The sequence below is a fragment of the Streptomyces sp. NPDC030838 genome (assembly GCF_055572035.1).
In genome coordinates this window covers 112,646-170,316 of sequence record NZ_JBVIED010000011.1, presented here as the reverse complement: position 1 = coordinate 170,316, position 57,671 = coordinate 112,646, and the positions used below count along the sequence as shown (strand labels likewise).

Here is a 57,671-nt window from a genome sequence, read left to right as displayed (position 1 = left end):
ACTCGGGCCCGCCCGTGCCGCTGCGCTCCGGATCGACGACCCCAACCGATAAAGCATAGGCAATACTTGACCGGTCGTTCTTGAATAACCTAGGGTCGCCGTATGGCCAGGAGCAAGGAATTCGATCCGGACGCCGTCCTCCAGTCGGCCCTCGAACTGTTCTGGCGGCGGGGGTACGAGGCGACGTCCATGGCGGACCTCGTCGACCATCTCGGCATCGGACGCGCCAGCATCTACGCCACCTTCGGCAACAAGCGCGACCTGTACCTCAAGGCGCTCGACCGCTACGGCGAGGCGCAGAACCCGCCGCTCCTGCGCGAACTGTCCCAGCCCGGCCCGGCGTTGCCCGCCGTCCGCGCGGTCGTCCGGCGGTTCGCGGCGGACGCCGCGGACGACAGTCGCCGCTCGGCCGGCTGTTTCGTCACCAACACCGCCGCCGAACTGGCCCCGCACGACACCGCGGCGGCCCGGCGGGTGGAGCTGAGCTGGGAGCACCTGGAGACCGCGCTGCACTCGGCACTGCTGCGCGCCCAGGCGCAGGGCGAGCTGCCGGAGGAGCGCGATCCGCGGGCGCTGGCCCGGATGCTGCTGGTACTGATGCAGGGCCTGCGGGTGGTGGGCAAGGCCTCCAGCGACCCGGCGCGGGCACGTGACGCGGCCGAGCAGGCGCTCGCCCTGCTGGACTGAGCCGGCGCGCGGACATCCGGTCGCCCGCGAGGGCGGTCGTTTGCGCTGCCCGGATATTTGACCGATCGATCCAGAAAGGGGGGCTCATGGCCACGGTCGACGCCGTGCCGGACCTCTCGGGGCCGGTGCGCGGCACCCGCCTGCCCTTCGCGCTGCTCGGCTCCTTACAGGTCACGCTGATCTTCACGCTGGCCGCCGTCGCCGTGACCCTGCCCGAGATCGGCCGCGGCTTCCGGCTGACGCGCGAGGAACTGATCCTGCTGAGCGCGGCCTACGGGCTCACCTTCGCCGGGCTGCTGCTGTTCGGGGGCCGCCTCGCCGACCGGTACGGCGGGCGGCGGACCCTGCTCGCCGGGCTGCTGCTCTTCGGCGCGGCCTCGGCCGCCGCCCCGCTCGCCCCGGGATACGCCGCGCTGCTCGCCGCCCGGTTCGCGCAGGGCGCCGGAGCCGCCCTGGTCGCGCCCGCTGCGATGGCCGTACTGCGCACGCTGTTTCCCGAACCGGCCGCGTACCGGCGGGTGATGGCGACCTGGGGCGGTCTGTCGGTGCTCGGTGCGACGGCGGGCAATCTGCTCTCCGGCGTCATCTCCGCGCTGTTGTCCTGGCGTTGGGCCTTCGCCGCACCGCTCGCCGTCACGGCCCTGGTCCTGCCGCTGGCGCCGCGGCTGCTCCCGGCCGACGGTCCGGGCGTACGCGACACCCGCCCACTGCCATCAGTCGGCGGCCCCCAGGCCCGCGGCACTCGCCACCTGCCACCGGCTGACGGCCGCCCCCACACCCGTGGCCCTCGCCTCGACGTGCCCGGTGCGCTGCTCGCGACCGCCGGGATCGTGTCCGTCAGTTACGGCCTCGTCCTCACCGACGCCTGGCCCTGGGGCTCGGCGCGGGTCCTCGGCCCGCTGCTCGCCGGGGTCGTGCTGCTCGCCGGGTTCCTCGGGGTGGAGCGGCGCGCGCCCGACCCGCTGCTGCCGCCGGGCTTCCTGCGCGACGGGCGGCGCGCGCTCGGGCTCGTCGCCACGGCGCTGACCGCGGCCGGGACCAGCACCGTCTTCGTCCTCTTCTCGCTGCATCTCCAAGAGGAGCGCGGCTGGTCGGCGCTGCGCACCTCGGCCGCGTTCGTGCCGTTCGCCGTGGCGCTCCTCGTCTCCGGGCGGGCGGCGGGGCGGCTCGTCGCCCGGCACGGGCCCGTCGCGGTCACCGGCGGCGGGCTGGCCGCGGGCGCCGCCGGGCTCGGTCTGCTCGCCCTCACCGGGCTCGACGGCGGGATCCCGTACGGCTACGGCGTCCTGCCCGGCCTGCTCCTGCTGCCCGCTGGGGCCGCCGCCGCGTTCGCCGGGGCGGCCGTCCTGGCCACCGACCGGGTGCCCGCCGCGCGTACCGGGCTCGCCGGCGGGGTGCACAACACCGCCATGGAGGTCGGGCCGACCGTCGTCTTCGCCCTGTTGCTGGCCACCGGCGGCGACCGGGCGAGCCTCGCCGTCGCGGCCGGGCTCTTCGCGCTCGCCGCCCCGCTCCTGCGCCTCGCGCGCCGCCCCTGACCCTCTCCCGCTCGTCAACTCCCGCTATCCGAAAGGCAGTCACCATGTCCCGCACTCGTTTCGCCAACCGCGTCGTCCTCGTCACCGGCGCCGGATCCGGCATCGGCCGGGCCACCGCCCTGGCGTTCGCGGCCGAAGGAGCCCGGGTGCTCGTGGCCGGGCGCGGCCGGGCGGCGCTCGACGAGACCGTCGCTCTGATCGAGGCGGCCGGCGGCACGGCGCTCGCCCACACCGCCGACGTTTCCCGCGCCGACGACGTGGCCGCGCTGGTCCGGGCCGCCGTCGACCGGTTCGGCTCGCTCGACGTGGCCGTCAACAACGCGGGCGTCTTCCGGGGCGGACCGCTCCCCGAGATGTCCGAGGACGACTGGCGGACCGTGCTCAACATCAACGTCACCGGCGTCTTCCTCGCCATGGCGGCCGAGATCCGGCAGATGCGCGCCCAGCCGGGCGGCGGCGCGATCGTCAACATCGCCTCCAATCTGGGCACCCATCAGCAGCTCGGCGGCACCACCGCGTACGCCGCGACCAAGGCGGCCGTCACCTCGCTCACCCGGGGCGCCGCCCTGGACCACATCGGCGAGGGCGTGCGGATCAACGCGGTCAGCCCCGGGGCGTCCGACACGGCCATGTCGCTCCGGCCGGGCGAGACCGAGGAGGAGCGGGCCGTACGGATGAAGGAGCAGTCGCCGCTGGGCCGGGTCGCTTCGACGGAGGAGGTGGCGGAGGCGGTGCTGTATCTGGCGTCCGACGCCGCCGCCTCCCTGGTGGGCACCGACCTCGTCGTCGACGGCGGCGCGTCCCTCTAGGCCTTCAGCCCGCGAGCGCCCCGAGCGGATCGTCCAGTACCGGCTGCCAGGCCAGTTCCGCAGCGCCGACCAGGCTGTTGTGGTCGAGGGTGCAGGGAAGGATGGGGACGCCGCCGCTGCGGCCCCACAGGCTGCGGTCGGCGACGACCGCGCGCAGCCGCTCGGGGTCGGTGTCGAGAAGGGTGCGGTGCAGGCCGCCGAGGATGATCCGGTCCGGGTTGAGGATGTTGACCAGCCCGGCCAGGCCCAGGCCCAGCCGGTCGATCAGCGCCTCGGCGGCGGTCCGCACGGCCGGGTCGTCGTACTCCTCGCGCAGCAGGTCGTTGGCCTGCTTGAGCAGCGACACCTCGGGGCCCGGCTCCCGGCCCGCCGTGGTGAGCAGGGCCAGGGGGTCGGCCTCGACGTCCAGGCAGCCGCGGCTGCCGCAGTGGCAGGGGCGGCCCTCGGGGTTGACGGTGAGGTGGCCGACCTCCAGGGCGAGGCCCGAACTGCCGGAGTGCAGCCGCCCGTCGAGCACCAGCGCGCCGCCGACACCGCGGTGCCCGGTGGCCACGCACAGCAGGTCGCGGGCGCCGCGCCCGGCGCCGTGCCGGTGCTCGGCGAGCGCGGCGAGGTTGACATCGTTGGCGGCGAAGGCGGGCCCGGTGATGCCGGCGGCACGCACGCACTCGGCGAAGATCTCCCGCACCGGCGCGCCCGCCGGCCAGGCCAGGTGCAGCGGGTTCAGCGCCAGGCCCTCCGGTTCGGCGACCGCGGACGGCACCGCGAGCCCGGCGCCCACGCACCGCCGCCCGGTCTGCCGCAGCAGCTCGGCGCCCGCCTCGACGACCGAGCCGAGCACCTTCGCCGGGTCGGCGTCGACGGTCTCGCAGCCGGGCGCGGTGGCGACGATCCGCCCGCCGAGCCCGACCAGCGCGGCCCGGAAGCCGTCGGCGTGCACCTGGGCGGCGAGCGCGACGGGCCCGTCCTCGGCGAGCCGCAGCCGGTGCGAGGGGCGGCCCTGGGAGCCTGCGGCGGCGCCGGGCCGGGCGTCGACCCGGATCAGGCCGAGCGCCTCCAGCTCGGCGGCGACCGCGCCGGCCGTGGCACGGGTGACGCCGAGTTCGGCGGTGAGGACGGCACGGGTGGGCGCCCGTCCGGTGTGCACCAGCTCCAACGCGGGCCCGAGCGCACCGCGCCCCCGGTCCAACCGCGTCCTCGAGGTGGTCCCTTCCCCCGCCGGCCGGGGGTCAGCCTTGCCGCTCATGAGGGCGAGTCTCCCATGATCCGTCCGTCAGCCGGCGGCCGGGAAGCCGCTGACCCGCAACGTCACGTTGAGCCGTCCCCGCAGCCCGAGCCCGGGCGGCGCCGTCCCCGGGTGCACGCGCGGCACCCCGTGGTAGGCGAGCCGGGAGGGCCCGCCGAACACGAAAAGGTCGCCGCTGCGCAGCTCGACGTCCGTCCACGGGCGGGTCCGGGTCTCGGTGTTGCCGAAGCGGAAGACACAGGTGTCGCCGAGGCTCAGGGACACCACCGGCGCGTCGGAGCGCTCGTCGGCGTCGCGGTGCATGCCCATGCGGGCGTCGCCGTCGTAGAAGTTGATCAGGGCGATGTCGTACGGCGGCACTTCCCGCCCCAGGGCGTCCGCCCCCCATACGTCCGGCCCCACCGCGTCCGCCCCCGGTGCGTCCGGCCCCACTACGTCCGCCCCCGGTGCGTCCGGCCCCGCCGCTTCCGCCCCCAGTGCGTCCCGCACCGCGCGCCGGGCCAGGTCGTCCAGCCACGCGGGGAACGGTTTCACCGGGGCGCCGTCGCCGTCGACGACCGTGCGGGCGTAGGCGTACGGGTACCAGTGCCAGCCGAGGCAGACCTGGCGGGCGGTCATGGTGCCGCCGCCCGGGGTGCGCACCGTGCGCAGTCCGGCGGGCGGGCGCGCCCACGCGCGGCAGGCCGCCAGCAGCTCTCGCTGACCGTCCGGATCCAGCCAGTCCGGGACGTGCACCGCGCCCGGCGCGATCAGCGCGCGCTCTCGGGGAAACAGCTCGGCGTCCATGCCGTCCATCCTCCCGCACCGTCCCCTCACCGGCCCTGAGCTGCGGCTCGGCTAGGGTTGACACACGATGGACGACCGTATGACGACCCCCTGGGGCGAGCTGGCGCTCACCCGTTTCCCCGAGGACCCGCGTGACCGCCTGCGGGCCTGGGACGCCTCCGACGCGTATCTGCTGCGGCATCTCGCGGACGGGGAGGTGCCGCTCTCCGGCACGGTCGTGATCGTCGGCGACCGCTGGGGCGCGCTGGCGACGGCGCTCGCCGAGCACGCGCCGACGCAGATCACCGACTCCTTCCTCGCCCAGGAGGCGACCCGGGCCAACCTGGCACGGGCCGGCGTCCAGCCCGGCACCGTGCGGCTGCTCACCACGCAGGATCCGCCGCCCGAGCGGATCGACCTGCTGCTGGTGCGGGTGCCGAAGAGCCTGGCGCTGCTGGAGGACCAGCTGTCGCGGCTGGCGCCCGCGCTGCACGCGGACTCGGTGGTGGTCGGCACCGGCATGGTGAAGGAGATCCACACCTCCACGCTGCAGCTGTTCGAGCGGATCGTCGGCCCGACCCGCACCTCGCTGGCCGAGCAGAAGGCCCGGCTGATCTTCTGCGCGCCGGACCCGTCGCGGGCCCGGCCCGCGAACCCGTGGCCGTACAGCTACTCGCTGCCCGACGGCATCGGGCCCGTCTCCGGGCACACCGTCGTCAACCACGCGGGGGTGTTCTGCGCCGACCGGCTCGACATCGGCACCCGGTTCTTCCTCGGGCATCTGCCGGAGAGCCGCGGGGCGCAGCGGGTGGTGGACCTCGGCTGCGGCAACGGGGTCGTCGGTACGGCGGTGGCGCTGGCCAATCCGCAGGCCGAGGTGCTGTTCGTGGACGAGTCGTTCCAGGCGGTGGCGTCGGCGGAGGCGACGTACAAGGCCAACGGGGTGCCGGGGCACGCCGAGTTCCGGGTCGGGGACGGGCTGGCGGGCGTGGCGTCCGGGAGCGTGGACATCGTGCTCAACAATCCGCCGTTCCACTCCCACCAGGCCACGACGGACGCCACGGCCTGGCGGATGTTCACCGGCGCCCGGCGCGTGCTGCGGCCGGGCGGTGAGCTGTGGGTGATCGGCAACCGGCACCTGGGGTATCACGTGAAGCTGCGCCGGCTGTTCGGCAACAGCCGGGTCGTCGCGAGCGACCCGAAGTTCGTCGTGCTGAAGGCGGTCAAGCGGGGCTGAACCCGTCCGTGAGCGTCACGGCCGTCCGGCCGGTGCGAGCGTCCGGACGATCCGCTCCACCGTGCGGGCCATCGCCTCGCGGCCCACGGTGAGATAGGTCCGGGAGTCCACCGCCTCCGGGTGGGCGGCGAGATGGGCCCGGATCGCGCCGGTCATGGCGATGTTGAGCGCGGTGCCCACGTTGACCTTGGTGATCCCGCCCGCCACCGCCGCGGTCAGCTCGTCGTCCGGCACTCCCGAGGAGCCGTGCAGCACGAGCGGTACGTCGAGGCTGCCGGCGAGGCGTTTGAGCAGGGCGTGGTCGAGGCGGGCGGTGCGGGTGGTCATGGCGTGGACGCTGCCGATGGCGACCGCGAGGGCGTCCACGCCGGTGTCCGCGACGAAGGCGCGGGCCTGCGCCGGGTGGGTGCGCGCGCCCGGCGCGTGGGCGTCCAGCGGGGGCCGACCGTCCTTGCCGCCGACCTCCCCCAACTCGGCCTCGATCCACAGCCCTTGGGCGTGCGCCCAGTCGGCGGCGGCGCGGGTCGCGGCCAGGTTCTCGGCGTACGGCAGCCGGGCCGCGTCGTACATCACGGAGCTGAACCCGGCGTCCGGGGCCTGGCGCAGCAGGCTGTCGCTCTGCACGTGGTCGAGGTGCAGCGCGACGGGGACGGCGGCGCGTTCGGCGGCGGCGACGGCGGCGCGGGCCAGCGGGAGGAGACGCCCGTAGCGGAACTTCACGGCGTTCTCGCTGACTTGGAGGACGACGGACGAGCCGGCCGCCTCGGCGCCGGCCACGACCGCCTCGATGTGTTCGAGGGTGATGACGTTGAAGGCGGCCACGGCGGAGCGGACCGCGGCGGCGCCGGTGACCAGCTCGCCGGTGGTGACGAGAGACACGGTCTGTCCTTTCCGATCTCTTCGGTTCAGGGCGCGAGGATCACCGAGCGGGTGAGGTGGCGGGGGCGGTCCGGGTCGAGGCCGCGGGCCGCGGCGACGGCGACCGCGAGCCGCTGGGCGCGGACCAGTTCGGCGAGCGGGTCGAGGCCGCCCGCCACCCACTGGGCGCCGGTGGCCCGCACCTGTTCGGCGAGTCCCGGGGGTGCCTCGCCCAGCATCCAGGTGGCGGTGCCTCGCGTGCTGACGCTGATGGGGCCGTGCCGGTACTCCATCGCCGGGTAGGACTCGGTCCAGGCGCCGGCGGCCTCGCGCATCTTCAGGGCGGCCTCGTCGGCCAGGCCCACGGTCCAGCCGCGGCCGAGGAAGGTGAACTGGACGCGCTCGACGAGCCCTTGGGGCAGCTCGCCGGCGAGGGCGGTGCGGGCGTCGGCGACGACCGCGTCGGTGTGCAGGCCCAGGTGGGCGCGGAGCAGGGTGAGCGCGGTGGTGGCGAACCGGGTCTGCACGACGGAGCGTTCGTCGGCGTAGTCGAGGACGACGAGGTCGTCGGCGGCCTCCGTGACGGGGGTGCGCGGGTCGGCGGTGACGGCGGTGGTGCGGACGCGGCCGCGCGTCTTGCCCAGCAGTTCGAGCACCTCGGTGGTGGTGCCGGAGCGGGTGAGGGCCACCACGCGGTCGTACGGGCGGCCGTGCGGGAACTCGGAGGCGGCGAAGGCGTCCGTCTCCCCCTGTCCGGTGCTCTCCCGCAGCGCGGCGGCGGCGCGCGCCATGAAGTACGAGGTGCCGCAGCCGACGAGTGCGACCCGCTCGCCCGGCGCGGGCAGAGCCGCGCGGTGTCCGGGCGCCTCCGACGCGGCTCGGGTCCAGCACTCCGGCTGGGTGCGCAGCTCGTCCTCGACATGCGTCATGTCGTAGCCCCTCCCGATGTTGTGATTGTTTTTGCAAGATAGCGCGAGCTTTCGAGCATCTTCAAGCATTCGACGGGAAGTGCGGTGCGCTAGGGTCGCCGTGAGGACGAGGATTCGATGGCTGGTTGGAGGGTGCGGATGTCGCGCGACGCCCGCTGGAAGGCGCTGCTGGAACTGCTCGTCGAGCGGGGCCGGCTGGACGTCGAGGAGGCCGCCGCCGAGCTGGAGGTGTCGGCCGCGACGATCCGCCGGGACTTCGACCAGCTCGCCGATCAGCAGATGCTCGTGCGCACCCGGGGCGGAGCGGTGGTGCACGGGGTGTCATACGAACTCCCGCTGCGCTACAAGACGGCCCGCCGCGCCTCCGAGAAGCAGCGCATCGCGAAGGCGGTGGCGGAGCTGATCGCGCCCGGCGAGGCGGTCGGGCTCACCGGGGGCACGACCACCACCGAGGTGGCCCGCGCCCTCGCCGTGCGCGGCGATCTCGGCACCGGCTCCCCCGCCCTGACCGTGGTCACCAACGCGCTCAACATCGCCAACGAGCTGGCCGTGCGGCCGCAGTTCAAGATCGTGGTGACCGGCGGGGTGGCGCGGGCGCAGTCGTACGAGCTGATCGGGCCGCTCGCCGACGGGGTGCTGGGCCAGGTCACGCTCGATGTGGCGGTGCTGGGTGTCGTCGCCTTCGACGTGGTGCACGGCGCGGCCGCCCACGACGAGGCGGAGGCGGCGATCAACCGTCTGCTGTGCGAGCGGGCCGAGCGGGTGGTCGTCGCCGCCGACTCCAGCAAACTGGGCCGCCGCGCCTTCGCCCGCATCTGCGCCACGGAGACGGTGAACACCCTGGTCACCGACGCGGCCGCGGACGAGGCCGTGGTACGGCGCTTCGAGGAGGCGGGGATCCGGGTGCTGGCGGTGTGACGGCCCACGCGGTGACGGCCCGCGCGGGGGGATCGGCTTGGGGCCCGACCGTCCTGGCGGGGCCGCTTCGCCTTGTGACCATCCTGCCGGGGGCCGGCTTCGCCGCGTGCCCGTCCCTGGCGGGGCCCGCTTCGCCGCGTGACCATCTTGGCGGGGCCCGCTTTGCCGCGTGACGGTTCCGACGGGAGCCGGCCTTCGCCTGCGACGACCCCCCTCGCGGGCACCGACCCTCGCCGTGTGACGGGGCCCGGCAGGCCTTGGTGGCCGTCCTGGTCGCGTGCCGGTCGTGCCGTGATCGGGCGATGGGCCGTGGTCGCGCGATGGTCGCGCCGTGGTCGGGCGGTGGGCGTGGACTGATCGATTCATGGGGCCGGGCGATCGTCGGCGGCCTAAGCTGGAACCGCGCTGGGGCGGACCCTTCGAGGGAGGCGGCGATGGCCGACATGGCGAGGGACGAAATAGCCGACGGGATACCCGGGGGCTCACGGTATCTGCCGATCGCCGAGCACGGGCTGATCGGTGATCTGCGCAGCGTGGCCCTGGTGGGCACGGACGGCACCATCGACTGGTACTGCTGCTCCGCCTTCGACGCCCCGAGCGTCTTCGCCTCGATCCTGGACGCGGAGCGCGGCGGCTCCTTCCGGCTGGCGGCGGCCGGCCCGGCGAAGACCAAGCAGTTCTACTTCCCCGACACCAACGTCCTGATCACCCGCTTCTTCACCGAGGACGGCGTGGGCGAGGTGCAGGACTTCATGCCGATCCGCGGCGAGCGGGTCGAGGTACAGCGACACCGGCTGATCCGGCGGGTGGTGTGCGTCCGCGGGTCGGTGGTGTTCCGGACACGCGTGGCGCCCCGCTTCGACTTCGGCGCCCAGCCGCACACCCTGCGTATGGACAGCGGCGTGGCCGTGTTCGAGTCGGCGGAGCTGTCGCTGGCGCTCACCGCGACGGTGCCCCTGGAGGCGGACGGGCCGGACGCGCGGGCCGAGTTCAAGCTCGCCGAGGGTGAGTCGGCGGTGTTCGCCCTCGACCAGGTCGGCGGCGAGGTGGCCCCGCGCCGGTGCCCCCGCATGGAGGCGGAGGAGCAGTTCGACGCCACGGTGAAGTACTGGCGGCGCTGGCTGTCCCAGTCCAAGTACCGGGGCCGCTGGCGGGAGATGGTGCATCGCTCGGCGCTCACCCTGAAGCTGCTCACCTACGCGCCCACCGGCGCGATCGTCGCCGCCCCGACGACCAGCCTGCCCGAGCAGCCGGGCGGCGAGCGCAACTGGGACTACCGGTATGTGTGGGTGCGGGACGCGGCGTTCTGTGTGTACGCGCTGCTGCGGCTCGGCTTCACCGGCGAGGCCGAGGCGTTCATGAACTTCGTGACCCGGCACATCAGTCCGGGCGACGGCCGGGCCTCCGGCCCGCTCCAGATCATGTACGGCATCGACGGCCGCACCGATCTGACGGAGCAGGAACTCACGCATCTGGAGGGCCACGAGGGCTCCGCCCCGGTCCGGGTCGGCAACGCGGCCGCCGAACAGCTCCAGCTGGACATCTACGGCGCCCTCATCGACTCCATCTACCTGTACGACAAGTGGGCGCAGCCCATCTCCAGCGCCCAGTGGGACGACGTCTGCGCGCTCGTCGAATGGGTGTGCGCGCACTGGGACCAGCCGGACGAGGGCATCTGGGAGACGCGGGGCGGCCGCAAGAACTTCCTGTACTCGCGGCTGATGTGCTGGGTGGCGATCGAGCGGGGCATCCGGATGGCCAACCGGCGCGGCCTGCCCGCCGATCTGAACCGCTGGCGGGAATGCCGGGACACCATCTACCGGCGGATCCACAGCCGCGGCTGGTCCGAGAAACGGCAGGCGTTCGTGCAGTACGAGGACGGCGACGTGCTCGACGCGGCGGTGCTGATGATGCCGCTGACCAAGTTCATCGCGCCGACCGACCCCAAGTGGCTGTCCACGCTGGACGCCCTGACCGAGGAGCTGGTGTCCGACTCGCTGGTCTACCGCTACGACCCGGTGGCCAGCCCGGACGGGCTGCGCGGCGACGAGGGCACGTTCTCGATCTGCTCGTTCTGGTACGTCGAGGCGATGGTGCACGCCGGCCGGGTGGACGAGGCACGGCTGGCGTTCGAGAAGATGCTCACCTACGCCAACCATCTGGGCCTGTACGCCGAGGAGATCAGCCACACCGGCGAGCAGCAGGGCAACTTCCCGCAGGCGTTCACCCATCTCGCCCTGATCAGCGCCGCGTTCAACCTGGACCGCGCCCTCGGCTGACCCCTCCCCCGCCTTTCTGGAGCGTTCGTATGACGAGCCTCGACGGTGTGCCGCGCCCCCGCACGGACGACGGCACCGGCACCGCGCCGCCCGCGCTGACCCTGACCGGTGTGCGGCTGGGCGCGGGTGGCCCGCTCGGTGCCCTGCGGATCGCGGGCGGCCGGATCGTCGCCGTCGCGGCGGACGCCGCCGAGTTGGGGACGGGCGCCGGGGAGTCCGTGGCCGATCTGGCGGGGCGGGTCGTGCTGCCGGGTCTGGTGGACGCGCATGTGCACGCGGCGCAGTGGGCGAGCGTGCGGCACCGGCTGGATCTGTCGCGGGCGGGCTCCGCGCGGGAGGCCGCGGAGGCGGTACGGCGGGGCGCGGCCGGCCCGGTGGAGACGGAGGTGCTGATCGGGTACGGCTTCCGGGACGGGCTGTGGCCGGACGCACCGCACAAGGCGCTGCTCGACGCGGTGTGTCCGGACCGGCCCGTCGCGCTGGTCAGCGCCGATCTGCACGCGGCCTGGCTGAACTCGGCCGGGCTCGCGCTGGTGGGGCGCGGCGGCCATCCGACCGGGGTGCTGCGCGAACACGAGTGCTTCGCGGCGGTCGCCGCGCTGCCCGAGGTGCCCGGGGACGTCCTGGACCGCTGGGTCGACGAGGCGTGCCGGGCCGCCGCCGCGCGCGGCGTCACCGGCGTGATCGACTTCCACTACGCCGACAACCTCACCGACTGGACCCGGCGCGCCGCCGCCGGGCCGCTCGCCGTTCGGGTGGACGCGGCCGTCTACCCGGAGCACCTGGACGCGGCGATCGCGCGCGGTCTGCACACCGGTGACGTCCTGCCCGGCACCGGTGGTCTGCTGCGGATGGGCCCGCTGAAGCTGTTCACGGACGGCTCCCTCAACACGCGGACCGCGCTGTGCCGCGACCCGTACCCGGGTCTCGAGGGCACGGAGGAGGCGTACGGCATCGAGCAGACGCCGTACGAGGAGCTGGTGCGGCTGATGCGGCGGGCCGCCGGGCACGGCATCGAGCCGGCCGTGCACGCCATCGGGGACCGCGCCAACACCCTGGCCCTGGACGCCTTCGAGGCCGTGCGCTGCCGGGGCCGGATCGAGCACGCCCAGCTGCTGACGGCCGAGGACGTGCCGCGCTTCGCCGCGCTGGGGGTGACGGCGGGGGTGCAGCCCGCGCATGCCCCGGACGACCGGGACGTGGCGGACCGGCACTGGGCGGGGCGCACCGGGCGGGCGTTCGCCTACGCCGATCTGCTGGCCGCCGGAGCTCGGCTGGAGTTCGGTTCGGACGCGCCGGTCGCACCGCTGGACCCGTGGCTGGGCATCGCGGCGGCGGTCAGCCGGACCGGTGACGAGCGGCCCGCCTGGCATCCGGAGCAGCGCGTCCCGGTCCGGGCCGCGCTGACGGCGGCGGCCCGGGGGCGGGCGCTGATCAGGGTCGGTGATCCGGCCGACCTGGTGGTGGTGGACGTCGATCCGCTGACCGCGGACGCCGGCACGCTGCGGGAGATGCCGGTGCACGCCACACTGCTGGGCGGGCGCTGGACCCACGGCCCGCTGGTGTGACGAGGGCGCGCCGGGCCACGAAGGAGCGTCGTCGCGTGCTGCGCGACGAGGTCGTCTTCGGCAACCGCGGGTGCGCCACCGCCGTACCGCAATCCCTCCGTAACCGCGCATCGGGTGAGCCGCCGACTTCGCGACATGCGTAGCGTGCACGGTCGCAGCCGACTCTCTTTCCCTAGGAGCCGCCCGATGAGGATCCGAACGGCACGACACTGGTTGATCAGCGGTGCCACGGCCGCCTGCGTGGCCGCCGTCACCGTCGCCGCCACGGTGGGGACCCAGCAGATGGCGCGGCCGGCCGACCCGACGGCCTTCGCGGAGCTGCCGCTGGGGTCCGCCGCGCTCGACGAGACCCGGACGTCCCGGCAGGTCGCACCGGGCGTGACGCACATCGCGATCGAGCGCGGCCGGGAGTCGGCGGACGACTTCTGGACGGTCACCATCGGGGTCGCCGCCAGCGAGTCGGAGGCCGCCGAGCTGGAGGGCAGGATCCGCGCCGCCGGTTACGAACCGCGGCGCGACCCCACCGCCGGGCCGGATCCTCAGGGGCCCGGTGACCGGCCGCTCGGCTGGATGGTGCGGGTGGGCCGGTACGCCGACAAGGCCGCCGCCGACACGGCCAGGAAGGAGATCGTGGCCCGGGGGCTGCCCGGGAGCGTTCAGTACACCGGCGAGGACGGGCATGCGACGACCGGTCCGTGGTCGCTGGACGTGCTCGTCGTCGACCCCGCGAGATTCCGCGGCCGGCTGCGGTCGGAGCTGGCGAGCGAGATCGTGCCGGGCCGCGAGACCACCAGTTCGATGGCGTGGCGCACCGGCGCCCTCGCCGCGGTCAACGGCGGCTACTTCGTCATCGGCGGCCCCAGGACGACCCCCGGCAACTGGGTGGCGGGCACCGACGGCGACCTCGCCGGCGTCTCGGTGGTCGGCGGAGACCTCGTCTCGGAGGCCGTGAACGGGCGGCCCGCCCTGGTCGTGCCGACCGACTCCGGGCAGGGCACGTCGGTACGCCGGGTCAGGACCCGGGTCACGGTCCGCACGGCGGACGGCGCCTCCCGTGAGGTGACCGGGCTCAACCGGCAGTCCGGTCTGGTCGCGAACTGCGGCGGCGTCGGCAACGCCACCCCCTTCTCCCACCCGGCGCACGACTACACCTGCGGCAACCCCGACGAACTCGTCGCCGTCACACCGAAGTTCGGCACCACCGCTCCGGAGGGCCCCGGCTACCAGGTCACCCTTGACACCGACGGCCGGGTGACCGCCGTCCAGGACGGCCGAGGCGGCCCCGTCCCCGCGCGGGGCACCCTGCTCCAGGGCACCGGAGCCGGAGCCCAGTGGCTGCGCACCCACGCCGGGATCGGTGCGACGCTGACGGTGCGCGGCACGGTGGTGGACGCCGAGAAGGGGACCCGGCTGCCGCTCACCCCGAAGACCTCCGTCCTCAACGGCGGCCCGCTGCTGCTGCGGAACGGCGAGCCGGCCCTCGATCCGGTGCGCGACGGCTGGAGCCCCGAGGACATCCAGGGCGCGGATCGTGTCGCCTTCTACAACGGCTGGTATCTGCGCCGCAATCCGCGCACCGCGGCCGGCGTCACCCGGGACGGACGGATCGTCCTGCTCACCGCCGACGGCCGGCGGCCCGGCCACAGCACCGGGTTGTCGATCACCGAGACCGCCGCGGTGATGCGCGGTCTGGGGGCGGTGGACGCGGTCAACCTGGACGGCGGCGGCTCGACGGCGATGGTCGTACGCAACGAACTCCAGGGCCTCCCCAGCGACCCCGCGGGCGAGCGCCCCACCGGTGACGCCCTCGTCGTCCTGCCCCAGTAGCCCCCACGATCCTCCTCTCGGTAAGCCGACTCCTGAGCCGTCACCAGGGATGGTGCACCGGTGGCAGGTCGTCGGTGTCCGGTCCGTCGATCCAGGACGCGAGGGTGAGCGGGTCGGGTGCGCTTCCGGTCTGCCGCCGCACCCCGGCGTACACCGCGCGGACGAGTTCCGGGCGGTGGGTCAGGGCCCGGCACGCGGCGTCCGGCGCCTCCGGGTCGCCGCGGAGGGCCAGGGCGAGCCGGACCCAGGGCTCGGACAGGGCGGGGTCGTTCTCGATCTGCCGCTCCGCCAGGAGCCGGGCCCGGGGCAGGTCGCCGAGGAGGCGGGCGATGTCGGACGACTGCCGGTTCGGGTCCGCGCCGCGCCGCGCGGCGGCCTCCCAGGACTGCCGGAACTCCTCGAAGGCCTCCGCCGCCTCGCGCAGCAGGGGAATCCCCGTGTCCAGCAGCCGGGCCTGCGGGTCGGGCCGTACCTCGGCGAACGACCGCGGCAGGCAGGGGCGTTCGGCCCCGGCGGCCCACGCGTGGGCGAGCCGGGCGGTCACCTCCGGGTCCACGGCGAGGTGGTGCAGGCGCCAGCGGGCGCGCTGTCCGGCGGCGGCGTCAAGGGCGAGCGCGGCCACGTCCTCGGGAACGCCGGACTCCTCCCGCCACGGGCGGGCCGCCGCCTCCAGCTCGGCCATGAACGCCCGCCCGGCCCTGGTGAGATGTCCGGAGTAGCGCAGCGCGGTGAACACGTCCCAGGTCTCCCGGCCCCAGTAGGCCAGTTCGAACTGGGCGCGCCGCTGCGTGCGGCCACTGCTCGCTCGGCTGAGCCGCCACCAGAACTCGCTGACGCCGAGGTAGGCGAACACACCGTGGAACCGGCCGGCGAAGGGGCGCGGGTCGTCCCGCCAGGGCGCGTAGCCCAGGTCTGTCGTGGCGCCGTCCCCGGTGTGCAGGGTGACGCCGTGGGTGACGCCGGTGAGCTGCATGTGCCGGAACTCGTGGACGAGGGTCGCGGCCAGCTCGGTTCCGTCTCGCGGTTCGCTCAGCACGACGCCGCCGAAGGCGTCGCTCGACGTCAGCGACATGCCCGTACGGCCGTCGCCCGCCGGCTGCCGTGGCGTGAGGGCGGTGACGGCCCGTCCGATCGCCTCGGCCCGCGGGGCGTCGAGGCGGACCAGCAGACGCCAGGCCTCCTCGACGAGGGCGTCCCAGCGGGCGACTCGCGCGGAGTCGAGCGGGGCGGGCGCCGACGGGCCGTCGACGTCCCGGAAGGGGTCGAGGTCGTCGAGCACCGGGGCCCAGGAGGCACCCGCCGCCCGGGCGGCGGTGCGGTGCGGTGCCCGCCAGGGCGACGGGCCGGGGCCGGGGGTGCCCGGGAGCGGGATGCCGCGGCGTCCCGCCCGCAGCACGGCCTCCCCCGCGTCCGACCGGACCTCGGCCGTCACCGACGCCTTGGCACCCACCTCCACGCAGCCGAGAGTGGGCAGGTGGACGACGCCGTCGCGGACCGGGACCGGGCAGGTGAAGGTGAGTCCGGCCCGGATGCCGGCCGCGGCGGCGAGGGCGTGCAGATGGCCGAAGTCGACCCGGTCGTCCCAGCGCGGAGGCGACACCTCCAGCCTGGGCAGGACGTGGCTCATCCAGCGGCCCGTGGCCGGGTACAGCAGCACCTCCTGGACGACGTCGGGGGCCGCGTCCTCGGCCCGCAGGAACAGCTCTTCCGCCCTGTCCGCCGACAGCCGGGGGTGCAGGAGGTGCGGCGCGGTCCGGACGGCCTTCATGATCACCGCCCAGGTCCGCACCCGGAGGTCGTACTCCTGCCGGATCAGCTCGTCGACCAGGGCCCGCGCCTGCCGGCCGTCGGCGGCGCGCCGCGCGGCGGGGGTGAGCCTACGGGACTGGGCCGTGGGTGTGGCCGGCTGCTCGGACTTCTTCGCCGGCGGCTGGTAGGTGGGCTCCGCCTTCCCGTAGGAGGACGGCGTGTACGCGACCCACGACATGCCCCCGCTCCCGCCGGGCTCGGCGCCGCCCCGGCTGATCCAGGGACGGGTGAACCGCTCCAGGATCCTCCGGGTCTCGGGGCTGTCCTCGTCGGCTCGCGCGAGGGCGTCGCGCAGGGTGAGGTGCGCGGCCTCCCCTGCCGGCTCGCCGCCGTCGCCGGTGTCATCGGTGTTGTCGATCACCAGGGCCACCCCCTGTGCCGTGCCGGTGTGTGCGTCGTGGGCCTGTTCGTCCAGGACGTGTGCGAGGTTGCCACGGCAGAGCTCGACGTCGGGATGGGTGTCGCCGAGTCGTCTGACGAGGCCGTCCAGGACCGCGCGCAGGTGGTCCGCCGCCTCCTCGTGGCGGCCCAGCAGATGCAGCACGGTGGCGAGTTCGTGGCGGGTGGCCAGGGTGTCGGGGTGCTCGGCGCCGAACCGGCGCTCCTCCGCCCGCCAGATCGCCGTGAACTCCGCCTCGGCCTGCGCGTACCGCCCCTGGTCGCGCTGGATCCGGGCCCGTTCGTGGCGGGCGACCAGCACATGCGGGTGGTCGACCGAGAAGTCCCCGTCCAGGATCCGCGCGTAGCCGTCCAGGACCTCGTCGATGACGCGCTCGGCCTCGTCGGTCCGCCCGGAGTCCCGCAGGGTGCGGGTGAGCGCGGTGCCGATGGTGAGTGTGTCGATGTGCCGCGCGCCCAGTTCGCGGCGGCTGTCCTGCCACAGGGCGCGCTGCTCGTCGGCGGCCTCGGGAAAGAGCCTCCGCTTGTGGAGGATGGAGGCGATGTCGCGGCGCGTGCGCAGGATGGCCCAGGCATTGGCCTTCGGGTCGCGACGGCGGACCTCCAGCACGGCCCGCAGCTCGCGTTCCGCCGTCGCGTAGTTGTCGGCGCCGCCCAGCTCGCGCAGCACCCGGGCCCGGCCGCCGCGGGCGGACTGGAGGAGCGGGTCGTCGTCGGGCAGGGTGCGCTCGCAGAGCCGGATCACGTCCCGGTATTCGGCGTCGGACTCGTGGAGATCGCCGTTGTCCCGCAGCGCCCAGGCCAGGCTCAGCCGGCAGGCGAGGGTGTCGCGGTGCTCGGGTCCGAGGCGGCCGGTGCGCAGCCGGGCGACGGCGCGGAGGTCGGCGAGGGCTTCGTCGTAGACGCCCATCACCGTGCGGTACTCGGCGGCGCGGAGGGCGGAGCGGGTGGCCCTGACCAGGAACTTCTCGTCGGTCTCGGCGCCGATGGGCAGTTGCAGGGGCGCCGAGCAGTGCGGTGCCCAGTGCCGCCACAGGGGCCAGTCCTCCGGCCTGCCCGGGACGAGCGTGTCGGTCACCCGGCCCAGCAGGTCCACGGCGAGGCGCAGCAGCAGCGGGCCGTGGACGCGGAAGTCGTCGTGGGCGCGGTTGCTCTCGCGGACCAGGGGGTGGAGGGTGAGCAGCCTGCGGATTCCGGTCCGCGCCGGGCCGTCGTCGGCAACCGGCTCCACCTGGATCAGACCCAGCCCCCGAAGCCCTCGGAGGGCGGTGCTGATCTCCGGTTCCGTGGCGCCCTCGAACAGGGGGCTCCGTGCCAGCAGGTCGGGGGCGAGGAGCCGCTGGTGCGGCAGCGGGGCCGAGGCGAAGCAGGACAGCAGGCGCAGCAGGGGGCGGGCGAAGCGGTTGCCGCGATGCGGGGAGCGCTCCAGGAGGTCCAGGGAAAGTTCCCAGGTGGTCATGATCGTCCAGCGGGCCGGGTCGTACACCTCCGGACCGGGGCCGGTCTCGGGCGGGCCCTCCCGCAACCGTTCGTGCAGGGAGCGCCGGTAGTCGTCGAACGTCTCCGGCGCCTCGGCGTTCACGCCGGCGTCGTCGCCGGACTCGGACAGATACGAGCCGGCCAGGAACAGGGCGAGGGGCAGGCCTCCGAGCCGCTCGGAGAGACGGCGCGCGGCCGGCTCGTCACCGGCCAGCGGCGCCCGGTCGAGCAGGACGCGTGCGCCGTCGGCCGGGTCCAGGACGTCCACGGGCAGGATGCGCGCCTTCGGCCCCCACACCGCCTGCCGGGAGTCGCGGCTGGTGATCAGGACCGTCCCGGCCGAGCGCTGGGGGTCGAGGCGGCGGATCCTCGTCAGGAGCGACGCGGGTTCGTCGATGTTGTCCAGGACCAGCAGCCACGGGACGGTGAGGGCGTTGAGCCGTCGCCACAGCACATCGGCGGTGTTCGCGCGGTCGAACTCGCCTTCCTCGGCCCCGGCGGCGAAGGCGACGGAGCGCAGCGCGTCGGAGATGTGGTCGCCGTCCGTGCCGGAGACCCACCACACGTGCGTCAGATCGCGTTCGAGGCGGTGCGCGATCTCCAGGGCCGCCGTGGTCTTGCCGCAGCCGCCGAGCCCCGCCAGCAGCCACACGGATCCGGGGCCGTCGTCGCCGGGCGCGTCGAGGCGGCGCCGGACGTCCTGCTCGACCCGGGCGACGAGGTCGTCCCGGCCGCGCACACGGCCCTCCTCGACCCTGCGCGGCGGCAGGCCCACGGCCGGCAGGGTGTCCGGCGTGGGGCTCGGGGTGACGGTCTCGTGCGGCAGGAACTGGACGTACAGACGGTCGGCGCGGAGCAGGAAATTCCGGTCGCCTACGACGTTCTCGTGGCCCGTGACGTTGCCGTCCCCGGCGACCGCCTGATCGATGTCCCGGCCCGCGGCGACGGCCCCCGCGCCGGGGGCGGCCACCGAGGGTTGCGCCCGGCCGCGGGACGGCCGGCCGGGCTCATCCGCCCCGTCGCCGCCGTCCTTGCGGAACCGGCTCACCGCGGGTCACCCCGGCTCGCCGTACGGGCCTCGTCACGGCACCGGCGACGCCCCCCTTCGCTGCCCATGCCCTTCCGTTCCCCGCCGTCCGGTCGTTCCAACCCTCCCGGCGGGTCCTCCCGGCAGGCGCGCGGTCAGCGCTGGTACAGCCCGACGAGCGTGCCGCTGGCGAGCTGCTGCCGGTCGAGGACGCGGTGTACGTCGTCGGCGGTGGCGTCGTCCGGCAGGGAGACGGGGGCGGGCAGGGCGTAGAGGCGGAAGAAGTAGCGGTGTGCGGGGTCGCCCGCCGGGGGCTTCGGGCCGCCCCAGCCGCGTTCTCCGAAGCCGTTGCGGTGCGGGTGCCCGCCGGGACCGGTGCCGCCCGCAGGCAGCCCGTCGCTGTCGGGGTCGATGCCGGTCACCAGCCAGTGCACGAACGTCCCCGAGGGCGCGTCGGGGTCCTCGCAGACGAGGGCCAGTTCCTCCGCGTCCTCGGGGACTCCGGACCAGGTCAGGGGCGGGGAGACGTTGTCCCCGTCCTTCGCGTACCGGCGCGGGATCACGGCGTGATCGTCGAATGCGGAGCTTTTGAGTTCGATTCCGGCCATGCGCGCCGCAGTACCCCGGATGCGGCGCGGTCAATCGGGACCCCCGTGCCACAACCACCACGCCACGACCACCAGGAAACGCGGCCGCCCCGGCCCCCGGCCTACTGCCCCAGCGGCGCCGCGTCCCGGACCGGCTCCGGGAGCGGGGGCCTGGCGGAGACGGCCCGCTCCTTGGTCAGGGCGGTGGTGATCCTGCGGGCCAGGAGGGGGTCGGCCGGCAGGACGTGGGAGGCGAACCAGCGGGCGGCCGAGGGGTCGGGGGACGGGTCGACGAACTCGGCTCCCGCGTAGTCGTCGAGCGGCGGGTCGTAGACGTATCCGGCGACGACCCCGTGATTCACCAGCCGTTCCACGAGGGCGTCGCGGTCGTGGACCAGGAGCGGGACGCGGAAGAGCGGCACCAGGCCGTCGTGGGCGGTCAGACCGCGCAGCCCCGGCGAGGACCAGGCGCTGCCGGACAGCTCGGCGACACCGGCCCTGCGGCGGTCCAGGTCGCCGTCGAGCCGGGCCAGCCGCAGCCCCAGCTGCCCGCGCAGCAGCAGCCCGTGCCGGGCCCGGAAGTCGTGCAGGTCGACGCGGATCCAGGGCTCGTACGCGGTGAGGCTGGGCGCCTGGCGTGCGGAGCCGGTGAGCCGGGGCGCGTGCAGGGCCATCCGGAAGTCGTCGCGTTCCAGCAGGCCGAGGCGCTGCATGGAGCGCCACACGGGACGCACCAGGCGCAGGGTGCGGACGGTGGACCGGGCGAGTGGCCGCAGTGTCGTGGCCAGGTCGGCCCGCAGCCGCCGCGGGACCAGCAGATCGTCGCGCAGCAGTTCCAGCTCGCGGCGGGTGCGGGCGTCCTCGACGGCGAGGAAGCCGCCGGCCATCGCCGCCACGTGCTTGGACAGGCTGAAGGCCGCCGCCGTCCCGAAGGTGCCGACCGGCCGCCCGTCCACATGGGTGCCAATGGCGTGCGCCGCGTCCTCGATGAGCGGGATGCCCAGTGCGTCGCAGCGCCGGCGCAGCTCCACGACCCGGTCCGGCATGCCGTACAGGTTGGTGCTCAGGACGGCGTCGACGGTGCGCCAGGTGGACTCCGGTACGGCGTCCGGGTCGATGTTGCCGTCCCACACGTCGACCGGCGCCTGCACGGGACGCAGTCCGGCCGCGAGGACCACGAAGAGGATGACGTCGTCGTTGACCGGGGACATCAGCACCCGGCCGCCCGGGCGGCACCAGCGCCGCAGGGCCAGATAGAGGGCCAGTCGGGCCGAGGGGGTGTAGACGCATTCGCGTCCGAGCCGCCGTGTCATCACCGCGGCGAGCCGCGATCCGTACGGCATCGTCACCTCTTCCGTGGAAGCCGTCGAAGGAGTCGAGGAGTCGAGGGAGTCGAAGGGTTGTCTCCGCGGCCCAGGGCCTGTCCGGGCAGCGGTCAGCAGTGCGGGGCGCACGGGCGCGGCCGGAATGGACAGCACGGACCGTCACGCCACCGCGGGCGTGTGCTCTGCGAGGTGCAGGAAGGTCAGTGAACGCGGGACGCGGCCGCGGCGGAGGCCGCACGGCCGGTGCGCAGCGTGCCGACGGTCTTCAGCAACCGGTCGGCGGGCCGGCGCAGCCCCGGATGGGCGAGGACGGTGTTGCGCAGTCCGCGCACGGGTCTGCGCCACAGCCGGTGGGCCGCCGCCACGGGGTGCGGGCGGGTCGCGAACCCCTCGCCGACCCGCAGTTCACGGGTCTTGAGCCAGTCCTTGTACTCCTTGTCGCCGCGCCCGAAGTCCAGCACGCGGACGCCGTCCCGGCGCGCCGCCTCGGCCATCCGCAGATGCATCAGCAGGCCGGGCGAGTAGTAGCGCAGCTCGGGGTCGTACGCGGTGAACCAGGCGGCGCACACGGTGCGCGACCGGGGTCCGAAGTGCGCGGCGACCGGCCGTTCGCCGGCGTAGAGCACGGACAGCACTCCGGTGAGGTACTCCTCGCGCTGCTGGTACAGGTCGTCCACGAGGCCGACGATCCAGGGCCGCGCGAACCGGTCCATCCGCCCGGTTCTGCGGTACTGCGCGGACTTCCACGCCATCAGCCGGCGCAGCATCCGCGGGTCGCGCTCGTCGTGGACGAACCGCACCTCGCCGAGGTCGCGGCCGAGGCGGCGTTCCTTCTTCAGCGTCGTCTTGGCCAGGCCGGGGTAAGTGGCGCGCAGCCACTGCGGGTAGTCGGTCTCGTCGCCGGGTTCGAGGTCGACGACCGGTGAGGCGAACGTCCCGGTGACATGGGCGGCGAACGGCTTCTGTTCCTCGACGAGATGGTCGAACTCGAAGAGGGACAGCCCGCAGGCCCGCAGCAGTTCATGGGTGTCCCAGGTCACACCGGGCAGATGCACCAGGGCCTGGCAGTCGGACAGGCCGAGCCCGATCGCCCGGCCGACGCCGAGGGAGTTGCGCTCGTACGGGAGGAACCCGACGGGCTCCCCGCCCTCCCGCACCACTGCCACCCGCACCTGTGTCCCGGCCCGGTGGCGGCCGACAGCGGCCGTGAACTCCGGGGCCAGGAAGGGATTCGCGTACTCGGGCGACTCGTCCATCGCCCGGTGCCAGGCCCGCACGAGCGGGGCGTCCAGCTCTTCCGGTCTGTGGATCGTGATGCTGGTCAAGCTGCGCATGGTCGACCGCTCCCCCCAGAACTGCGCGCGTCCCCCCAGAACCGCGCCGCAAGGCTCAAACGTGGCGAAACAGTACGCACACTGTCAAGAGCGCCCGCCGAAAACGGCAGAGCGACCCCCCTCACAGTCACCACGACGAAGCATGGTTATCATCTGAGCGCCACCTAGCTCGAAAGATGGATCTGTGACTGTCAACGAGGACTCGTTCACGAACTGGAAGAACCGCGAAGAGATCGCGGAGTCGATGATCCCGATCATCGGGAAGCTGCACCGGGAGCGGGACGTCACCGTCCTCCTCCACAGCCGCTCCTTGGTGAACAAGTCGGTGGTCAGCATCCTCAAGACCCACCGCTTCGCCCGGCAGATCGCCGGCGAGGAGCTGTCGGTCACCGAGACGATGCCCTTCCTTCAGGCGCTCACCACGCTCGATCTCGGCCCGTCCCAGATCGACATCGGCATGCTCGCCGCCACCTACAAGGCCGACGACCGCGGTCTGTCGATCGAGGAGTTCACCGCCGAGGCCGTCGCCGGCGCCACCGGTGCCAACAAGATCGAGCGCGGCGAGGGCCGGGACGTCGTCCTCTACGGCTTCGGCCGCATCGGCCGCCTCGTGGCCCGCCTGCTCATCGAGAAGGCCGGTTCGGGCAACGGTCTGCGACTGCGCGCGATCGTGGTGCGCGGGGGCGGCGAGCAGGACCTGGTGAAGCGCGCCTCGCTGCTGCGCCGCGACTCGATCCACGGCCAGTTCCAGGGCACGATCACCGTCGACGAGGAAGCCGGCGCGATCGTCGCCAACGGCAACACCATCAAGGTGATCTACGCCAACGACCCGTCCGAGGTCGACTACACGGCGTACGGCATCAAGGACGCCATCCTCATCGACAACACCGGCAAGTGGCGCGACCGCGAAGGCCTGTCCAAGCACCTGCGCCCCGGCATCGACAAGGTCGTGCTGACCGCGCCGGGCAAGGGCGACGTCCCGAACATCGTGCACGGCGTCAATCACGACACCATCAAGCCGGACGAGAACATCCTGTCCTGCGCCTCCTGCACCACCAACGCGATCGTCCCGCCGCTGAAGGCCATGGACGACGAGTTCGGCGTGCTGCGCGGGCACGTGGAGACCGTCCACTCGTTCACCAACGACCAGAACCTGCTGGACAACTACCACAAGGCCGACCGCCGCGGCCGGTCCGCGCCGCTCAACATGGTGATCACCGAGACCGGTGCCGCCTCGGCCGTCGCCAAGGCGCTGCCGGACCTCAAGGCCCCGATCACCGGCAGCTCCATCCGCGTGCCGGTGCCGGACGTCTCGATCGCGATCCTCAGCCTGCGGCTGGGCCGTGAGACGACCCGCGAGGAGGTCCTCGACTACCTGCGGAACGTCTCGCTGACCTCCCCGCTGAAGCGCCAGATCGACTTCACCACGGCCCCCGACGCGGTCTCCAGCGACTTCATCGGCTCGCGCCACGCCTCGATCGTCGACGCGGGTGCCACCAAGGTCGACGGCGACAACGCGATTCTGTACCTCTGGTACGACAACGAGTTCGGCTACTCGTGCCAGGTCATCCGGGTCGTCCAGCACGTCTCCGGGGTGGAGTACCCGACGTACCCGGCGCCGACGGCCTGATCCCTGGCCCTGACCCCTAATCCCTGATCCCTGATCCCGGATCCGGGACACGGTAGGTAGCGGCCGTACGTCCGACCTCGCCGGTCGGACGTACGGCCGCTTTCTCACGTCTGCGGGAGAGAGCGCAACCATTCCGGGAACCCGGCTGTCTCAACAGATATCGGACAGCAACTGCCTCCGGGGGACGGAATGGCACGAACACGAACAGCTTGGGCGACAATCGCGCTCGTGGGCGCTACATGGGCGGCGGCGACCGTACCGGCCGAGGCCACCGCACTCACCACCACCCAGACCACCACCCAGACCACGGCCTGCCCCACCGGCTGGGGCAGCCGCACCAAGACCGCCGACGCCAGTACGACGGAATCCGTGACGAACATCAGGGCGGGCCGCCACGCCTGCTTCGACCGGCTGGTCGTCGACATCCCCGGCGGCGGGAAGGGCGTCGGCTACCGGGTCGGCTACGTCGACCGTCTCCTCCAGGACGGATCGGGCCGCCATATCCCGGTCGGCGGCGGAGCCGTCCTGGAGGTACGGGTCGCCGCCCCCGCCTACGACCCCGACACCGGCGCACCCACCTACCCCGGCCGGGCGGGACGCCCCCTGCCGGGCGTGGACCTCACCGGATTCCGCACCTTCCGTGACACCCGGTTCGCGGGCAGCTTCGAGGGTGACACCCAGATCGGCCTCGGCGTCCGCGCCCGCCTGCCCTTCCGGGTGGTGCAGGTGACCGACCGCGTCGTCGTGGATGTCGCCCACAACTGGACCGGCAGCCGCTGACCACGGCCCGGCACACGAGCCGGTCAGACCGGCTGCCGGACCCGCCCGGCAGCCGGTGGCGTACGGCCGGCCGCCGCCCGCTGCCTGCGGCCCCGCCGGGTCAACCCCCACGGCTTCAGGACCGAGATCGCCGTCATGAAGACGTACGCGGACAGCGAGACGACCGGTCCGAACAGGACATCTCCGGCGTCCGGCAGCGGCCGCCCGCCGGAGACCGCGGTGACCGCCTCGTGCACGCCCGGACGCAGGGCGAAGGCCGTGGCGGTGGTGGTGGCGAGGGTGAGCCAGAACTTGGTGTACACCCACCGGTGCCGCGCCAGCCCCCACGCGGTGCCCAGGGACAGCACCAGTCCGCTGAGCAGGGTGAGGAACGCGACGGGCAGCAGCAGCCAGTCGGCGAAGAGCCGCATGGTCCGGACGGAGGCCACCACGGCCTGCGCGGACCCGCTGGTGGCCGCGGTGACGCCGAGTGCGAGCAGTCCGAGCGTGAGCCCGAGCCAGCTCGCTGAGGCGGCCACATGGACGACGAGAAGGGCCCGGCGTGCGGGTCGACTGAGTTTCACGCCCACCACGCTGCCCGGCCGGGGCGGCGGGCGCGTCTGACGGCGGGAGTAATCACGGATACGCGGCTCGGCGTACGCGGGCGTCGGGGGCGGCGGGCGGGGCGTGCACGCCGAGAGGCCCTGACCGCCGTGCGGAGGTCAGGGCCTGTGCGGTGCGCCGGGGTCCAGCGAGGCTGGCTCTGGTCGGCGAGCGTGAACGGCTCGGCGAGCCGGTTGCCGTACTGCGCCGCGGGTGCGTACGCGGGCGGCGTCGGCTGCCAGACGCCGGGTGCCGCGGGCCGCACGGTGTACGGCGCGTTCACCGAGGGGCGGGGTCGAGGCCGTCGCCCTCCCCGTCCCGCAGCGAGCCAACTGATGGCCCAGGTCCGGTTGTTGGTCACCTGACTCGACGCACCGGCCGTCGCGACGGTCTCGGCCGTGACGTCGTACCAGGTGAGCGCGGTGGAGCCGGGCTCGGCCGCGGTGGCCTGCGGGACGGCGACGGACACGGCCAGCACCGCCGCCACGCCCAGGGCGACGAGCGCGGAACGGGGTCTGAGCGAACTCATACGGTGTCCTTCGGTGAGGGTCGACGCGGCGCGGCGTCAGCTACACACCGCGGTGGCGACACGCATGAGATCTATGGCCCGCCACCGGCTCAAGCGATCGAAGATCGGCATACCGCCGAACCTGACGAGGGGGCCGAAGTCCGGGCAAGACTGCCTTTCCCGGTGTTCACGCCATGCGCTACCTGGATACGTGTGCTACGACTTGGAAAGACGCTGTGCGACACGGAAGCAGGGATCAACATGGCAGATGCGGCTTTCGCCAAGCTTTTGTTTCTGGAGGCGAAAAGGACTCAGGACCCGGACGGCGCGGACGAGATCCTCGTCGGTAGAGGTGACGGCGGCACCTTTGAAAAGGTACGGATGCGAGAAGGGGACGTGTTCGAGTTCGACGAGCGGTTCGTGCCGTTCGTCAACCAAGCGCCGATTGACGTTCTTCTGCACGAAGTGAATGAGGGAACTGGCAAGGTCAGCTTTATTGGAGGGGCGAAGATCATCCCTTCCGAGGTAGGCCTTGGAGAACGAAAGCAGGCAATCGGCGCGCTGTCTTTGTCTCTGTACGAGCTGACATACAAAGTCCTTTGACGAACCGCCATCACGGTGGACCTGACGACTCTCCGCCATTCGACGACGGTGTCTTCGACGACGTGATCGCGTCGCCCGGCGGCGGTCCGGCCGGCCGTCGCGCATGCACGCCGCGGTGGCGGGTACGACCCCTCCCGTACGGGGGCGTCGCGGAAGCGGCCGAAGAGTGAGGGGTGTCGGAAGTGATTCGAAGGCTTCAGGCGGTCGCGCTGGACTGCGCTGATCCGGTACGGCTCGCGGAGTTCTATGCGGAGTTGCTCGGTGGCCGGGTGGTCGCGGACCCGCAGGATCCCGACTGGATCGAGGTGCACGGGTTCGAGGGGACACCGCTGGCGTGCCAGCGGGTGGACGGCTACCGACCGCCCGAGTGGCCCGGCCAGGAGCGCCCGCAGCAGCTCCACCTGGACTTCGACGTGGACGATCTCGACGGCGAGGAGAAGCGGGCGCTCGCCCTGGGTGCGACCGTGCTGGAGCGGACGGACCAGCTCCGCCCGGAGGCCAACTGGCGGGTCTACGCGGACCCGGCCGGCCACCCGTTCTGCCTCTGCCTCCACTGAGTCCATCGAGTCCATCGGGCTCACTGTCCTGGCTCCATGGCTGCCGCTGCTACGCCAACCGGGCCTGTCTGCAATTCGTTTGCCGCAGGCCAGCCCGGTCGGATAAGAAGCCTGCATGCTGAAGGGCGACAAGGTCGGGCTGAGGGCCCGGCACGAGGACGACATCCCGGTCCTGCGGGCCGAGCTCTACGACGACGTGGTCAACTCCTCGCGGGCCGAAGGCGGGCCGTGGCGGCCGATCACGCCCGGCTCGAAGGATCCGCGGCTCGTGGTGGACGACAAGAACCAGGGGCTCGTCCAGTTCTCCGTGGTGGAGCTGGACGGCGGCACGCTGGTCGGCACCGCGACGCTGTGGGGCATCGACAACCACAACCGGTCCGCGCACATCGGGCTGGGGCTGCTGCCGTCCTCCCGCGGCAAGGGCTACGGCACCGATGTGGTCGCGGCGCTGTGCCACTACGGTTTCGTCGTGCGCGGCCTGCAGCGGCTGCAGATCGAGACGCTGGCGGACAACTACGCGATGCTGCGCTCCGCCGAGCGCAACGGCTTCGTCCGCGAGGGCGTGCTGCGCTCCTCGGCCTGGGTGATGGGCGAGTTCCTGGACGAAGTGATCCTCGGACTCCTCGCCCAGGACTGGAAGCCGGACTCGAAGGGCTAAGAGGTTCTCTCACGTGGCAAGTTTCGCGAGCTTCTTGTAGCTGCTCAGGGCGGTGGCCATGGCCGGGCATGGGCTCTGCCAGTCGTTGCGGACCACGTAAGGGATCTTGAGACCCCGAGCAGCCCATGGCAGGCTGATGCCGCGTGATCGATGAATTCGCGAAGGACAACCTGCACGGGAGACTGCGGCGGGACCGCAAGGCGCTGCTCTGGAAACTCGAAGGCCTGTCCGAATACGACGCCCGTCGGCCTTTGACGGCGACAGGGACCAACCTCCTCGGCCTGGTTAAACACGTGGCCAGCGTCGAGGCCAGGTACTTCGGCGAGGTCTTCGACCGTCCTTCCCCGGAACCGCTGCCCCGGTGGCAGGACCATGACGGCAGCGATCTGTGGGCGACCGAGGACGAGACCCGCGATCAGATCATCGAGTCCTACCGGCGTACGTGGGAACACTCGGACGCGACGATCAACGAGCTTCCCCTCGACGCCCCCGGCCACGTGCCGTGGTGGACGGAGCCCTATCCCAACACGAACCTGTTCGCCATCATGGTCCACGTCCTCGGCGAGACCAACCGGCATGCCGGGCACGCCGACATCCTGCGCGAAGGCGTCGACGGCCGAACCGGGATGCGCCCCGAACATGAGATGCAGATCGATGAGGAAGCCCGTGCCGCCTACTGCGCGAGGATCGAGCAGGCTGCCAGATCAGCTGCATCAGTCGAGGCATAGAAGGCTGCGCCGCGTGACCTGATGTTCGGCATGATGCCGACCGTGAGTGCTGATCTGTCGAAGCGCCTGGTTCCTGATGAACTCTGGGAACTGGTCGCTCCGTTGCTACCGTCGTTCGCGGCTCGACCGCAAGGTGGCGGGACCGCTCCGCCTGACGAGCGCGCCGTGTCCACCGCAGTGGTGTACGTGCTGACCAGCGGCTGTGCCTGGCGGCATCTGCCACCGACATTCGGTACGTCCTCCGCCACCGCGCATCGCCGCTTCACGGTGTGGACCGGGGCCGGCCTGTGGCGTCGGCTGCATCGGGCGGTGCTGGACGAACTCGGGGCCCGGGGCAAGGTGGACTGGACCTCGGCGATCGTCGACGCGGCCTCCGTTCGCGCCAAAGGGGGGATCGCTGACGGGGCTGAACCCGGTCGATCGCGGCAAGAAGGGCAGCAAGCTGCACTCGCGCGCATCGCGCGGCCAGGCATCGAGTCCGGCGACCGCCTTGGTCGGCATCGCTGGAAGATCGAGCGGTCGATCGCTTGGCTCTTCGGCTACCGCCGCCTGACCGTCCGATACGAGCGCAAAGGCTCGCACTTCCTCGCCTTCCTCGGCCTGGCCGCTTCCCCGACCTGCCACAAGAAGCTCGCGAAACTTGCCACGTGAGACGCCCTCCAAGCCGGAACCCGGCGGTGAGGCGCTCGAAAACCAGTGGAACAGCGCCGCTGTGCGCCATTACCGTGCTGCCGAACCAAGTCGTCTAGGCAAGGACGTGCCGTTGTACACCCTGTGAGACCTCCCAAGCGCTGATTCGTCGCGCGTCGCTCATGTGCGCCGCGCTCCTTTCTGCTGCGGATTTCTCACTGAAACCGGTGTACTTCTGTGCTCAATAACTGGGTGGTCATGCCCACCTGCCTGCCGCTCGTCCTCCGCCGTTGCCACGCGTGCGCGTCCGAGCGCTTCCGGGCAAGCGGTAAATTCCGCGTCAACGCCAACCACAAGCTCATCGACGCCTGGCTCCTCGTGCTCTGTACCGCTTGCGGGGAAACCGCGAAGCTCACGGTCCTGGAGCGGATGAACGTGCGCTCCGTACGACCTGAGCTGCTGGACCGACTGCATGACAACGACCTCGGCCTGACAGCCGAGTTGCTCCAGGATCCGGTCGTGCGGCGCCGTAATCGCATCGCCCTCGACTGGGACAACGCCTGGCGCCTCGACACCGGCGGATCGGATCACCTGGACCGCGAGGTGATCGACGTTTCGGTCCGCTTCGCGGCGCGGATTCCCGTCCGGCCGGTGCGACTGATCGCTGAAGGTTGCGGTCTTTCACGAGCCGAGGTCGAGCGACTGATCGCGGAGGGCAAACTCGTTTCGGCAGTCCGGCTGAGCGGCAAGCTCTCCGGCGACTTCACCTTCACGCTCAAGCGCTGAGCCCTCTCTGTTCTGAGCGGGAGTGGGCGCGGCTGCTCGGTGAGCAGGGTCGGCAGGCGCGGGCGTTGGAGGTGCTTGCTCCGTACGTTGCGACGGGCTGGTGGCCGGCTGCCCGGACTCAGGCGGAACTGCTGGAGAGTTGGGGGCGGGCAGAGGAGGCGATCGCGCTGGCCCGGCCGTACGCCCGGGCCGGAGGGTCGGCGCTGGAGTTCTTCGCGCGCCTGCTGGCCCGACGCGGGCGCACGGATGAGGCGTTCGTGTTGCTGAGTGCCGGAATCGAGGACTGGGTCCTTGCCACGACTCTGGTCGACATTGCCGAGGGGACGGGCCGGGACGAGGACGTCGCTGCGCTGCTGACCGCCCGGATCCCGGCCCAGCACCGGTGCGACAGCCCGTGGTGCTGCCGCGGCCTCCCCGACCTGCTCGCCGAGCGAGGTCGGACCGAGGAGGCCGCCGCCGTCCTCGAACCGCACGCCCCCGCCAACCCCGGCCCTCTGGCCGGCCACCTCATCGACCTCGGCCGAGTCAAGGACGCTGTGGCGCTCCTTCAGCAGCGCGAATCCAAGCCGGTCGCACCGGTCTGGAGCGGAACGTTCTACGGGTCCGAGGTAGTGGTGGCCGGTCATGTGGCACCGGAGGGTGACGAAGAGCAGGCCGGTGCCGTCGACGGTAATGTCCGGCGCGGAAGTGGCAGGAGGCTGTCATTCATCGGCGGTAGGCGGTGGCGGCGACGGCGGGCAGGAGGGCGAGGGAGAGGATGCCGCCGGTGAGGGCCAGGGCAGGGTAGCTGGTGGCGGCGACCATGATGCCGGAGGCCATGCCGCCGGTCGCTCCAGCGATGGCGATGGAGACGTCGACCATGCCCTGGGTCTTGGCGCGGGTGGCGAGCGGGACGGTGTCGGTGATGATCGCGGTCCCCGAGACGAGGCCGAAGTTCCAGCCGATGCCGAGCAGGGCCAGGGCGAGCGCGAGCAGGGCGATCGAGTCGCCGGGTGCTGCGGCGGCGAGGATGCCGGAGGCCAGGAGGGTGATCCCGGAGGCGGCGGCGATCTTCATGCGGCCGTAGCGGTCGACGAGCCAGCCGGTCAGTGGTGAGGGCAGGTACATGGCGCCGATGTGGATGGCGATGACGAGGCCGGAGGCGGCGGTGCCGTGGCCGTGGTCGTGCATGTGGACGGGGGTCATGGTCATGATCGCGACCATGACGAGCTGAGTGAGGACCATGACCAGCGCGCCGAGGACCACGCCGCCGCGGCCGTCCGTCGTGACCGTGAGGTCGGTGGCGGCTTGGCCGGTCGCGGTGTCGGCTTCCTGGGCCTGCGCCTCGGCCAGGGCGCGGGCCATCGGGAGGGGATCGGGCCGGAGCCAGAGGAAGAGGACGAGTGCGGCGAGCGCGTAGGCGGTGCCGGAGAGGATGAAGAGGCCGGCGAGGTGCGGGATGCCGAACGCTTCCGCGAGGCTGCCGGCCGGGGCGGCGAGGTTGGGGCCCGCGACGCCGCCGAGGGTGGTGGCGACCAGGACGGTGGAGACCGCGCGGGCGCGGTGGCCGGGGGCGGCGAGGTCGGCTCCGGCGTAGCGGGCCTGGAGGTTGGTGGCGGTGCCGGCGCCGTAGACGAACAGGGCGATGAACAGCAGCCCGGGGCTGTTCAGGACGGCGGCGGTGATGACCCCGGCCGAGCCGATCGCGCCGGCGAGGTAGCCGGCGGCCAGGCCGGGGCGCCGGCCGCGGGCCTGGGAGACGCGGCCGACGGCGACGGCGGCCAGCGCGGATCCGGCGGTGAACAGGGCGCTGGGCAGCCCGGCGAGGCTGGTGGAGCCCAGCATGTTCTGCGCGAGGAGGGCACCGACGGTGACGCCGGCGGCGAGACCGGCGCCGCTGAGGACCTGCGAGGCGACCAGCACGCGCAGGATGCGCCGCTGTGCCTGGGCAGGGTCGGATATGTGGGCCGTCGTTCCGGCGGGTGCGGTGCTGGTCATCTTTCTCCCGGGGAGTGGCGGTATGGCCATGCGTGAGGAAGCCGCACTGCCGAGGGGCGTGGGGCTTCGTGGGGTGAGTCGTACGTATTCCGCGCGCCGGTCCGCGGCTTTCAGGCGCCAGGCCGGGGCCGTCAGCCGCGGTCGAGTGACTGGCGGGTCGGCGATCCGTCCGTCGGTCGCTTCGAAGCCGACAGAGCGGCGGATCAGGCTCTCTGCTGGTCTGCGGAGGGGATCCCTACCCGCTGGGGGCGGTGACGCCGATGCTGACGTCGTTCGCGCCGGAGGGAGCCGCGAGGACGGACTTCGCTGCTCGTTCTCCGGCTGCGAGGGCGCCTTCGATGTGCCCGGCGTAGTCGGTCGCGGTCTCGGTCGACGCCCAGTGCAGACGGCCGTCCATCGCCGGCCGCTGGTAGAGGCGGTGGCCGAAGAGCGAGTAGTCCGCGAGGTGCTGCACGGTGGACGGAGCGGTCCACCGCTCGGCGGTCCAGTCCTGCACATACAGGGCGTCGGGCGCGGCCGCGGCCGGCCCGAAGAGCCGGGCGAGCTGTGCGGTGACGGCCTTCTCGAAGCCGGGGCGGACCGTGCGGGCGTGGGCGAAACCGAACAGCGCGGCGGGCTCGCCGTCGGGCCCCGACATGTCGTGGATCTCCTGGAGCGGACCGGTCCTGCTGAACGCCGCACCGGCCAGGCCCTCCTCCCGCCAGAAGGCGGACGGGTAGAGGGCGACGACCTTCGCGACGGCTCCCATCCAGACCGGGGTGGACCGGGCGAGACGTACGAGGGCGGCGGGCAGTGCGTCGCCGAAGTCGATGCGCTCCAGCGCCAGGGCCGGGGGGACGGCCAGGACGACGTGCTCGGCGTGGAGAGTGCCGGCCGGGGTGAACACGTCAACGCCCTGGCTGTTCGGATGGATGGCCGTGACAGGCGTGTTCAGACGCAGCGTGCCGGCGGGCAGCGCGGTGGCGAGGGCGGTGGCGACGCTCTGCGACCCGGCGGCGAAACGGCGGGAGGGGGTGTCTATCAGGTTGCCGATGAGACGGCGGGTGCCGGTGGCCTCCTGCAGGAGGGTGTCGCCGGCGAGGTGCTGGTCGAAGGTCTCGATGCCGCCGCGCGCGGCGAGGGCCCGTACGCGCTCCTCGCCGTCCCAGAACCAGGTGGCTCCCAGGTCGAGGGCCCGCTCGGCGTGCGCGGTGGGGGCGGACAGGAGGCGTCCGCCGATGCGGTCGCGGGCTTCCAGGGAGACGACCTCGCGGCCGGCGGCGTGGAGAGCGGTGGCCGCGGCCAGTCCGGAGGCTCCGGCGCCGATCACGATCACGTCGTGGCTGTCCCGGTGGGACATGTGTGGGTCCCGTTCCTTTCAGGTTCTGTTTCAGGCCGTGTCCAGCACGATGCGGAAGCGGGGAGCTCCGGAGCGCAGTCGGGTCACGGCCTCGCCGGCCTGGTCCAGTAGGAAGCGCTCGATCACGGGCCGTACGCCATTGGTGACGGCGAACCGCATCGCCTCTTCCGTCTCGCGCGGGCTGCCGGTGAGGTGTCCCGTGACGGTGTGGCCGTTCATGACGAGGCGGGCCGCCGGAACGGTCACGGATCCCGCGTCGACACCGACGAGGGTGAGTTGCCCGTGCACGTTCAGGCCGGTGAGCAGCTCGTCCACCGGGGCGGTGGAGGAGGCGGTGTAGACGATGAGATCGGCGCCGCCCAGTTCCTTCAGCGCGGCTCCGGGTGCCTGGGCGTCGCTGTCGATGTAGTGGTGGGCGCCGAGGTCGCGGGCGAGCTTCTCGCGGTCGCCGCCCCGGGCGATGGCGAACGTCTGGTAGCCGAGCTTCGCGGCGAACTGGACGGCGAGGTGTCCGAGCCCGCCGATCCCGAACACGGCGACCCGACCGCCGGCGCGGATGCCGGCCTTGCGGATCGCGTTGAAGGTCGTCACGCCCGCGCAGCCGAAGGGGGCGGCGTCGAAGAGGTCGAGCCCGTCCGGGATACGGGCGAGCGCGTCGGCGGGCACGGTAATGCTCTGGGTCCAGCCGCCCGGGTAGGAGATGCCGGGGACCTTGCGTTCGGGGCAGTGGACGACGTCGCCGACCCGGCAGTACGCGCAGTGCCCGCAGCTGCCTCCGAACCAGCCGACGGCCACCCGGTCCCCGACCGCCCAGCCCTCGACCTGGTCGCCGATTTCGGCGATGACACCGGCGACCTCATGGCCGGGGGTGACGGGGAAGGCAGTGCCCTCGCCGGTGGCGGCGGACGTTCCGATGTCGGCGTTGCACACGCCGCTCGCCGTGACGGACACACGGACCCACCTGCCCGTGGGTGATGCCGTCTCGGCCACGGCAGGGTGCAGGGGGCCTCGGGGCTGGCTCACGACCATGGTCACGGCGCTGTCCGACATGGTGCCTTCCGTTCCGAACGACGATCCATATAGCTGCTGCTTATGCTCAAGCAGCGAGAGCCCCACCGTAGGCGGAGGAAATCCAGCCCGGTAGGGGACATCAGTGAATGGAGCAATAAGCCATGGCTATGAAGGATCGCCTGAATCTCGAAGGGCTCCGCTACGCGCAGGCGGTCGCCGAGACCAAGTCCTTCAGCGCCGCCGCACGCTCCTACGGCGTCACGCAGCCCGCCCTGTCGAACGGCATCGCCAAGCTGGAGGAGCGCCTCGGCGACAAGCTGTTCGACCGCTCGCCCCGCGGGGTGACCCAGACGGCGTTCGGTGCCCGGATCCTGCCGCTGATCGAGCGTGCCCTGGACGCGCTCGACGCCGTGGCGGCGGAGGCGAGGAGGCTGACCGAACCGGGCGAGCAGAAGATCCGCATGGGCGTCTCGCCCCTGATCGGTTCGCACCTGGTCGCCCGGGCGTTCAGCATGGTCCAGGAGCTTCCCGTGCCCCGCGACCTGGTACTGCGCGAGGCGAACATGCAGGACCTGCGCGAATGCCTGATCGCCGGGCAGCTCGACATCATCCTCATCCCGGCCGTGACCGCGATGCCACGCTTCGAGCATCGGGTCATCGACGTCGAGCCGATCGTCGTCGTCAGCCCGAACGCCGCCGAGGCGGCTCCGCTGGAGCTCGACGAGGCCGGCAAGGAGTGTTTCATCCTCGTCCCCGACACCTGCGGCCTGACCACGTTCACCACCCAGCTGTTCCAGGCGCACGAGATGCCCTTGCGCACCTATCCCGGGGAAGCCGCCGGCTACCAGGTCCTGGAGGACTGGACGAAGCTCGGCCTCGGGTCGGCGATGGTTCCCCGCTCCAAGCTCACCTCCCCCGACGTGCCCCACCGACCGCTGATGGACGACGGCCGCGAGGTGCAGATCTCCTTCGAAGCGGTCTGGAGCGCCGACTCCCCGCTCGCCGCGGACCTGCTGCACCTCGCCGACAGCCTCGCGGCCGGCCGCAACTGACCCGCCCTCACAAGTAGCACGCGAGAAATCGGCCTTGCCCTGGAGCGCGCTCCATCCGGCAGACTCGCCCGCATGGAACCCACTGCTCTGGAGACGGACCGTTTCGTCGAAACCCTCGACCGGGAAGGCCGGTTACTCGCATCGGCGGCCGAGCGGGCCGGTACGGACGCCAAGGTGCCGACCTGCCCCGGCTGGCAGGTGCGCGACCTGCTGCGGCACACCGGCGCGGTGCACCGCTGGGCCGCGTCGTACGTCCGGGAGGGTCACACCGAGCGGCGTCCCCTGGGTGACCTCCCGGACCTCGACGGCGCCGAGTTGGTGACCTGGTACCGCGCCGCGCACCGCACACTCGTCGACACGCTCGCCGGGGCGGCGCCCGACCTCGCGTGCTTTGCGTTCCTGCCCGCGTCGTCGCCGCTGGAGTTCTGGGCCCGCCGGCAGCTCCACGAGACGACCGTGCACCGCTTCGACGCGGAGGCGGCGCTCGGCGGCACCCCGAGCCCGGTGGAGCGGGACATCGCGGTCGACGGCATCGACGAACTGCTGCGCGGCTTCCACGCCCGCTCCCGCAGCCGGGTCCGGACGGACGAGCCCCGGGTGCTGCGGGTGCGCGCCACGGACGCGGACGCGGTGTGGACCGTACGGCTGTCGCCGGAGCCGCCGGTGACGACACGCGACGGCGGCGGAGAGGCCGACTGCGAACTGTCGGGAACCGCCGAGGAGTTGTATCGGGCGCTGTGGAACCGGCGGTCCGTCCCCTCGGTGACCGGCGACCGGGCGCTGGCCGCGCTGTGGAGGGAGCGGTCGGCGATCTGAAGCCGGCCGGTCGCGGTCAGTCCTGCGCGTCCCGCGCCAGCATCCGGGTCAGCACCGCCCGCTGCATCGGCAGCACCTCGGCGTGCAGGGCGCGCCCCTTGTCCGTGAGGGCCACGCGGACACCGCGCCGGTCCTCCGCGCACATGCCGCGGGTGACCAGTCCGTCCTTCTCCAGCCGGGCGATCAGCCGGGACAGCGCGCTCTGGCTGAGATGGACGCGCTCGGAGATCTCCTGCACGCGGTAGCTGCAGGGCGGACCCTTCGGCGTCTCGCCCTCGGCCAGCACGTCGAGGACCTCGAAGTCGCTGGCGCACAGACCGTGCCCGTGCAGGGCCCGGTCGAGCTCCCACTGCGTGCGGGCGTGCAGCGCCAGGATGCCCCGCCACTGCTCCACAAGCGCCTGCTCGGCCGCCTTCTTCGCCGCCATGTCCGCACCGTAGCAGAGAAACGGCTTTGTTGCATCGGAATTAAATGCATTTGCATTCGATGCATGCGCATGTAGTGTTCCCGTCCATGACCTCTCCGCTCACCGCTGCCACGTCCGAGGTGCGCTGGACGCCCCGGCTGTGGGGCACCCTCCTCGTGCTCTGCGCCGCCATGTTCCTCGACGCCCTCGACGTGTCGATGGTCGGCGTCGCCCTGCCGTCCATCGGCGCCGACCTCGGCCTGTCCACCTCGACCCTGCAATGGATCGTCAGCGGCTACATCCTGGGCTACGGCGGCCTGCTGCTGCTCGGCGGACGCACCGCCGACCTGCTCGGCCGCCGCCAGGTCTTCCTGGTGGCCCTGGGCGTCTTCGCCCTCGCCTCCCTGCTCGGCGGCCTCGTCGACTCGGGCCCGCTGCTCATCGCCAGCCGCTTCATCAAGGGCCTGAGCGCGGCCTTCACCGCCCCGGCCGGCCTGTCGATCATCACCACGACGTTCCCCGAGGGCCCGCTGCGCAACCGGGCCCTGTCCATCTACACCACCTGCGCGGCCACCGGCTTCTCGATGGGCCTGGTGCTGTCCGGCCTGCTCACCGAGGCCAGCTGGCGCCTGACCATGCTGCTGCCCGCGCCCATCGCCCTGATCGCGCTGCTCGCCGGCCTGAAGCTGCTCCCGCACAGCACCCGCGAACGCGACCACCGCGGCTACGACATCCCCGGCGCCGTCCTCGGCACCGCCGCGATGCTGCTGCTGGTCTTCACCGTCGTCCAGGCACCGGAGGTCGGCTGGGCCGCCGCCCGCACCCTGCTGTCCTTCCTGGCGGTGGCCGTGCTGCTGACGGCGTTCGTGCTGGTCGAGCGGCGTTCGCCGGGTCCGCTGGTGCGGCTCGGCGTGCTGCGCTCCGGCACCCAGGTGCGCGCCCAGCTCGGCGCCATGGCCTTCTTCGGGTCGTACGTCGGCTTCCAGTTCCTGGTGACTCTGTACATGCAGTCGCTGCTCGGCTGGTCGGCGCTGCACACGGCACTCGCCTTCCTGCCCGCGGGCGCGCTGGTGGCGGTGTCCTCGACGAAGGTCGGCGCGATCGTCGACCGGTTCGGCACCCCGCGCCTCATCGCGGTCGGCTTCGCGCTGATGGTCGCCGGGTACGCACTGTTCCTCGGCGTCGACCTCGACCCGGTGTACGCGGTCGCCATCCTGCCCAGCATGCTGCTGATCGGCGCGGCCTGCGCGCTGGTCTTCCCGTCGCTGAACATCCAGGCCACCAACGGGGTCGACGACCACGAGCAGGGCATGGTCTCCGGACTGCTCAACACCTCGGTGCAGGTCGGCGGCGCGATCTTCCTGGCCGTGGTCACGGCGGTGGTCACCGCTCACGCCCCCGAGAGCGCCACCCCGCAGGCCGTCCTCGACAGCTACCGGCCGGGGCTGGTCGTGGTCACGGGTATCGCCGTCGCCGGTCTGCTGATCTCGCTGACGGGCCTGCGCACCCGGCGCGGCGGGCCGTCCGTCGTGGTCGCCCAGTCCACCGCCGCGGAGGCGGAACGCGTTCCCGTACGCGACTAGGGGGGCCGTCTCCCACCCCGGGGGGGGGGGGGGGGGGGGGGGGGTGGGTGGGGGGGGGGGGGGGGGGGGGGGGGGGGGGGGGGGGGGGGGGGGGGGGGGGGGAGAGGGGGGGGGGGGGGGGGGGGGGCTCCTCCCCCCCCCCCCCCCCCGCCCCGTCGCGTTCACGCTGCCGCCGTGAGCCTTCTCTCGCCTGGTACGCATCCATATAAGTGGGCTTATATGGGGCATCCCTCGTGTGGGTGTCGTCCACTTGGCGTGTATGTTCCGGGGCCGAGAGCCATGGAAGGGACCAATCCGGTGAACAAGAAGCTCGCGGCCGCACTGTCCGGCGGTGCGGTACTGGTACTGGCGCTGTCGGGATGCACCGGCGACGACACCAACGAGGAGCTGGACGCCTGGGCCAAGCAGGTCTGCGACGACCTGCAGGGGCAGGCGAGGACGATCAAGGCCGCCAACGCCGCGATCCAGCAGGAGACCTCGGACAACAGCAGACCGGAAGAGGTCCAGAAGGCCGACTCGAAGGCCTTCCAGGACATCGCCGACGCCTACAAGGCGATCGGCGCCTCCATCACCAAGGCCGGTCCGCCGAACGTCGAGAACGGCAAGAAGATGCAGCAGGACGCGGTGAAGGAGCTCAACGGCATCTCGGCCTCCTACGCCTCCCTGAAGCAGCAGGTCGACGCGCTCGACACCAAGGACCAGGCCAAGTTCGCCGCCGGCCTCAAGGACATCGCCACCGAGATGAAGAAGCTCGGCAAGACCGGCAGCGACGCGCTCCGCACGCTGGAGGAGGGCGAGGTCGGCCAGGCGATGGCCAAGCAGCAGAGCTGCAAGTCGGCGTCCGCGTCGGCGTCGCCGTCGGCGACGCAGGGCTGATCGGGGGCGTCCCGGGCACACGCGCGCGTGCGGTGTCGGTGGGAGCCGACACAATGGGGTGGTGAGCAACGCCAGCCTCTCCTCGCCGTCCCCCCTGCCCGCCACCGACCGCCCGGAGGTCGCCGCCCGGCTGCGGGAGGCCCTGCTCGGGGCCTCCTTCACCGCCGACGGACTGCTCGACCTGCTCGGCGCCTCCGCGTACGCGGCGCTGGCCCGCAGCGAGACCGTGCCCGCGCTCCGGGCCACCCGCGGGGACACGCCGCTGGAAGTGCTCGTACGCCTGTTCCTGTTGCAGCAGCCCGTGCCCCACGCGCGCGTGGCGGACGTCCTGCCGGTCGACGACTGCCTGGCGAGCGGCTGGCTGGTGCGGGCCGGCCAGGACGAGGTCGCGGCCACCGTGGACGTCCGGCCCTACGGCGGGCCCGGCGGCGAGGACTGGTTCATCGTCTCCGACCTGGGCTGCGCGGTCGGCGGCGCCGGCGGCATCGGGCGCCGCGACGAGGGTGTGGTGCTCGGCGTCGGCGGGGCCTCGACGACGCTGGCCGGAATCACCGTGCGCACCCCCGTGGCCGCCGCCCTCGACCTCGGCACCGGCTCCGGCATCCAGGCGCTGCACGCCGCCCAGCACGCCACGCGCGTGACCGCGACGGACGTCAACCCGCGCGCGCTGCACATCGCCGCGCTCACCCTCGCCCTGTCCGGCGCGCCCGCCGCCGACCTGCGGGAGGGCTCGCTGTTCGAGCCGCTCGAGGAGGGCGAGACGTACGACCTGATCGTCTCCAACCCGCCCTTCGTGATCTCGCCGGGCGCCCGGCTGACGTACCGCGATGGCGGGATGGGCGGGGACGACCTGTGCCGCACGCTCGTCCAGCAGGCGGGGGAGCGGCTCAACGAGGGCGGGTTCGCGCAGTTCCTCGCCAACTGGCAGCACGTCGAGGGAGAGGACTGGCAGGACCGGCTGCGGTCGTGGGTGCCGCGCGGGTGCGACGCCTGGATCGTGCAGCGCGAGGTGCAGGACGTCACGCAGTACGCCGAGCTGTGGCTGCGGGACGCGGGCGACCACCGCGGCGACCAGGCCGAGTACCAGGCGCGGTACGACGCGTGGCTGGACGAGTTCGAGGCGCGCAAGGTGAAGGGCGTCGGCTTCGGCTGGATCACCCTGCGCCGGACGGCCTCCGCCGCGCCTTCGATCACGGTCGAGGAATGGCCGCATCCGGTCGAACAGCCGCTCGGCGAGACGGTCCGGGCGCACTTCGCCCGCCTCGACTACCTGCGGGAGCGTGACGACGCGGCGCTGCTGGAGGAGCGCTTCAAGCTCGCCGCCGAGGTCGTCCAGGAGCAGGTCGGGCTGCCCGGCGCCGAGGATCCGGAGCATGTCGTGCTGCGCCAGAACCGCGGCATGCGGCGGGCCACCAAGGTCGACACGGTGGGCGCGGGGTTCGCGGGTGTGTGCGACGGCTCGCTGACCGCCGGGCGGATCCTGGACGCGATCGCCCAACTCGTCGGCGAGGACCCGGTGTTGCTGCGCGACCGTACCCCGGCGCAGATCCGGCTGCTGGTGGAGCAGGGCTTCCTGGAACCGGCGTGAGGCCGGCCGTCTGTCACCACTGAGACTGGTGGTGCCCCTGGGGCTCCTGTGTCCAGTCTGACGGGATTGATCCGGAAAAGGGCTCCTGTCAGTGGGGCATGCGAAGCTACCTTCAATGAGGCAGAGTCCACGCGTCCTCGGGGGAGGCGCGCTGTCCCGGGGGAGGCGTGATGGCGGGGGAGACGCCGGATCAGGGCGACGGCAGGATCATCAACGGGCGCTACCGGCTGCTGCGCGCGCTCGGCGCGGGCGGCATGGGCCGGGTGTGGCTCGCCCACGACGAAGAGCTGGCCTGCGACGTCGCGTTGAAGGAGATCGCGCTCGCGGACGCGCCGGCGGACGCGGGAGAGGTCTCCCAGCGGATCGCGCGGGCGCGCAGCGAGGCCCGGCACGCGGCGCGGCTGCGCGGGCATCCGCATGTGGCGACCGTGCACGACGTGGTGATGCACGACGGACTGCCCTGGATCGTCATGGAGTACGTGCCGGACGCGGTCGACCTCCAGGCGGTCGTACGGCGGTCCGGGCCGCTGCCGCCCGCGCAGGTGGCCCGCATCGGGCTCGCCGTGCTGGACGCGCTCACCGCCGGGCACCGGATCGGCATCCTGCACCGGGACGTGAAACCGGCCAACATCCTGTTGGCCTCCGACGCCTCGGGCGACCCCTATGCGCGCGTGCTGCTCACCGACTACGGCATCGCCCTCCAGCCCGAGTCCCGCGAACCCCGGCTCACGGCCACCGCCGGCATCCTCGGTACGCCCGGCTATCTGGCCCCGGAGCGGGCCCGCGGGGAGCCGCCCACTCCCGCCGCCGACCTCTTCTCCCTCGGCGCCACGTTGTACTCCGCGGTCGAGGGCCGCGGCCCCTTCGACCGCAACGGCGAGTACGCCACCCTCACCGCCCTGCTGGGCGAGGAGCCGACGCCGCCGGTGCGGGCGGGCGAGCTGACTCCGGTGCTGCTGGGCCTGTTGGTGAAGGACCCGGTGCGCAGGTCGGCGCCGGAGACGGTGGCGCGGGGGCTGGAGCGGGTGGCGGCGGGCACCGGGGCCGGTGGGGCTGACGTCGCGGCCGGTGGTTTCGGTGCCGGTGGGGCGGGTGCCCCCGTCGGTGCGGCGCCGCAAGGCTTCGGGCCGCCGCCCGCGGGGTTCGGGGCGGCGGGGTTCACGGAGGGCGCGGGAAGCGGAGCGGCGCCGGTGCCCGGGGGCCCGCAGACGCCGGGATCCGCTGCCACGCCGGGATCGCCGTCGATGCCTGGCTCCCCTGGGACGCCTGGGTCGCCGGCGGCGCCGGGATCTCCGCCGACGCCCGGATCCCCGGCGACGCCCGGCGGCACCCCGACGCCCAGCACACCGCAGACACCGCAGACACCGCACACGCCGGTCGGTCCGAGCGGACCCGCTGCGCCGGGCTATCCATACGCCGGCGGGCAGACACCGCACACTCCGGCGGGCGCCGGGGCCGGTGCGGACGCGGGCGTGGGTGCGGGAGGCGGTGCGCCGGGCGGTGTGCCCGGCCCGCTCCCGCCCGGCAACCCGTACGCGCCGACACCCGGCTCGCCATACGGGCCGACGCCCGGCTCGCCGTACGCGCCGACGCAGAGCTCCCCGTACGCCTCCGCCGGGCACCAGGCGTATCCGCCCGGCGCGGGGCTCCCGCACTCGCCCGGTGCAGGGCACCAGCCCCCGCCCCCGCCCGGCGGTGCGCTCCCGCCCCCACCCGGACCCGACCGCCGCCGCAAGCGCGCCCTGGTCGTCTCGGTCGTCGTGGCCGTCGTGCTCGTCCTCGGACTCGGCAGCTGGGCGGCGCTGTCGCTCGCCGGTGACGACGGGGACGGAAAGAAGGACACCGCGGCCGGGGCCTCGCCCTCGGCGAGCTCCGCCGAGGACTCGGCGTCGCCGACGGGCCCCGTGCTGCCGTACGGGGAGGCGGTCGGGCTGACCGAGCCGCTGGAGGCCGGGGACTGCGTGCGGGCGGTGTGGACGGGGACGCCGTTCGAGTCGGCGCCGAACCTCGGGGTGGTGGACTGCGCCGACGACTGGCCGGACGGCCAGGTCGTGGCCGTCGACACGGCCACCGACCACGCCGACGCGCGCGCGAACGGGGCGCGGCGGTGCGCGGACCAGACCCGCGCGGTCGTCGACGCGCTGCCCGACGCGGGCGGCTACGCGGTGCTGCCGACCCGCGAGGGCTTCGACGCGGCGGGCGGCGGTACGGCCTGTCTGGTCCTCGGCCGGCACGCGGCGATCGGCGGCGAGGTGGGCCGCTTCCGCGACACCGGCACCGACCTGTGGGTCGGGCAGATGAGCGTCGGCGACTGCTGGGTCTACGAGGAGCTGGACGACGGCTACAAGGCGCCGCTCGTCGACTGCGCCAAACCCCACACCGACCAGGTCATCGGCATCGCGCAGGCCCCCGCCGGGATGAGCTACGACAAGGGCAGCGACAACGCGACCAAGCTGTGCGGGAACAAGTTCGAGTCGACTTGGGCCCCCGGTCCCGAGCGGATCGTCTACGGCTGGGTGGCCGACGAGGAGGACTGGAAGCAGGGCTTCACCAAGGTGGTCTGCACGGTCAGCCGTGCCGACAACGAAAAGACGACCGGAAAGATATCCGCCCCAGGTGCCGTCTGACCCCTCCCCGGGCCCGTCCGGGCCACGCCGCAGGACCGCGCGTGCCGGGCGTCGGCCTCGCGTTCACCCGGGGTTCGCCTCCTCGCAGCCCGCGCGTGTCAGCCTCCGGGCGGCGGGGCACACGCGGACGGAGAAGAGGGGCACGGGGAGCCATGGAGAGCGGGCCGGCGATCTTCGCGGGGATGGTGTTCGCCCTGTTCGGAGGGGGACTGCTGGTGTGGACCGGGGTGCGGACGCGGCAGCGGCAGCCGGTCGCCCAGGGTGTGAGTCCGGTCGCATCGGCGGCCCTCGCGAGCGCCGTCGCGGTGATCGCGCTCGCGGTCGGGGCATGGTGCTTCACGCGGGTGTGAGCATCATGGAAGGGGCGCCTCCCGGGTGAGAAGGAGGTCTTCGCTCCGGATCGGCCGGAAAACGGCGATGGGCACTCCGGGCGGCAGGAAAGGCGGAAGTCGGGTTACCGTTCGAGTGGCCGTTGCGGGCTTTTCCCGTTTGACAACGGGGCGGGATGTACCGTCACACTCCGCAGCGTCACCACCACCCGACCCCGGGAACGAGAAGGCCTGGGGAGGCCCCAGCGTCGACCGGAGAGAAGAGCGAAGTTGTCCCCGACCAGCGAGACCGCACAGGGCGGCCGCCGACTCGTCATCGTCGAGTCGCCTGCCAAGGCGAAGACGATCAAGGGCTACCTCGGCCCCGGCTACGTAGTCGAAGCGAGCGTCGGGCACATCCGCGACCTTCCCAACGGCGCCGCGGAGGTGCCGGAGAAGTACACCGGCGAGGTCCGCCGCCTCGGTGTGGACGTCGACCATGACTTCCAGCCGATCTATGTGGTCAACGCCGACAAGAAGGCCCAGGTCAAGAAGCTCAAGGACCTGCTGAAGGAGTCCGACGAGCTCTACCTCGCCACCGATGAGGACCGCGAGGGCGAGGCCATCGCCTGGCACCTCCAGGAGGTGCTCAAGCCGAAGGTCCCGGTCAAGCGGATGGTCTTCCACGAGATCACCAAGTCCGCGATCCAGGCCGCCGTGGCCAACCCGCGCCAGCTCAACCAGAAGCTGGTCGACGCCCAGGAGACCCGCCGCATCCTCGACCGCCTCTACGGCTACGAGGTCTCGCCGGTGCTGTGGAAGAAGGTCATGCCGCGGCTGTCGGCGGGCCGTGTCCAGTCCGTGGCGACCCGGCTCGTGGTCGAGCGGGAGCGGGAGCGCATCGCGTTCCGCTCCGCCGAGTACTGGGACCTGACCGGCACCTTCGGCACCGGCCGCGCGGGCGACCCGTCCGACCCGTCGTCGCTGGTCGCGCGGCTCCAGACGGTCGACGGCCGACGCGTCGCGCAGGGCCGTGACTTCGACTCCCTCGGGCAGCTGAAGAGCGCGAACACCCTGCACCTCGACGAGGCGAACGCCCGCGCGCTCGTCGCCGCGCTGGAGCACACCCGGTTCTCGGTCCGGTCCGTCGAGTCCAAGCCGTACCGCCGCTCGCCGTACGCCCCGTTCCGTACGACGACCCTCCAGCAGGAGGCCAGCCGCAAGCTCGGCTTCGGCGCGAAGGCCACGATGCAGATCGCGCAGAAGCTGTACGAGAACGGCTACATCACGTACATGCGTACGGACTCCACGACGCTGAGCGACACGGCGATCGCAGCCGCCCGCGCCCAGGTCACGCAGCTGTACGGCGCCGAGTACCTGCCGGACACGCCGCGCACGTACGCCGCGAAGGTCAAGAACGCGCAGGAGGCGCACGAGGCGATCCGCCCCTCGGGTGATCGTTTCCGCACGCCCGCCGAGACCGGTCTGACCGGCGACCAGTTCAAGCTGTACGAGCTGATCTGGAAGCGGACCGTCGCCTCCCAGATGAAGGACGCCACGGGTAACTCCGTCACCGTGAAGATCGGCGGCGCGGCCTCCGACGGTCGGGACGTCGAGTTCAGCGCGTCCGGCAAGACGATCACCTTCCACGGCTTCCTGAAGGCCTACGTCGAGGGCGCCGACGACCCGAACGCCGAGCTGGACGACCGCGAGCGCCGGCTGCCGCAGGTGGGCGAGGGCGACGCCCTCACCGCCGAGGAGATCACCGCCGACGGCCACGCGACCAAGCCCCCGGCCCGTTACACCGAGGCCTCGCTGGTCAAGGAGCTGGAAGAGCGGGAGATCGGCCGCCCGTCGACGTACGCGTCGATCATCGGCACGATCCTCGACCGCGGCTACGTGTTCAAGAAGGGCACGGCGCTCGTGCCGTCCTTCCTGTCCTTCGCCGTGGTCAACCTGCTGGAGAAGCACTTCGGGCGGCTCGTCGACTACGACTTCACCGCCAAGATGGAGGACGACCTCGACCGCATCGCACGCGGCGAGGCGCAGGCCGTGCCGTGGCTGAAGCGGTTCTACTTCGGCGAGGGCACGAGCAACGGTGACGCGGCCGACGCCGGCAACGGCGACGGCGACCACCTCGGCGGCCTCAAGGAGCTGGTGACCGACCTGGGCGCGATCGACGCGCGCGAGGTCTCCTCGTTCCCGGTGGGCAACGACATCGTGCTGCGGGTCGGCCGCTACGGGCCGTACATCGAGCGCGGTGAGAAGGACGCCGAGGGCCACCAGCGGGCCGACATCCCCGCCGACCTGGCGCCCGACGAGCTGACCGTCGAGCTGGCCGAGGAGCTGCTCGCCAAGCCGAGCGGCGACTTCGAGCTGGGCACCGACCCGGCCACCGGCCACCAGATCGTCGCCAAGGACGGCCGCTACGGGCCGTACGTCACGGAGATCCTCCCCGAGGGCACCCCGAAGACCGGCAAGAACGCGGTCAAGCCGCGCACGGCCTCGCTGTTCAAGTCGATGTCGCTGGACACGGTGACGCTGGACGACGCCCTGAAGCTGATGTCGCTGCCGCGCATCGTCGGCACCGACGCCGACGGCCAGGAGATCACCGCGCAGAACGGCCGCTACGGGCCGTACCTGAAGAAGGGCACGGACTCGCGGTCGCTGCAGTCCGAGGAGCAGCTCTTCACCATCACGCTGGAGGAGGCGCAGGCGATCTACGCCCAGCCCAAGCAGCGTGGCCGCGCGGCCGCCAAGCCGCCGCTGAAGGAGCTGGGCGAGGACCCGGTCAGCGGCAAGCCGGTCGTGGTGAAGGACGGCCGCTTCGGCCCGTACGTCACCGACGGCGAGACCAACGCGACCCTGCGCTCCGGCGACAGCGTCGAGACGATCACGCCGGAGCGCGGCTTCGAGCTGCTCGCCGAGAAGCGGGCGAAGGCGCCCGCCAAGAAGACGGCGAAGAAGGCGGCCGCGAAGAAGACCGCCGCGGCCAAGACCACGACCGCGAAGAAGACCGCCGCCAAGAAGACCACGGCGGCGAAGAAGACGACGGCCGCCAAGAAGACGACCGCCAAGAAGACCACGGCCGCGAAGAAGGCGACGGCGTCGAAGAGGGCGTCCGAGGACTGAGTGGTCACGTGCACGCCGGGCGAGGTGCTCCCCCCGTCCGGCGTTCGCGAAACCAACGCCCCCCGCTCGTTCGAGTGCGGGGGCGTGCGGGCGTTCGGGCGCGCGCCCCGGAGTGTCGGCGGGGCCCGATAGGCTGAACGCATGACGCGAGCCGAGCAGCCAACGGCCCCTCACCCGGACCCCGACGACGCGCTGGTCGCGGACTCCCGCGAGCGTGCCGTCCGTTCCCTGTTGCGCCAGCCGCAGTTGAAACGGCTGTGGAGCGCACAGCTGGTGAGCGGGGTCGGCGATGTCCTCGCTCTTCTCGTGCTGGTCCTCCTGGTGCTCCAGGCGGCCATCGCCGAGGGCGCCTTCGGTGGCGGCTACCGGGGCGTGGCGTTCGCAGTGGCGACCGTTTTCGGGGCGCGGATCCTGGCCACCCTGCTCTTCGGCGCCGTCCTCCTCGGTCCGCTCACCTCGCTCACCTCCCAGGACGGCCCGCTCGACCGCCGCTGGACCATGGTCGGCGCGGACGGCGTCCGCGCGGCGCTGCTGATCGTGGCCCCGCTGTGGATCGACTGGACGCCGGGCGACGCGCTCGCCGTGCTCCTGGTCACCGTCTTCGTCACCGGTGTCGCCGAGCGGTTCTGGACGGTGTGCCGGGAGAGCGCCGCCCCCGCCCTGCTGCCCGCCCCGCCCCTGGAGGGCGCGACGGTCCGCCCGCTACCGGACCACATGGACGCCCTGCGCCGCCTGTCGCTGCGCACGAGCTTCGCGGCGATCCCCCTCGCGGCCGCCGCGCTCGTCGCCGCATCCCTGCTGAACAACCTCCTCGGCGCCGGCGTCGCCTGGTTCGCCCAGCACCAGGCGGCCCTCGGCTCGTATGTCGCGGCCGGCCTGTTCGCCGCGTCGCTGTCCGTGCTGACGTTCCTGGAGCTGCCCGCGGCCCGCACGCCGCGCGCGAGGTCGCCGCTGGAGGGGCTGCGCCGCCCGAAGACCGGCACCGGCGCCGACAAGGGCCGTACCGGCGCGATCCCGCTGCTGGTGCTCGCCTGCGCCGCTGTGGCGGGCGCGATCGCCGCCGCCGTCGCCGCGTCCGTGCTGCACGCCAAGGACCTGGGCGGCGGCCCGGTGACGTACGGCCTGCTGGTGCTCGCGCTGACCGGCGGCGTCGTCGCCGGCATCCGTACGGCGCCGAAGGCGCTGGTGTCGCTGTCGCGGCGCCGCATGCTGGCGCTGGCGATCGCCTTCACCGGCGTCGCGCTGCTGGCCGCCGGGCTGGTCCCGGACGTCACCACCGTGCTGCTGATCGTCGCCCTGGCCGGCGTCGGCGCGGGCGTGGCCGCCAACACCGGGCACGCGCTGCTCGACCAGGAGACCGAGGACTTCCGGCGCCCGCGCACCACCGAGCACCTGCACGCCGTCGTCCGCGTCTTCGTGGCGCTCGGCGCGCTGATCGCGCCTCTGGTGGCGGCACTGATCGGGCCGCACCGGCTGGAGAGCGGCAAGTTCGTCTTCGCGCACGGCGGCGCCGCGTTCACGCTGATGCTGGTCGGCGCGCTCCTGCTGCCGGTCGCCGCGCTGGTCCTGGCCAAGCTCGACGACCGCTCCGGAGTGCCGCTGCGGCACGACCTGCGCGACGCGGTGCTCGGCGGCGACGACCCGGTGCAGGCACCCGCCCCGACCGGCTTCTTCATCGCCCTGGAGGGCGGCGACGGCGCCGGGAAGTCCACCCAGGCCGAAGCGCTCGCCGAGTGGATCCGCGCCAAGGGCCACGAGGTCGTGGTGACCCGCGAGCCGGGCGCGACCCCGGTCGGCAAGCGGCTGCGGTCCATCCTGCTCGACGTGTCGAGCGCCGGACTGTCGCACCGCGCGGAGGCCCTGCTGTACGCCGCGGACCGCGCGGAGCACGTCGACACGGTGGTGCGGCCCGCGCTGGAGCGCGGCGCGGTCGTCATCTCCGACCGGTACATCGACTCGTCGGTGGCCTACCAGGGCGCGGGCCGCGACCTGTCCCCGACGGAGATCGCCCGGATCAACCGCTGGGCGACCGACGGGCTGGTCCCGCATCTGACCGTGCTGCTCGACGTCTCGCCGGAGGCTGCCCGCGAGCGGTTCACCGAGGCGCCGGACCGGCTGGAGTCCGAGCCCGCCGAGTTCCACGCGCGCGTGCGGTCCGGATTCCTGACCCTCGCCGCGTCCGACCCCGGCCGGTATCTCGTCGTGGACGCCGGGCAGGAGCCCGAGGCCGTCACCACCGTGATCCGGGCCCGGCTCGACCAGGTGCTGCCGCTGTCCCAGGCCGAGATCGAGGCCCGCGAGGAGGCCCGCCGCAAGGCCGAGGAGGAGGCCCGGCGCAAGGCGGAGGAAGAGGCCGCCCGCAAGGCCGAGGAGGAGCGCCTGGAGCGCGAGCGCCAGGAGCAGCTGGCCCGGCTGCGCGCCGAGGAGGAGGAGCGCAAGCGGCGCGAGCTGGAGGAGGCGCAGCGGCGCGAGGCCGAGCGGCAGGCGGAGGAGGCCCGGCTGCGGGCCGAGGAGGCGCGCCGCCGCGCCGAGGAGGAGCGGCAGCGGCTGCTCGCCGAGGAGAAGGCCCGCGCGGAGGAGGAGGCCCGGCGCAAGGCCGAAGAGGAGCGGCGCCGTCAGCAGGCCGAGGAGGAGGCCCGGCTGCGGGCCGAGGCCGAGGCACGCCGCCTGGAGAAGCAGCGCAAGGCGGAGGAGGCCCTGCTGCGGGCGGAGGAGGCCCGCCGGGCGGCCGAGCAGGCCACGGCCGCCGCACAGGCGGGCCCGAAGCCGGTCCGGCCCGAGGTCGCCACGCCGCCGTCGGAGGCGGTGACCGTGCCGACGCCGGTGGTGAAGCCGGACGGGAAGCCCGGGGGCGCGGACGACGCGACGACGGTGCTGCGGCCGGTGCAGGACGGCGACACCGGGCGGCGTGACCCCGACTCCGAGGTGACGGCCGAGCTGCCGCAGCCGCCGGCCTCGCAGGGCGTCCCGGGGGCGGCGGACGAGACGGCGGTGCTGCCGCAGGTGCCCGAGGCGGCCGACGAGACGGCCGTGCTGCCGCCGGTCGTGCCGGGGGCCGCGGACGAGACCGCGGTGCTGCCGCCCGTGCGGGCCGACGATCCGGCGGACCGGGTTCCGCAGGACTTCTTCCGCAAGGAGCCGGACGGGTCGGACGACCGTACGCGCGAGCTGCCGCAGGTCGAGGCTGAGGGCCCCGCTCCACGGCGGCCGCGGCCCGACTGGGCCGAGGAGACGCCGCTGGACGATCTGCCGACGCTGGCGGACGAGCTGCTGGCGCCGCGGGAGGACGAGTACGGGGACGAGGGGCGCCGGGGCGGCAGGGGCCGAGGTCGCGGTCGCTGAGCCTCGCTGCCCTGGTGCCCGGCGTCGCGGCCGGGCGGCCGTGGCCGACGCGCCCGGCGCTGTTGTCAGTGGTCGCCCCCACAATGGAAGGCGTACGCGGAGTGTGACGGAAGGGCACGGTGGCCCATGACGGTGTGGGATGACCTCGTCGGGCAGGAGAGGGTGAGCGAGCAGCTGGCGGCTGCCGCGCGGGACGCCGACGCCCTGGTCACCGCCGCCGGAGCCGACGCGCCGCCCCCGGCGGCGTCGAAGATGACGCACGCGTGGCTGTTCACCGGGCCGCCCGGCGCCGGCCGGACGCAGGCGGCGCGGGCGTTCGCGGCGGCGCTCCAGTGCGTGAGCCCCGACCGCGCGCTGGGCGGGGCGCCCGGGTGCGGCTTCTGCGACGGATGTCACACGGCCCTCGTCGGCACGCACGCCGACGTCAGCACCGTCGCCGCCGTCGGCACCCAGATCCTCGCCGACGACATGCGCGACACCGTACGGAAGTCGTTCACCTCGCCGGCGAACGGCCGCTGGCAGATCATCCTCGTCGAGGACGCCGAACGGCTGAACGAGAAGTCGGCCAACGCGGTCCTCAAGGCCGTGGAGGAGCCCGCCCCCCGCACGGTCTGGCTGCTGTGCGCGCCCTCCATCGAGGACGTCCTGCCGACGATCCGCTCCCGCTGCCGCCACCTGAACCTGAGCACGCCGTCCGTGGACGCCGTCGCCGACATGCTGATCCGCCGGGAGGGCATCGAGCCCGAGGTCGCCGCCGCGGCCGCGCGGGCCACCCAGGGGCATGTCGACCGGGCCCGGCGCCTGGCCACCGACCCGGCCGCGCGGGAGCGCCGCGCCGCCGTGCTGAGGCTGCCGCTGCGCGTCGCGGAGGTCGGCGGCGCGCTGAAGGCAGCGCAGGAGCTGGTGGACGCCGCCGCGGAGGACGCCAAGCAGCTCGCCGAGGAGACCGACACCAAGGAGACCGAGGAGCTGAAGGCGGCCCTCGGCGCGGCCCAGGGCGGCCGGCTGCCGCGCGGCACGGCGGGCGTGATCAAGGACCTGGAGGACAAGCAGAAACGCCGCCGCACCCGCACCCAGCGCGACAGCCTCGACCTCGCCCTGACCGACCTCACCGCCTTCTACCGCGACGTGCTCGCCCTCCAGCTCGGCTCCCGCATCGCCCTGGCCAACACCGACGCCGAGGACGCCCTGGAGCGGATCGCCCGCGACAGTTCTCCCGAGGCGACCCTGCGCCGGATCGAGGCGATCGCCGCCTGCCGGGACGCCCTGGACCGCAATGTGGCGCCGCTGCTCGCGGTCGAGGCGATGACGATGGCGCTGAGAGCGGGCTGAGCCGACGGCCCACCGGGGGAGGGGGAAGGGCGCGGGGACGGTTGACGGTGTACCTCATCCGTTGGACAACGACCACCCATCCGTGGCGCGCCCCGCACACACGGCGTCCGGACCGTCGCGCAGCGTTACGCTCGCGGAATGTACTCAAGGCGCCCCCACCGCAGGTCCAGGTTTCGCACCGGAGCCGTCTTCCTCGCCGCCACCGCGCTGGTCGTCTCCGCCTGCACCACCGGAAGTTCCACGAGTTCCGCCAGCTCGGCCGCCCGGGCGGCACAGGCCGGCGACGCCGCGCTGACCGCTCTGCCGCGCGCCACTCCGTCCGCCCTGGCGCCGTACTACGCGCAGAAGCTGAGCTGGCGCGCCTGCGGCGTCCCCGGCTTCCAGTGCGCCACGCTGCGCGCCCCGCTGGACTACGCCGCCCCCGGCAAGGGCGACATCCGCCTCGCGGTGGCCCGCAAGAAGGCCACCGGCCCGGGCAAGCGGCTGGGCTCGCTGCTGGTGAACCCGGGCGGGCCGGGCGGCTCGGCGATCGGCTACCTCCAGAGTTACGCGGCGATCGGCTACCCGGCGGACGTCCGCGCGCGGTACGACCTGGTCGCCGTGGACCCGCGTGGGGTGGCCCGCAGCGAGCCCGTGGAGTGTCTCGACGGGCGGGAGATGGACACCTACACGCAGACGGACATCACCCCCGACGACGCCCGGGAGACGGACGGGCTGGTCGACGCCTACCGGAAGTTCGCCGAGGGGTGCGGCGCGGACGCGCCGAAGCTGCTGCGGCACGTCTCCACCGTCGAGGCGGCGCGGGACATGGACCTCCTGCGGGAGGCGCTGGGCGACGAGCGGCTGACGTACGTGGGGGCGTCGTACGGCACCTTCCTCGGGGCGACGTACGCCGGGCTCTTCCCGGACCGGGTGGGCCGGCTGGTGCTGGACGGCGCGATGGACCCGTCGCTGCCCGCGCGCCGGCTGAACCTCGACCAGACGGCGGGCTTCGAGACCGCGTTCCAGGCGTTCGCGAAGGACTGCGTACGCCATGCCGACTGCCCGCTCGGCGGCCGGGGCACCACCTCGCAGCAGGCCGGCAGGAACCTCAAGGCGTTCTTCGACAAGCTGGACGCCCGGCCGATCCCCACCGGCGACGCGGACGGCCGCAGGCTCGTCGAGGCCCTGGCCACCACAGGGGTCATCGCCGCGATGTACGACGAGTCGGCCTGGCCGCAGCTGCGCGAGGCGCTGAACTCGGCGATGAAGGAGAACGACGGCGCGGGCCTGCTGGCCCTCTCCGACAGCTACTACGAGCGCGACGCGGACGGCGACTACTCCAACCTCATGTTCGCCAACGCCGCCGTGAACTGCCTCGACCTGCCGCCCTCCTTCCAGGGCCCCGACGACGTCCGCAAGGCGCTGCCCGCGTTCGAGAAGGCGTCCCCGGTGTTCGGCGAGGGCCTGGCGTGGGCCGCCCTGAACTGCACGTACTGGCCGGTCGCCCCCACCGGCGAACCGCACCGCATCGAGGCGAAGGGCGCCCAGCCCATCGTCGTCGTCGGCACCACCCGCGACCCCGCCACCCCCTACCGCTGGGCCCAGTCCCTCGCCGGCCAGCTCTCCTCCGGCCGCCTCCTCACCTACGACGGCGACGGCCACACCGCCTACGGCCGCGGCAGCGACTGCGTCGACCGCACGATCAACGCCTACCTGCTCCGCGGCACCCCGCCTGCGGACGGGAAGCGCTGCTCATAGCCACCCCATCGCCCTCCCCACCAGCTCCGGAGCCCCCTCCCCGGGGCTGGTACGAAGCACCCCCGGAAACTGTGTAGACTTACCGACGTCGCCGATCGCACCATAGTGCGGGCGACGCGCCGCTTTAGCTCAGATGGCCAGAGCAACGCACTCGTAATGCGTAGGTCTCGGGTTCGAATCCCGAAAGCGGCTCCACTGGAACCCCAGGTCACACTCGTGACCTGGGGTTTTCTGTTGCTCGGGACGTGCTGCGGCAGCCCCGATCGGCAGCCTTGATCGGCAGGCCTGTCGGCACGTCCGGGTCCGCGGCCCTTGTCGGCAGCTCTGGTCGGCAGGCCCAAGGGCCGGGTGCCTCGAAATCCGTGATCCGGCGACGGTGAATTCCCTCCGAGCCGCTTCGGCCATGGTCCGGCTTGAGCGGGGCGTGAGCCCGTGCCCGGAATGCTGGGTGCAGTGCGGTCCCTGGTTTCGCGGGGACGCCGTGGACTACTGGAGGGGGAGCGGTTCAATGGTTTCGTGGATTCCGCATGACTTTCCGGCAGCGGCGGGAGAATTGGGGTTCACGCGGACCGTCGACCGGAACACGCTGCACCGCTGGGCGCTGTCGGAGGTGTTCCTGACCGATGCCCGGCAGGTCGACGAGGCGGACTATGTGGCGGCCGCCCAGCTGCCCTCCGCGCACGCGTACTACGTGGAGCGCGCCTCCCGGCTCCCGGTGCCGGACCCGCTTCTGCTCCTGGAGTGCGCCCGCCAGGCGGAGACCTACGGGGGGCACGCGTTCTTCGGTGTGCCGGAGGACAGCAAGTTCCTGCTGCGCTCCTGGTCGATGTCGCTGCCGGGGCTGCTGACGGCCCCGGTCGGCGATCGTCCGGGGCAGCTGCTCATGTACGTGCGCACCGGTGACCGCCGGGGCGCCGCCGGTGACGTGCGACGTCTGACCTACCGCGTCGAACTGGTGATGGACCGGCACCGTCTGGGCCGGGTCAGCATCGATGTCGGCTACATCCCCGGCGCGGTGTACGAGACGGTGCGCTCGCAGGGCCGGTCCGCTCCGCTCACGCCGTTCGCGGACATCCCGTACGCCGCCACCCTCCTCGACCCCGCCGACGTGGGCCGGCGCGAGCCGACGAACGTGGTGCTCCGGGACGTGCGGGTCGGCCCGGACGGAGCGTGGGCGGACATCCGGGTGCCGGTCGAGAACCGCAGCATGTTCGATCACGCGCAGGACCATCTGCCGGGCATGGTGCTGATGGAGGCGGCCCGCCAGCTGGCTCTGTACACGTCGGCGGAACTGTTCGGCACGTCCGTGCCGCACACCACGCCGGTCGCCTTCGATTTCTCGTTCACCCGGTATGCCGAACTGGACGCGCCGACGACGGTACGCATTCTCAAGAGCGGGGATTCCGTGGTGCGGACGCCCGACGCCGGGGAAGGTGCCGAGGAATTCGCGGGCGCCGCCGAAGTGCGCGACTTTCAGGTGCGGTTCTCACAGGGCGGAATGGCGGTCGCGGCGGGACGTATGAGCATGGCGACGTCCGGAGTTCTGCGCGGTGGCCGGCGGAAAGCGGAGACGCCGGTCCGGCAGAAAGCGGAGGCGACGCGGTGAAGGCGCCCGACGATATTCGGGTCACGGCCGTCGAATGGCTTCCGGCGCACACGGCCAAAGCGGCGGACGCCGTGGCCGGCGGCCGCGTCACGCCGGACGAGGCCGAGGCGATCGGATACGACCAAGTACCCGTCTCCAAGGAGGAGTCGGCGCCCGAACTGGCCGTGCGGGCCGGCCGCCGCGCCCTGGCCGAGGCGGGCCTGGTGCCGCGGGCCGTGCGGGCCGTGCTGCACGCCTGGACGTACTACCAGGGGCACGACTTCTGGTCGCCGGCGCACTACGTGGCCCAGCACACCGGGGCCGTCGACGCGACCCCCATCGGCATCCAGCAGATGTGCAACGGCGGTGCTGCGGCCCTGGAGACCGCGCTGGCCCGGCAGCTGGGCATGCCCGGCCATGGTCCCGTCCTCATCACCACGGCGGACCGGTTCCGCGAGCCCGGCTTCGACCGCTGGGGCGGCGACTACGGGGTGTGGTACGGCGACAGCGGCACCGCCGCGGTGCTGGAACGCCGCCGCGACGCCTCCGGGCGCGGCCTCGCCCTGCGGGCCGTGCACACGCTCGCCGCACCGGACCTGGAGGTCGTGCATCGTGACGTGACCGCGTTCCAGGACGTGCCGCACGCCCGCGGCGCCACCGTCGACGTACGCCGGACCAAGAAGGCCTTTCTGACCGGCACCGGCAGGGAGCCGTTCGTACGGCGGCTGCGGGAGACCACGAGCCGGGTCGTCGCCACCGCGCTGCGCGAGGCGGGGCTCTCCGGCGAGGAACCCTCCCTGCGTGCGGTGCTGCTGCCCCGCCTGGGCCGGGCCACGGCCCGCGACATCTACGGCCCGGCGATCGCCGAGGTCACCTCCGCGCCCGCGGTCGACCTGGGCGCCGCCACCGGCCACCTCGGCGCCGGCGATCTCTTCGCCAATCTCGCCGCGCTGTCCGGCGCCGGGCCCTGGCGGCTGCGCCCCGGCGAGCACGCCGTCGTGCTCAGCGCGGGCGCCGGATTCACCTGGAGCGGCGTGGTCGTCCAGCGGCCGTGACCGTCCGAACCTCCCCCGTCCGGCGCCCGGATGGCGCTCGGCACCGGATCGGTACCGGTCGAGCACCGGTACCGCACTAGCGATGAAAGGCGTAAGGATGACGAATTCCACGCAGAAGCGCTCGGGCGCCAGGCGGCCGGTGCTGGTCGTGGGGGCCGGCCCGGTGGGCCTGGTGCTGGCGTCCGAACTCCTCAGTCAGGGGGTGCCGGTGCGCATCGTCGACGGCACCCCGCCCGGTTCCTCACTGCACTCCCGCGCCATCGTGGTCTGGCCCCGCAGCCTGGAGCTGCTCAGCCGGATCGGTGCCGCCGAGCCGCTGGCGGAGGCCGGAAACCGGCTCGACGCCGTCTCCTACTACTCGCAGAAGCGGCATCTGGGGTCCGTGGAGATGAGCCGTCTCACCGACACCCCCTTTCCGTTCGGACTCGTGATCCCCCAGGACCGTACGGAGGACGTGATCCGTGAGCGTCTGGTGAAGCTGGGCGGCCAGGTCGAGCAGGGCACGGTCACCGGGCTCGACAACTCCGGCCGGCGGCCCGTCGTCACCGTGCGGTGGCCGGGCGGGCGTACCGAGGAGATCGAGGCCGACTGGGTGGTGGGCGCGGACGGCGCGCACAGCGCCGTGCGCACGCTGGCCGGGATCGAGTTCCTCGGCAGCGGCGAGGACGTGCTGTTCGCCATCGGCGACGGTCCCATCGAAGGGGACCTGCACAACAACGAGTTGCTCTACTGCTACACGCGCGGCGGCGCCCTCGGGTTCGCGCCCTTCGGCAACGGTCAGTTCCGGCTCGCGGTCAGTGTCCCGGACTGGACCGAGCAGCACGCGCCGCCGCGGGAGCTGTTCCAGCGGGTCATGGACGAACGGGCGCCCCGCCCCGGCCTGATCGGCCCGCTCAAGTGGACGACCATCTTCCGGGCGCGTCGCCGGGTCGCCGAGACGCTTCGCGACGGGCGGGTCTTCCTCGCCGGCGACGCGGGGCACCTGTTCAGCGCCGCCGGCGCACAGGGCATGAACACCGGCATCCAGGACGCGGTGAACCTCGGCTGGAAGCTCGCGGGCGTGATCCGCGGGGTCTTCGAACCGGGCATTCTCGACACGTACGACACCGAGCGGCGCCTGGCCGCCGAGCGGGTCGTCCTCACCACCGCCAAGCAGACCAGCTGGGGCCTTTTCAACCGGCGCCGGGAGGTCGCCATACGCGACACCCTGGTGCGGGCAGCGCAGCGCACCGGCGTCCTGCAGCGCTTCGGCGCACCGCTCATGGCCCAGCACGACGTCACCTACCGGCCCGCGGAGTCCCTGTGGCAGACGCTGCCCGGGGTCACCCGCAGGGTCGGCGTCGGCGACCGGCTGCCCGTGTTCAGCCACCATGGCGGACCGGCGGAATCCCCCGCTCCGGGACAGGGCCGCTGGCCGGCCATCGACGCCCAGTCCCCCACGGTGCTGCTCTGGGCCGGGGAGCGGCAGGACGGCGCCTGGGTGCGGCAGCGTGACGCGCTGCGCCAGTCGCTCCCCGATACCTTCCCGGTGCGGGACATCTCGGGCTGGCCCGGGTTCGTCGCGCTGCTCGGCAAGGAGCCGAAGGCCGTCCTGGTCCGTCCCGACGGGCATGTCGCCGCCCTCACCGAGCCCGACCCGGCGGAGCTGCGCATAGCGCTGCGCCGCGCCCGCCTGGTCCTCACCGCCCTGCCGCGCACCGGCCGCGTGGGACGGGAGACCGTCACGGAGATGGGAGCCGAGGCTGCCCGGAGCGACGGTGCTCGGACCGACGGGCCCGCCGCGGGGTCCGGTGGAGGTTCCGTGGTTGGTGCCGGGTCG

Annotated in this window: 45 protein-coding genes, 1 tRNA gene and 1 pseudogene (2 of these 47 running past the window's edge); 33 read left to right on the top strand and 14 right to left on the bottom strand. The window is 73.1% G+C overall.

All coding sequences use genetic code 11. The annotated features are described in order from the left end of the window. From ACZ42A_RS26520 to ACZ42A_RS26505, 4 genes are all read left to right on the top strand, one after another. Positions 1-52 carry the end of a TetR/AcrR family transcriptional regulator gene (locus ACZ42A_RS26520; RefSeq protein ID WP_468529758.1) on the top strand. It extends 485 nt beyond the left edge of the window, so only the last 52 of its 537 coding nucleotides appear in the window; the start codon falls outside the window, past its left edge; its stop codon occupies positions 50-52. A 50-nt stretch (positions 53-102) separates the two neighbouring features. Further along, positions 103-687: a TetR/AcrR family transcriptional regulator gene (locus tag ACZ42A_RS26515; protein WP_468529757.1), complete on the top strand. Its 585-nt coding sequence runs from the start codon at positions 103-105 to the stop codon at positions 685-687. Positions 688-773: 86 nt separating this feature from the next. Further along, positions 774-2,225: an MFS transporter gene (locus ACZ42A_RS26510; protein ID WP_468529756.1), complete on the top strand. Its 1,452-nt coding sequence runs from the start codon at positions 774-776 to the stop codon at positions 2,223-2,225. 44 nt (positions 2,226-2,269) lie between these two features. Then, the gene (locus tag ACZ42A_RS26505) at positions 2,270-3,034 is read left to right on the top strand and encodes an SDR family NAD(P)-dependent oxidoreductase (protein ID WP_468529755.1); all 765 of its coding nucleotides are present in this window, start codon (positions 2,270-2,272) and stop codon (positions 3,032-3,034) included. Positions 3,035-3,038: 4 nt separating this feature from the next. Here ACZ42A_RS26505 and ACZ42A_RS26500 read toward each other — a convergent pair whose 3' ends face one another. Both ACZ42A_RS26500 and ACZ42A_RS26495 read right to left on the bottom strand, forming a co-directional pair. Next, the gene (locus tag ACZ42A_RS26500) at positions 3,039-4,280 is read right to left on the bottom strand and encodes an ROK family protein (RefSeq protein ID WP_468529754.1); all 1,242 of its coding nucleotides are present in this window, start codon (positions 4,278-4,280) and stop codon (positions 3,039-3,041) included. Between the two features lie 27 nt (positions 4,281-4,307). After that, the gene (locus ACZ42A_RS26495) at positions 4,308-5,066 is read right to left on the bottom strand and encodes an alpha-ketoglutarate-dependent dioxygenase AlkB family protein (RefSeq protein WP_468529753.1); all 759 of its coding nucleotides are present in this window, start codon (positions 5,064-5,066) and stop codon (positions 4,308-4,310) included. A gap of 79 nt (positions 5,067-5,145) precedes the next feature. On the opposite strand from ACZ42A_RS26495, the gene ACZ42A_RS26490 reads away from it, so the two are divergent. Next, a complete protein-coding gene (locus ACZ42A_RS26490) occupies positions 5,146-6,282 on the top strand; it encodes a methyltransferase (RefSeq protein ID WP_468529752.1) in 1,137 nt (378 codons plus the stop codon). A 15-nt stretch (positions 6,283-6,297) separates the two neighbouring features. Here ACZ42A_RS26490 and ACZ42A_RS26485 read toward each other — a convergent pair whose 3' ends face one another. After that, positions 6,298-7,161 carry a class II fructose-bisphosphate aldolase gene (locus ACZ42A_RS26485; RefSeq protein ID WP_468529751.1) on the bottom strand — a complete coding sequence of 288 codons (864 nt, stop codon included), beginning with the start codon at positions 7,159-7,161 and terminating at the stop codon, positions 6,298-6,300. A gap of 26 nt (positions 7,162-7,187) precedes the next feature. After that, positions 7,188-8,069, bottom strand: a complete 882-nt coding sequence (locus ACZ42A_RS26480) for an SIS domain-containing protein (RefSeq protein ID WP_468529750.1) — start codon at positions 8,067-8,069, stop codon at positions 7,188-7,190. Positions 8,070-8,207: 138 nt separating this feature from the next. Between ACZ42A_RS26480 and ACZ42A_RS26475 the strand changes: the two genes are divergently transcribed. The 4 genes from ACZ42A_RS26475 to ACZ42A_RS26460 all read left to right on the top strand — a co-directional run bounded on the left by ACZ42A_RS26475 (position 8,208) and on the right by ACZ42A_RS26460 (position 14,661). Beyond that, complete coding sequence (locus ACZ42A_RS26475) at positions 8,208-8,987, top strand: DeoR/GlpR family DNA-binding transcription regulator (protein ID WP_468529749.1); 780 nt, start codon at positions 8,208-8,210, stop codon at positions 8,985-8,987. Between the two features lie 443 nt (positions 8,988-9,430). Next, positions 9,431-11,266, top strand: coding sequence for a glycoside hydrolase family 15 protein (locus ACZ42A_RS26470; RefSeq protein WP_468529887.1), 1,836 nt, complete (start codon positions 9,431-9,433; stop codon positions 11,264-11,266). A gap of 29 nt (positions 11,267-11,295) precedes the next feature. Further along, on the top strand, positions 11,296-12,834 hold the full coding sequence (locus ACZ42A_RS26465) for an amidohydrolase (RefSeq protein ID WP_468529748.1): 1,539 nt from the start codon (positions 11,296-11,298) through the stop codon (positions 12,832-12,834). A 186-nt stretch (positions 12,835-13,020) separates the two neighbouring features. Then, positions 13,021-14,661 (top strand): phosphodiester glycosidase family protein, encoded by a 1,641-nt coding sequence (locus tag ACZ42A_RS26460; RefSeq protein ID WP_468529747.1) that lies wholly within the window; start codon positions 13,021-13,023, stop codon positions 14,659-14,661. A 40-nt stretch (positions 14,662-14,701) separates the two neighbouring features. Here the strand turns inward: ACZ42A_RS26460 and ACZ42A_RS26455 are convergent, their stop codons facing one another. The 4 genes from ACZ42A_RS26455 to ACZ42A_RS26440 form a co-directional block, all read right to left on the bottom strand. After that, a complete protein-coding gene (locus ACZ42A_RS26455; protein ID WP_468529746.1) occupies positions 14,702-19,396 on the bottom strand; it encodes an aKG-HExxH-type peptide beta-hydroxylase in 4,695 nt (1,564 codons plus the stop codon). A 134-nt stretch (positions 19,397-19,530) separates the two neighbouring features. After that, complete coding sequence (locus ACZ42A_RS26450; RefSeq protein WP_468529745.1) at positions 19,531-19,983, bottom strand: YbhB/YbcL family Raf kinase inhibitor-like protein; 453 nt, start codon at positions 19,981-19,983, stop codon at positions 19,531-19,533. A 101-nt stretch (positions 19,984-20,084) separates the two neighbouring features. After that, on the bottom strand, positions 20,085-21,305 hold the full coding sequence (locus ACZ42A_RS26445; protein ID WP_468529744.1) for a DegT/DnrJ/EryC1/StrS family aminotransferase: 1,221 nt from the start codon (positions 21,303-21,305) through the stop codon (positions 20,085-20,087). 182 nt (positions 21,306-21,487) lie between these two features. Continuing rightward, positions 21,488-22,621: a GNAT family N-acetyltransferase gene (locus ACZ42A_RS26440; RefSeq protein WP_468529743.1), complete on the bottom strand. Its 1,134-nt coding sequence runs from the start codon at positions 22,619-22,621 to the stop codon at positions 21,488-21,490. A 184-nt stretch (positions 22,622-22,805) separates the two neighbouring features. Between ACZ42A_RS26440 and ACZ42A_RS26435 the strand changes: the two genes are divergently transcribed. Both ACZ42A_RS26435 and ACZ42A_RS26430 read left to right on the top strand, forming a co-directional pair. Then, on the top strand, positions 22,806-24,251 hold the full coding sequence (locus ACZ42A_RS26435; protein WP_468529742.1) for a glyceraldehyde-3-phosphate dehydrogenase: 1,446 nt from the start codon (positions 22,806-22,808) through the stop codon (positions 24,249-24,251). Positions 24,252-24,440: 189 nt separating this feature from the next. Then, on the top strand, positions 24,441-25,031 hold the full coding sequence (locus tag ACZ42A_RS26430; RefSeq protein ID WP_468529741.1) for an AMIN-like domain-containing (lipo)protein: 591 nt from the start codon (positions 24,441-24,443) through the stop codon (positions 25,029-25,031). Between the two features lie 23 nt (positions 25,032-25,054). Here ACZ42A_RS26430 and ACZ42A_RS26425 read toward each other — a convergent pair whose 3' ends face one another. Continuing rightward, complete coding sequence (locus ACZ42A_RS26425) at positions 25,055-25,594, bottom strand: DUF2269 domain-containing protein (protein WP_468529740.1); 540 nt, start codon at positions 25,592-25,594, stop codon at positions 25,055-25,057. Next, positions 25,591-26,142, bottom strand: a complete 552-nt coding sequence (locus ACZ42A_RS26420) for a hypothetical protein (protein WP_468529739.1) — start codon at positions 26,140-26,142, stop codon at positions 25,591-25,593. Before ACZ42A_RS26420 ends, ACZ42A_RS26425 begins: the two co-directional genes overlap by 4 nt. Positions 26,143-26,145: 3 nt before the next feature. On the opposite strand from ACZ42A_RS26420, the gene ACZ42A_RS26415 reads away from it, so the two are divergent. From ACZ42A_RS26415 to ACZ42A_RS26385, 7 genes and pseudogenes are all read left to right on the top strand, one after another. Beyond that, the gene (locus ACZ42A_RS26415; RefSeq protein WP_468529738.1) at positions 26,146-26,724 is read left to right on the top strand and encodes a hypothetical protein; all 579 of its coding nucleotides are present in this window, start codon (positions 26,146-26,148) and stop codon (positions 26,722-26,724) included. Positions 26,725-26,906: 182 nt separating this feature from the next. Continuing rightward, on the top strand, positions 26,907-27,281 hold the full coding sequence (locus ACZ42A_RS26410; RefSeq protein WP_468529737.1) for a VOC family protein: 375 nt from the start codon (positions 26,907-26,909) through the stop codon (positions 27,279-27,281). 115 nt (positions 27,282-27,396) lie between these two features. Then, the gene (locus tag ACZ42A_RS26405) at positions 27,397-27,939 is read left to right on the top strand and encodes a GNAT family N-acetyltransferase (protein ID WP_468529736.1); all 543 of its coding nucleotides are present in this window, start codon (positions 27,397-27,399) and stop codon (positions 27,937-27,939) included. A 143-nt stretch (positions 27,940-28,082) separates the two neighbouring features. After that, positions 28,083-28,667: a DinB family protein gene (locus ACZ42A_RS26400; RefSeq protein WP_468529735.1), complete on the top strand. Its 585-nt coding sequence runs from the start codon at positions 28,083-28,085 to the stop codon at positions 28,665-28,667. A gap of 42 nt (positions 28,668-28,709) precedes the next feature. Then, positions 28,710-29,318 (top strand): annotated as a pseudogene (locus ACZ42A_RS26395) (transposase). Between the two features lie 216 nt (positions 29,319-29,534). Then, the gene (locus tag ACZ42A_RS26390; protein ID WP_468529734.1) at positions 29,535-30,083 is read left to right on the top strand and encodes a DUF1062 domain-containing protein; all 549 of its coding nucleotides are present in this window, start codon (positions 29,535-29,537) and stop codon (positions 30,081-30,083) included. Positions 30,084-30,148: 65 nt separating this feature from the next. Next, positions 30,149-30,853, top strand: coding sequence for a tetratricopeptide repeat protein (locus ACZ42A_RS26385; protein ID WP_468529733.1), 705 nt, complete (start codon positions 30,149-30,151; stop codon positions 30,851-30,853). On the opposite strand, the gene ACZ42A_RS26380 is transcribed toward ACZ42A_RS26385, so the two are convergent. The 3 genes from ACZ42A_RS26380 to ACZ42A_RS26370 all read right to left on the bottom strand — a co-directional run bounded on the left by ACZ42A_RS26380 (position 30,789) and on the right by ACZ42A_RS26370 (position 34,350). Beyond that, positions 30,789-32,060: an MFS transporter gene (locus ACZ42A_RS26380; protein ID WP_468529732.1), complete on the bottom strand. Its 1,272-nt coding sequence runs from the start codon at positions 32,058-32,060 to the stop codon at positions 30,789-30,791. The two genes, ACZ42A_RS26385 and ACZ42A_RS26380, sit on opposite strands and share 65 nt — an antisense overlap. A 235-nt stretch (positions 32,061-32,295) precedes the next feature. After that, positions 32,296-33,399: a flavin monoamine oxidase family protein gene (locus tag ACZ42A_RS26375; RefSeq protein WP_468529731.1), complete on the bottom strand. Its 1,104-nt coding sequence runs from the start codon at positions 33,397-33,399 to the stop codon at positions 32,296-32,298. Between the two features lie 30 nt (positions 33,400-33,429). Beyond that, positions 33,430-34,350, bottom strand: coding sequence for an alcohol dehydrogenase catalytic domain-containing protein (locus tag ACZ42A_RS26370; protein ID WP_468529730.1), 921 nt, complete (start codon positions 34,348-34,350; stop codon positions 33,430-33,432). 221 nt (positions 34,351-34,571) lie between these two features. Between ACZ42A_RS26370 and ACZ42A_RS26365 the strand changes: the two genes are divergently transcribed. Together ACZ42A_RS26365 and ACZ42A_RS26360 are read left to right on the top strand one after the other, a co-directional pair. After that, a complete protein-coding gene (locus ACZ42A_RS26365) occupies positions 34,572-35,462 on the top strand; it encodes a LysR family transcriptional regulator (RefSeq protein WP_468529729.1) in 891 nt (296 codons plus the stop codon). A 72-nt stretch (positions 35,463-35,534) separates the two neighbouring features. Continuing rightward, on the top strand, positions 35,535-36,278 hold the full coding sequence (locus ACZ42A_RS26360; RefSeq protein ID WP_468529728.1) for a maleylpyruvate isomerase family mycothiol-dependent enzyme: 744 nt from the start codon (positions 35,535-35,537) through the stop codon (positions 36,276-36,278). Positions 36,279-36,294: 16 nt separating this feature from the next. Here the strand turns inward: ACZ42A_RS26360 and ACZ42A_RS26355 are convergent, their stop codons facing one another. After that, positions 36,295-36,705: a MarR family winged helix-turn-helix transcriptional regulator gene (locus ACZ42A_RS26355; protein WP_468529727.1), complete on the bottom strand. Its 411-nt coding sequence runs from the start codon at positions 36,703-36,705 to the stop codon at positions 36,295-36,297. Positions 36,706-36,791: 86 nt separating this feature from the next. Here ACZ42A_RS26355 and ACZ42A_RS26350 point away from each other — a divergent pair, with 86 nt between their 5' ends. The 13 genes from ACZ42A_RS26350 to ACZ42A_RS26290 form a co-directional block, all read left to right on the top strand. Further along, positions 36,792-38,267 carry an MFS transporter gene (locus tag ACZ42A_RS26350; RefSeq protein ID WP_468529726.1) on the top strand — a complete coding sequence of 492 codons (1,476 nt, stop codon included), beginning with the start codon at positions 36,792-36,794 and terminating at the stop codon, positions 38,265-38,267. Positions 38,268-38,546: 279 nt separating this feature from the next. Continuing rightward, the gene (locus ACZ42A_RS26345) at positions 38,547-39,143 is read left to right on the top strand and encodes a small secreted protein (protein ID WP_468529725.1); all 597 of its coding nucleotides are present in this window, start codon (positions 38,547-38,549) and stop codon (positions 39,141-39,143) included. A 61-nt stretch (positions 39,144-39,204) separates the two neighbouring features. Next, the gene (locus tag ACZ42A_RS26340; RefSeq protein WP_468529724.1) at positions 39,205-40,731 is read left to right on the top strand and encodes a DUF7059 domain-containing protein; all 1,527 of its coding nucleotides are present in this window, start codon (positions 39,205-39,207) and stop codon (positions 40,729-40,731) included. Positions 40,732-40,901: 170 nt separating this feature from the next. Next, positions 40,902-43,358, top strand: coding sequence for a serine/threonine-protein kinase (locus tag ACZ42A_RS26335; protein ID WP_468529723.1), 2,457 nt, complete (start codon positions 40,902-40,904; stop codon positions 43,356-43,358). A 152-nt stretch (positions 43,359-43,510) separates the two neighbouring features. Next, positions 43,511-43,708 (top strand): hypothetical protein, encoded by a 198-nt coding sequence (locus tag ACZ42A_RS26330; protein WP_468529722.1) that lies wholly within the window; start codon positions 43,511-43,513, stop codon positions 43,706-43,708. Between the two features lie 249 nt (positions 43,709-43,957). Next, complete coding sequence (gene topA / locus ACZ42A_RS26325) at positions 43,958-46,798, top strand: type I DNA topoisomerase (protein WP_468529721.1); 2,841 nt, start codon at positions 43,958-43,960, stop codon at positions 46,796-46,798. A gap of 141 nt (positions 46,799-46,939) precedes the next feature. Beyond that, the gene (gene tmk, locus ACZ42A_RS26320) at positions 46,940-50,140 is read left to right on the top strand and encodes a dTMP kinase (RefSeq protein ID WP_468529720.1); all 3,201 of its coding nucleotides are present in this window, start codon (positions 46,940-46,942) and stop codon (positions 50,138-50,140) included. A 126-nt stretch (positions 50,141-50,266) separates the two neighbouring features. Beyond that, the gene (locus ACZ42A_RS26315; protein WP_468529719.1) at positions 50,267-51,472 is read left to right on the top strand and encodes a DNA polymerase III subunit delta'; all 1,206 of its coding nucleotides are present in this window, start codon (positions 50,267-50,269) and stop codon (positions 51,470-51,472) included. Between the two features lie 138 nt (positions 51,473-51,610). Beyond that, on the top strand, positions 51,611-53,212 hold the full coding sequence (locus ACZ42A_RS26310) for an alpha/beta hydrolase (RefSeq protein WP_468529718.1): 1,602 nt from the start codon (positions 51,611-51,613) through the stop codon (positions 53,210-53,212). A gap of 118 nt (positions 53,213-53,330) precedes the next feature. Further along, positions 53,331-53,407, top strand: a tRNA-Thr gene (locus tag ACZ42A_RS26305). Between the two features lie 358 nt (positions 53,408-53,765). Continuing rightward, positions 53,766-54,818 carry an AfsA-related hotdog domain-containing protein gene (locus tag ACZ42A_RS26300; protein ID WP_468529717.1) on the top strand — a complete coding sequence of 351 codons (1,053 nt, stop codon included), beginning with the start codon at positions 53,766-53,768 and terminating at the stop codon, positions 54,816-54,818. Further along, the gene (locus ACZ42A_RS26295) at positions 54,815-55,852 is read left to right on the top strand and encodes a ketoacyl-ACP synthase III family protein (protein WP_468529716.1); all 1,038 of its coding nucleotides are present in this window, start codon (positions 54,815-54,817) and stop codon (positions 55,850-55,852) included. Before ACZ42A_RS26300 ends, ACZ42A_RS26295 begins: the two co-directional genes overlap by 4 nt. Positions 55,853-55,949: 97 nt before the next feature. Beyond that, positions 55,950-57,671, top strand: the 5' portion of a protein-coding gene (locus tag ACZ42A_RS26290; RefSeq protein WP_468529715.1) for an FAD-dependent monooxygenase. The gene runs 90 nt beyond the window's last position; the window shows 1,722 of its 1,812 coding nt (coding positions 1-1,722); its start codon is at positions 55,950-55,952; its stop codon lies beyond the right edge, outside the window.

What these genes read in the sequence shown, in the direction of transcription:
- ACZ42A_RS26515 (WP_468529757.1), top strand. Translation starts at nt 103, where the DNA reads ATGGCCAGGAGCAAGGAATTCGATCCGGACGCCGTCCTCCAGTCGGCC.
- ACZ42A_RS26510 (WP_468529756.1), top strand. Translation starts at nt 774, where the DNA reads ATGGCCACGGTCGACGCCGTGCCGGACCTCTCGGGGCCGGTGCGCGGC.
- ACZ42A_RS26505 (WP_468529755.1), top strand. Translation starts at nt 2,270, where the DNA reads ATGTCCCGCACTCGTTTCGCCAACCGCGTCGTCCTCGTCACCGGCGCC.
- ACZ42A_RS26500 (WP_468529754.1), bottom strand. Translation starts at nt 4,280, where the DNA reads ATGAGCGGCAAGGCTGACCCCCGGCCGGCGGGGGAAGGGACCACCTCG.
- ACZ42A_RS26495 (WP_468529753.1), bottom strand. Translation starts at nt 5,066, where the DNA reads ATGGACGCCGAGCTGTTTCCCCGAGAGCGCGCGCTGATCGCGCCGGGC.
- ACZ42A_RS26490 (WP_468529752.1), top strand. Translation starts at nt 5,146, where the DNA reads ATGACGACCCCCTGGGGCGAGCTGGCGCTCACCCGTTTCCCCGAGGAC.
- ACZ42A_RS26480 (WP_468529750.1), bottom strand. Translation starts at nt 8,069, where the DNA reads ATGACGCATGTCGAGGACGAGCTGCGCACCCAGCCGGAGTGCTGGACC.
- ACZ42A_RS26475 (WP_468529749.1), top strand. Translation starts at nt 8,208, where the DNA reads ATGTCGCGCGACGCCCGCTGGAAGGCGCTGCTGGAACTGCTCGTCGAG.
- ACZ42A_RS26470 (WP_468529887.1), top strand. Translation starts at nt 9,431, where the DNA reads ATGGCGAGGGACGAAATAGCCGACGGGATACCCGGGGGCTCACGGTAT.
- ACZ42A_RS26465 (WP_468529748.1), top strand. Translation starts at nt 11,296, where the DNA reads ATGACGAGCCTCGACGGTGTGCCGCGCCCCCGCACGGACGACGGCACC.
- ACZ42A_RS26460 (WP_468529747.1), top strand. Translation starts at nt 13,021, where the DNA reads ATGAGGATCCGAACGGCACGACACTGGTTGATCAGCGGTGCCACGGCC.
- ACZ42A_RS26450 (WP_468529745.1), bottom strand. Translation starts at nt 19,983, where the DNA reads ATGGCCGGAATCGAACTCAAAAGCTCCGCATTCGACGATCACGCCGTG.
- ACZ42A_RS26445 (WP_468529744.1), bottom strand. Translation starts at nt 21,305, where the DNA reads ATGCCGTACGGATCGCGGCTCGCCGCGGTGATGACACGGCGGCTCGGA.
- ACZ42A_RS26440 (WP_468529743.1), bottom strand. Translation starts at nt 22,621, where the DNA reads ATGCGCAGCTTGACCAGCATCACGATCCACAGACCGGAAGAGCTGGAC.
- ACZ42A_RS26430 (WP_468529741.1), top strand. Translation starts at nt 24,441, where the DNA reads ATGGCACGAACACGAACAGCTTGGGCGACAATCGCGCTCGTGGGCGCT.
- ACZ42A_RS26420 (WP_468529739.1), bottom strand. Translation starts at nt 26,142, where the DNA reads ATGAGTTCGCTCAGACCCCGTTCCGCGCTCGTCGCCCTGGGCGTGGCG.
- ACZ42A_RS26405 (WP_468529736.1), top strand. Translation starts at nt 27,397, where the DNA reads ATGCTGAAGGGCGACAAGGTCGGGCTGAGGGCCCGGCACGAGGACGAC.
- ACZ42A_RS26380 (WP_468529732.1), bottom strand. Translation starts at nt 32,060, where the DNA reads ATGACCAGCACCGCACCCGCCGGAACGACGGCCCACATATCCGACCCT.
- ACZ42A_RS26375 (WP_468529731.1), bottom strand. Translation starts at nt 33,399, where the DNA reads ATGTCCCACCGGGACAGCCACGACGTGATCGTGATCGGCGCCGGAGCC.
- ACZ42A_RS26365 (WP_468529729.1), top strand. Translation starts at nt 34,572, where the DNA reads ATGGCTATGAAGGATCGCCTGAATCTCGAAGGGCTCCGCTACGCGCAG.
- ACZ42A_RS26360 (WP_468529728.1), top strand. Translation starts at nt 35,535, where the DNA reads ATGGAACCCACTGCTCTGGAGACGGACCGTTTCGTCGAAACCCTCGAC.
- ACZ42A_RS26355 (WP_468529727.1), bottom strand. Translation starts at nt 36,705, where the DNA reads ATGGCGGCGAAGAAGGCGGCCGAGCAGGCGCTTGTGGAGCAGTGGCGG.
- ACZ42A_RS26350 (WP_468529726.1), top strand. Translation starts at nt 36,792, where the DNA reads ATGACCTCTCCGCTCACCGCTGCCACGTCCGAGGTGCGCTGGACGCCC.
- ACZ42A_RS26345 (WP_468529725.1), top strand. Translation starts at nt 38,547, where the DNA reads ATGGAAGGGACCAATCCGGTGAACAAGAAGCTCGCGGCCGCACTGTCC.
- ACZ42A_RS26335 (WP_468529723.1), top strand. Translation starts at nt 40,902, where the DNA reads ATGGCGGGGGAGACGCCGGATCAGGGCGACGGCAGGATCATCAACGGG.
- ACZ42A_RS26330 (WP_468529722.1), top strand. Translation starts at nt 43,511, where the DNA reads ATGGAGAGCGGGCCGGCGATCTTCGCGGGGATGGTGTTCGCCCTGTTC.
- tmk (WP_468529720.1), top strand. Translation starts at nt 46,940, where the DNA reads ATGACGCGAGCCGAGCAGCCAACGGCCCCTCACCCGGACCCCGACGAC.
- ACZ42A_RS26315 (WP_468529719.1), top strand. Translation starts at nt 50,267, where the DNA reads ATGACGGTGTGGGATGACCTCGTCGGGCAGGAGAGGGTGAGCGAGCAG.
- ACZ42A_RS26310 (WP_468529718.1), top strand. Translation starts at nt 51,611, where the DNA reads ATGTACTCAAGGCGCCCCCACCGCAGGTCCAGGTTTCGCACCGGAGCC.